We start from the raw sequence: 54691 nt of genomic DNA on the forward strand, positions 1-54691 counted from the left end.
CAAGGCGCGTTTCGAACTCTATGTCGAGACCCAGCTTGCACCCGAGCTCAAACCGGGCGACGTCGTCATCCTCGACAACGTCGCCTTCCACAAGAGCGAGCGGGCGGCCGAACTGGTGCGCCAACGCGGTGCTTGGCTGCTGCCGCTGCCGGCCTACTCGCCCGATCTCAATCCAATCGAAATGGCCTTCTCGAAACTCAAGGCGCTGCTCAGAAAGAAGGCCGCGCGATCTTTCGACGCTTTATGCTGCGCTCTCAAGGACATATGCGACCTGTTCGATCCGATACAGTGCAGAAACTTCTTCAAAGCTGCCGGATATGAGGCCAATTAAACGCGACATGCTTTAGGAAAGGAACGAGAGGCAAAGGAAGCGCTTGCGGTTTTCCTCAAGGACTCGCCCGGCGAATCCATCCGCAAAGAACGCAAGCAATGGGAGAAGGTAGACACCGTCCCGGGAGCCCTCGAACGCTGGCTCAACCACTTGCGGATCGCGGGCTTGCGGGAGTGACGGCCGACCACATGCGGCCCGGCAGAAACCAATTGGCCGCGAAAGCCGTTGAAGCCCTTTGTGTCATGGGCGCTGGTTTCCCTTAATGCAGGATCATCTTTTGCAAAGGAATATCGGTGTCGGAAAGTCAGCAATGGGGCGCCTTGCGCCATAGTGCGCTCGCACCCCAACTCGCGCGGCGATGAACGCGCGCCGTTTGATTAGCCACACTCCGAAATGTCAATCCATATGCGCGGCCGGCGCCGCTGCCGCCGGCGCGGCCTTGGGCTTGCGCAGCAGGATCACGAACGGGATTGCAACCAGCGTCATCACCATCAGGATTTTGAAGTCGTTGATGTAGGAGATCATCATCGCCTGCACGTTCACCGCACGGTCGACCTGCGACAGGGCGGCGGGATCGCCGGCCGCCGCCGCCGGAGACGCGGCCCACAGGTTCGGGTTGTACGGGTTGATGAAGGCGGACAGCTCGCCATGGTTGATCTGCGTGTTGCGCACCATCAGCGCCGCAACCACCGACACGCCGATCGAGGAGCCCAGGTTGCGAACCAGGCTGAACAGCGAGGTGGCATCGGTGCGGTAGCGCGCTTCGAGCGTGGCGAAGGCGATCGTCGACAGCGGCACGAACACCATGCCCATGCCGAGGCCCTGGACGACGCCCGAAGAGATGATCAGCCAATTGTCCATCTGCGGCGTGAAGCTCGCCATGGTGTAGAGCGACTGCGCGGTGAGCAGGAAGCCGATGGCGACGAGGATCCTCGCATCGATCCTGTGCATGATGCGACCGACGACCAGCATCGAGATCATCGTGCCGACGCCGCGCGGCCCCAGCACGACGCCGATGGTGACGGTCGGGTAGCCGAAGATGTTGGCCAGCATCGGCGGCAACAGCGACATCGAGGCCAGGATCAGCACGCCCATGACGAAGATGAAGCCCAGCCCGGTCACGAAATTGCGGTCGAGGAATATCTTGGCATCGATGAAGGGATGCTCGGCCGTCACCGTGTGAATGATGAACACCCAGAAGCCGGTGATCGACAGAGCGAGCTCGATCCAGATCTCGGCCGAGTTGAACCAGTCGACCTCGCCGCCGCGATCGAGCAGAAGCTGCAGCGCGCCGACGCCGAGCGAGAGCATGGCGAAGCCGAAGAAGTCGAAGCCGCGCACGCGCTTGGCGATGACCGGCAGATAGGCGGCCATGCCCAGGAAGGCGAGGATGCCGACCGGCAGGTTGATGAAGAACACCCAGCGCCAGTTGAAGTTTTCCGTCAGCCAGCCGCCGAGCGTCGGTCCCAGGATCGGCCCGAGCATGATGCCGGCGCCCCAGATCGCCATCGCCTGGCCATGGCGCTCCTTCGGGTTGATGTCGAGCAGGAAGGTCTGCGACAGCGGCACGATGGCCGCGCCGAACACGCCTTGCAGCAGGCGGAAGAGCACGATCGTCTCGAGACTCCAGGCGAGGCCGCAGAGCATGGAGAAGATGGTGAAACCGACGACGGCAGCCAGGAACAATTCCTTGCGCCCGAGCCGGTCGGCCAGCCAGCCGGTGACCGGCGTCATGATCGCCGCGGCCACGATATAGGAGGTCAGCACCCAGTTGATGTTGTCGGGCGACGCGCCGAGGTCGCCGGTCATGGTCGGCAGCGCGACATTGGCGATCGTGGTGTCGAGCGCCTGCATGATCGTCGCCAGCATCAGCGCGACCGTGATCAGCCCGCGATGCGGCACTTCCTTGAAGGGTTCGGGCGTGCTCATGGTGCTGAACTTCCAGCAAGTAAAACAAAAACGTGTATGCTAGAGCATGATACCGAAAAGTGTGAAGCGGTTTTCGGACGACATCCTGCTCTATCTCTTTGATTTAGAGACGGATTCAGATTTCAGGTCGAACAGACCTGAAATCATCCGGCTCTAGGTTTCCGGGCGGCGAACCTTCCGTTGAGAGACCTTCATCGCGGTGGGACGCGACTATCGATGTGGGGGTTACATCGACCGAAAGTCTCTATAGGAGCGGATGCCTGCCGCCCGGAAACCTGAGGACTGACGGGTCCGTGCCAAGGCCTTCGAGGAAGCGGCCATGCGGCTCGCCTTGCCGATCCTTGCCACACCTCCCATCAGACCAATCCCCTCACTATCCGCCGGATCCCGACGGACTTCGCTGTCGTCTACTGCGCGTGCTCTCCCGCCGTGGCGAGACCGAAGACCGACGGCAGACCGCGCGCCACGCCCGTGTCGACGGTGACGGTGGCGCTCATGCCGGTGCGCAGCGCCATCTTGGCGTCGGGATCGGTCAACTCCAGGCGCACCGGAATGCGCTGCGTTACCTTGACCCAGTTGCCGGTGGCGTTTTGCGCGGGCAGCAGCGAGAATTCCGCGCCCGTGCCGGCGCCGATCGCCTTGACGGTCGCCTCGAAGGTGCGGCCCGGATAGGTGTCGACGACGATCTCGGCCTTCTGGCCCGGCTTCATGTTGGTGAGCTGGGTCTCCTTGAAATTGGCATCGATCCAGGTGTCGCCGGTCTCGACCAGCGCGAAGAGCGGCGTGCCGACCGAAACATACTGGCCGACCTTGAAGGAGGCGGCCTGGTAGACGATGCCGTCCGCCGGCGCCCTCACGGTGGTCTGCGCCAGATCGTAGGCTGCCTTGTCGCGCGCGGCGAGCGCCGACATCACGGTCGGATGCTTGTCGGTCTCGATGTCCGGATTGCCGCCGAGCGCTGCCTTGGCGCTGACGATGCCCTGTTGGGCGACCGCAAGCTGTTGCTTGGCTTTGTCGAGGTCGTTGCGCGCCTCGTCGAGCGACGACTTGGCGTTGATGCCTTTCTGCGCGAGATCGGCGGCGCGGTCATATTGCGACTGCGCGTAATCGACCTCGCTGCTGGCGGACTTTTCCTGCGCCATCGACTGGCTGTAGGCGGCGCGCAGTTGCTCGACATTGAGGCGCGCGGCAGCGACCGCCGCATCGGCCTGGGCCAGCGCGATCCGGTAAGGCTCGGGATCGATGACGAAGAGAAGATCGCCCTGCTTGACCAACTGGTTGTCGGCGATGCCGACCTGGACGATACGGCCGGCGGTGTCGGAGGCGACCGAAATCCTGGCCTGCTGCAGGTTGGCGTTCTCGGTTTCCTGGTAGCGGCCGCCCATCACCCAGACATACGAGCCGCCGGCAAGCAGGGCCAGCGGCAGGGCGACCATCAACAGGAAGCGACCGAGGCGGCGCTTCTTCTTCGGCGCCGGCTGCGGCTCGGGAGCCACGGAAACCGGAGCCGTCGCCGGCTGCTGCAGCGCCTCGGCGACCGGCTGCGCTGGCGCCTCCGCGACCGGCTGCGCCGGCGCATTGGCGATCGGCTGTGCCGACGCATTAGCGATCGGCTGTGCCGACGCAAGCTTGGTGATGTTGTCGTCTTCTATCTTGGCTGCCGCGTTCATGCTGCTGCGCCTTCCGTATTCTTCATCTTTTCCAGGGACGACGTCTCGGCGTCCGTCAAATTCTGCACGATGGTATCCAACACGCGGATCAGGACGCGGCGTTCTTCCGCCGACACGCCGGTCAGCGATTCCTCATAGACCTCGCCGGCCAGGCTCTTGACGTCGGCATAGGCCGCGTTTGCCTTTTCGGTCGGGAAGATCATGCGCACGCGCCGGTCGGTCGCGTCCTGGCGGCGTTCGATCCAGCCGCCCTCCTCCATCCGGTCGACCAGACGCGAGACGCTGATCGGCTCGATTTCGAGGAGTTCGGCAAGCCGCGCCTGCGCGACGCCTGCTTCCTTGGCGACGCGAACGAGCAGCCGCCACTGCGCGGAGGAAAGACCCAGGCCGCTGGCGCGCGCCTCGAAGCGCTTGCGCATCAGGCGCTGCACGTCGTGGATCAAAAATCCCAATCTGTCGATGCCATCTGAAACCATGAGCGCGATATATAATAAGCGTGCTTACTAATCAAGGGGAGGCTTTGCGCACATTCAGAGCGCCGATGTCAACTCCTTCCGGCGTCGTTTCAGCCAAAACATCGGAAAATTTTCAGAAAGCGTTCGGGATTTCCCGGACCTGAAACCGCAAGAAGATCGGGCTGGCGAAAGACAGGCAGCAACGCCCACTCAGCCGCACCTTTCCGGTCGACGCATCCTCCCGGCGCGACCGCAACCTTTTGGTCATGGAGACAACATGATTGCCGCACTCTTTCAGAACAGCCTTGCCGGGCACAACAAGCCGCTGAGGCGCCGCCTCGTCGCCGCATCGATCGCCGTTCTCGCCTGCGGCGCCGCGATGGTCTGGCACGGCGCGAGAAGCGAGGCCTCCAATGTAGCGCCCGCCGCGCCCGAGACGAAGCTCGTCAAGGCCATCGCGGTCGCGCCGACCAACAATGCCGACACCCGCGTCGCCGTCGGCGAGATCAAGCCACGGCGCGAAAGCGATCTCGGCTTTCGCGTTTCCGGCAAGCTGGTCGAGCGCATCGCCGGGATCGGCTCGCTGGTGAAGAAGGGCGAGGCCCTCGCCCGCGTCGATGACCAGGATTATCGCAACCGGCTCGCCAGCGCTGAGGCCGATGTCGCCGCCGCACAGGCGGTGATGGTGGAAGCCAGCGCCGCCGAAGCGCGTATCAGCGCGCTGCTCGCCAAGGGCTTTACCACCCGCGCCAATCACGATGCGATGCTGAAGAACCTGCGCTCCGCGCAAGCCAAGTTGAAATCGGCAAACATCGCTTTTGCCATGGCCAAGGACCAACTCGGCTACACCGAACTGCATGCGGAATTCGACGGCGTCGTCACCGCCACCGGAGCCGAAGCCGGCCAGTCCGTCAATGTCGGGCAGATGGTGGTGCGTGTGGCCGATCCCGAAGCCCGCGACGCGGTGTTCTCGATCGCGGAGGCGGCATTCGCCAACACGTCTGACACGAAGCGGCCGCCCAAGGTTACCGTCTCGCTGCTCAGCAATCCGGCGACCACGACAGTCGGCACCGTCCGCGAGATCGCGCCCATGGCCGATGCCGCGACCCGCACCTTCCAGGTGAAGGTATCGCTTGAGAATGCGCCCGACGCGATGCGTTTCGGCGCGAGCGTTTCCGGGCGCGCCGAGATCGGCGGCGCGAAAGTCGTGGTGCTGCCAGGCAGCGCGCTCTTCGACAAGGACGGCAGGCCGGCCGTCTGGGTGGTTGGTGCCTCGTCCGCTGTCGAACTCAAGCCCATCACAGTCGCCCGCTACGAGACAGACCGCGTCGTCGTCAGCGATGGACTCAACCAGGGCGATCTGGTCGTCACCGCCGGTGTGAACCGGCTGCGGGAACATGAAAAAGTTCGTATCATTGAGGGAGAAGGAAAATGACCATGTCCAAGATCAAGGTCCTCATCGCCGGCGCCGGCCCGACCGGGCTGACGCTTGCGCTCTGGCTGACCAGACTCGGCGTCCCGGTCCGCATTTTCGACAAGGCGGCTCACCCCGGCGAAACCTCGCGGGCGCTCGCCGTCCAGGCACGGACGCTGGAGTTCCACCGCCAGATCGGCATCGTCGAGGATGTGCTGGCCGCTGGCGTGCGGATCGAACAGATCACGGTGCACACGCCGGGCGGTGTCGCCGCCAGGTTGCCGCTCGCCAATTTCGGCCGCGGCATCAGCCCCTATTCCTTCGCCTTCGCCCTGCCGCAGGATATCCACGAACGCGTGCTGATCACGCATCTGAAGCGCGCCGGCGTCGAGGTCGAGCGCGGGACGGAACTCGTTGCCTTCGAGGACAAGGGCGACGCGGTCATCGCCACGCTGAGCAGGAACGGCCGCACCGAGACTGTCAGCGTCGGCTATCTTGCCGGCTGCGACGGCGCCCGCAGCACCGTTCGGCATGGGCTCAATATCGGCTTTCCCGGCGGCACCTACGAACAGGCCTTCTACGTCGCCGACGTGAAGGGCCGTGGCGATATCACGCGCAACGGCATGGACACGACGATCAGCACCTATGGTTTCGCTATCGTCATGCCGGTTCGGCAGTCGGGTTCGGTCAGGCTGATCGGCATCGTTCCGAAAGCGCATGAGGCCGACGAGACGATCAGCTTCGAGGCGATCCGCGCCGATATCGAGCGCGACACCGGTGTCACGGTCGACGAGGTCAACTGGTTCTCGACCTACCACGTCCATCACCGCGTCGCCGAGCGCTTCCGCGTCGGCCGCGTGTTCCTTGCCGGCGATGCCGGCCACATCCATAGCCCGGCCGGCGGCCAGGGCATGAATACCGGCATGGGCGATGCGGTCAATCTCGCCTGGAAGCTCGCCGCCGTGGTGCAGGGCCGCGCCGATCCGCGTCTTCTCGACAGCTACGAGCCGGAACGTATCGCTTTTGCAAAAAAGCTGATCGAAAGCACCGACCAGGCCTTCCGTATCGCCACCAGCCGCTCGCGGCTCGTCGGCCTGTTCCGGCGCTACCTGATGCCCAAAATCCTGAGCGTCGCGCTGCGCACGTCGTTCGGCTCGCGCGCCTTCTTCGGCGTGATCTCGCAGGCGTCGATCCAGTATCGCGCCGGGCCGATCAGCTCGGGCACGGCAGGCAAGGTCAGCGGCGGCGACCGCCTGCCCTACGTGCCGGCCGCGAACAACGACAATTTCGAGCCGCTGCGCTCGCTCGACTGGCAGGTCCATGTTTATGGCGAGGTCAATGCCGAGTTCCGGGCAATGCTGGCATCGACTGGTATCCCGGTTCATGCCTTCGCCTGGTCGGAGGCGGCTGGCGAAGCCGGCTTGCAGCGTGACGCCGCCTATCTGGTGAGGCCCGACGGCCATGTCGCGCTCGCCTCGCCGGTCCAGGAGGCGGCCGCCTTCCAGCGCTATCTCGCCGGTCTGGCCGTCCGGCCGAGGACCGCCGAGCGCGCGCCCTACCGCGTGCTTGGCACGATGCACAGCCTGGCCTGAACCTTCGGCGCCGGCCTTAGCGGCGGACGCCGACCGAAACCAACCGTCATTTGTTTTCGCCAGCCGGCAGCCGCCGGCGGAACGCGCCTTTGCGCGCGCTGAGAGGGATTTGCACCATGACCAGCTTCAACCTTTCCGAATGGGCGCTGCGCCACCGCAGCTTCATCGTCTACCTGATGATCGCCGCGGCCCTTGCCGGCCTCTACGCCTATCGCGGCCTTGGCCGCGAGGAGGACCCGCCCTTCACCATCAAGACCATGGTGGTGAAGACGATGTGGCCGGGCGCCAGCACCAGCGACACGGTGGAGCAGATCACCGACCGCATCGAAAAGAAACTCGAGGAGTTGCCAGACCTCGACTACGTCAAGAGCTACACCAAGCCCGGTGAGTCCGTCGTCTTCGTCAACCTCAAGGACACGGTCGCCGGCGACCAGGTGCAGCCGCTCTGGTACCAGGTGCGCAAGAAGCTCGACGACATCAAGCCGACGCTGCCGTCAGGCGTGCAAGGACCGTTCTACAATGACGAGTTCGGCGACACCTATTCGCTGATCTACGCGCTCACCTCCGACAGCCTCAGCCATCGCGAGCTGAAGGACCTGGCCAGCAGCCTGCGCGCCGGGCTGCTCACCGTGAAGGACGTCGCCAAGGTCGACCTGGTCGGCCAGCAGGACGAGAAGATCTATCTCGAATTCTCGACGCAGAAGGTGGCCGCGCTCGGTCTCGACGTCGGCACGCTGTCGCAGGCGCTGCAGGCGCAGAACGCGCTGACGCCGAGCGGCACGGTCGACGCCGGACCCGAGCGCATCGCCATCCGCGTCTCCGGCAGCTTCACCTCCGAGGAGAGCCTGAAGGCGATCAACTTCTACGCCAACGGTCATTACTTCCGGCTGGGTGACGTCGCCGAGGTCAAGCGCGCCTATTCCGATCCGCCGCAGCCGATGTTCCGCTTCAACGGCAAGCCTGCCGTCGGCATCGCGATTTCGATGACAGCGGGCGGCGACGCGCTGGCGCTGGGCGAGAACGTCAAGGAAAAGATGCACGAGATGGAGGCCGAGCTGCCGCTCGGCGCCGAACTCGGCCTGGTCGCCGACCAGTCGCATGTGGTGGAAGAATCCGTCGGCGAGTTCACCAAGAGCCTCGGCGAGGCGATCGCCATCGTGCTCGCCGTGTCGCTGCTGGCGCTCGGCTGGCGCGCGGGCGTCGTGGTGGCCGTCGCCATCCCGCTGGTGCTGGCGATCACCTTCGTCACCATGGAGTATTTCGGCATCTCGCTGCAGCGCATCTCGCTCGGCGCGCTGATCATCGCGCTCGGCCTTCTGGTCGACGATGCGATGATCGCGGTCGAGATGATGATCTCGCGCATGGAGGAAGGCTTCGACAAGATCTCGGCCGCCACCTATGCCTACACGTCTACCGCCTTCCCGATGCTCACCGGCACGGTGGTGACGATCGCCGGCTTCGTGCCGGTGGGCTTCGCCAAGAGCGGCGCCGGCGAATACTGCTTCTCCCTGTTCGCGGTCGTGGCGATCGCGCTGGTCGTGTCCTGGGTGGTGGCGGTGCTGTTCACGCCGCTGACCGGTGTCTTCCTGCTGCCGGACCGCATCAAGGGCCATGGCAGCCACCAGCCATCGCGGATCGCGCGTGGCTTCCAGGTGCTACTCGAGGCGGCGATGCGGGCGAAGTGGCTGGTGCTGTCGGCGACCGCCGGGCTGTTCGCGCTCTCCGTGGTGGCCATGGGCTTTGTCGGCCAGGAGTTCTTCCCGAAGTCCGACCGGCCCGAGGTCATGGTCGATCTCACTTTGCCGCGCACCGCCTCGATCAAGTCGACCGATGCCGTAGTGGAGCGCGTCGAGAAGCTGCTGGCGGCCGATCCCGACATCGACCACTGGAGCTTCTATGTCGGCCAGGGCGCGGTGCGCTTCTACCTGCCGCTCGACGCGCAGCTCGCCAACGACTTCTTCGCTCAGGCGGTGGTTGTCACCAAGGGTCACGCCGTGCGCCAGGCGGTCATCGACCGGCTGGAAAAGCAACTGTCGACCGGCTTCGACGATGTCATGGCCCGCGTCACGCCGCTGGAGCTCGGCCCGCCCGTCGGCTGGCCGCTTAAGTTCCGCGTCAGCGGTCCCGACCCGGACAAGACGCGCAGCCTGGCGCAGCAGTTCGCGCAGGTGCTGGGCAGCGACGCCTCGGTGCGCAACATCAACTACGACTGGAACGAACCGGCCAAGGTGATCAAGGTCGAAGTCGACCAGGACCGGGCGCGCGCGCTGGGCATCTCCTCGCAGCAGCTTTCGGAGACGATCAACGCGATCCTGTCCGGCTCGAAGATCACGCAGATGCGCGACGACACCTATCTCGTCGACATCGTCGCCCGTGCCGTGGACTCGGAACGCGCCAGCATCGACACGCTGCGCGGCCTGACGATCAGTGCCTCCGGCGGCCGGCGTGTGCCGCTCGAACAGGTGGCGAAGCTCTCCTATCAGACCGAGCCGCCGCTGATCTGGCGCCGGGGCCGGCTGCCGACTGTGACGGTGCAGGCCGACGTGGCCCCTGGTGAGAACGCCACCACCGTATCGAAGCGGCTGGAGAGCGCCATCGCCGCCTTCAAGGCCGAGCTGCCGGCGCGCTACAGCGTCGAACAGGGCGGCGTGATCGAGGACAGCGCCAAGGCGCAGGCCAGCATCTTCGTGGTCTTCCCGCTGATGCTGTTCATCATGGCTACGGTGCTGATGATCCAGCTGATGAGCTTCCAGCGTCTGGTGCTGGTGCTGCTTACCGCTCCGCTCGCGATCATCGGCGTCGCCGGCGCGCTGCTTCTCTCAGGCGCACCGATGGGCTTCGTCGCCATCCTCGGCGTGATGTCACTGATCGGCATGGTGATCCGCAACTCGGTCATCCTGATCGCGCAGATCGACCAGCACATCGCCGCCGGCGAAGAGCCGTGGGCCGCGGTGATCAGCGCCACCACGCATCGGCTCAGGCCGATCCTGCTCACGGCGGCGGCAGCCATCCTCGGCATGATCCCGATCGCGCCGACCGTGTTCTGGGGGCCCATGGCCTATGCGGTGATGGGCGGACTGATGGTGGCGACCGTGCTGACGCTGGTCTTCCTGCCGACGCTCTACGTCGCCTGGTTCGGCATCAAGGCGCCGGCTGAGGCCGCCTTAGCGGCCGAACCGATCACGGCCACGGCCGAGCCCCAGCCGCTGGTTGCCTGATCGAAGCCACGGCGGAAACGCCGCCGTGGCAGTTCTTCATCGCCGCCGACGTGCTTGTCGTCGGCTACGTCACAACCGCGGCGCACTGGCTGTTCGTGGTTGCTCACCTGGCGGCGCTGACGGGCTCGACACGGCTTGCCGCTACATCCTCCCACTAGACTTCAACCAACATCAGGAGAAACGAAAATGCCTCTGAAATCCGTGAAGAAATTTTGTTCGGCCGCGGCGCTGCTCGCGCTCGCTCTCACCGCCGTCGAAATCGTCGGCAGCGCCGTCCCGGCCCTGTCGCTGGTCGGCTCTGCCGAGGCCCGCATCGGCGCGCCCTGGACGCCGCGCAGCGCCGCCGGCGTTGCCCGCCGCACGACGACATGGCGTGTGCTGAGGCACACCACCGCCTGGGTCGCCACGCTGCCTGCCGGTTGCGTCCGCACCAAGGTCAACGGCTTCGACGTCTGGCGCTGCGGCGGCACCTACTACCGGGCCTATCAGGGCCGCTACATCGTGGTCGTCGTCGATTGACCAGGCTCAGGGTCAATCTCGCCGAGGGCAAGTCTGACGCCCTCGGCGAGATGCTCGGCATCGGCCCGGTTCTCGAACGGCACGCCGCGCAGCGCATAGTCGAGCGGCGAGAAAGCATCGCCCTCCTCGACGAGGGCGACCTGCCGCCGCGCCTTCTCCATATCGCCCATCTGGGCATAGCAGGCCGCGAGCCGAGTCCTAATCCAAGGTGCCGGGCGCGTCGCCAGTTCCAGCGCATCCGCCGCCTGCCGGTATTCCCCCATCATGTAGAGCGCCAGCGCGCGGTCGAACTGGTACCAGTGCGGGTGCAACGGATCGATGCGGATGCCGCGCGCCAGCCAGGTCAGCGCCTCCAGCGGCCGGCCGCGCATGGTCAGCAGCATGCCCATCTGCTCGATGCTGTCGGCATCGTAAGGGTTGAGCTGGAGGGCGATGCGCATGTGATGCTCAGCCGCCTCGTGGTCGCGCATATACAGGCGGATCAGCGACTGCACGCGATGGCCGGTCGGCTGGTCGGGCGACAGGGCCAGGCCCTTGTCGGCGAGGTCGCGCGCATTTTCCAGCACGGCGTCGCTGGCGCGTCCGAACTCCCCGTCCAGCGAGCGCGCGAGGGCGAGATAGGTATAAGCCAGCCCATAGTTCGGATCCTTGGCGATGGCTGCCTCGAACAACGCCTCGGCGCCGCGCTGGTCGGTCTGGGCGGGATCGCGCAGCATCGCAAAGCCGCGCAGCAGAAGCTCGTAGGCGGCAAGGCTGGTCACCGGCTTGCGCGAAGCCTGCTCCAACCCGGCGTTGGTGACCCGCGTGACCAGCCGGCTGACGATCTGCTCGACGATCTCGCGCTCGATCACGAAGAGGCCCGCACCTTGTGACTGGTAGCGATCGCCCCAGAGCTGGCTGGCGCTCGCAATGTCGACGAGGCTGACGGCCACAACGACATGCTCGCCCTGGCGGCGCAGCGAGCCCTCGACGAGATAATCGGCGCCGATGCGGGCGCGTATCTGGGGCCACTCGGCGCGACCGAAGGAGGCGAAGGAGAAGCTCGAATTGCGCGCCAGCACGGTCACCGTGCCGAAACGCGCCACGCCGTTGATGATGTCCTCGGCGAAGCCGTCGACCATCGCCTCGTCGGTGGGATCGCCGCTGTCGTTGCGAAACCGCACCACGGCCACGATCGGCTGCGCGCCGATCTCGGGAGCGGCTTCCGCCCCGGCGGCCAGCATGTAGCCCCGCTTGGATACGGTGCGCACCATGTCCTCGCCCAGCACCTTGCGGATTTCGCGGACCGACTGGGTGAGCGAATCCTCGGTGACGTAGACGCCCGGCCAGACGACATCCATCAGTTCCGATTTCGGCACGACACGGCCCATGTTGCGGGCGAGATGCGAAAGCAGCGCATAGGCTTTCGGACGCAGGAACAGCGGCTCGTTGATGCCACGCAGAGTTCCCTTGGCAAGATCGAGCGTGAACCCGCCAAACCGGAAGACCTGATCGGCCGTCGCCGTCGTCATCGGGACACCCCTTCCCGCCTACCGCGCATAGTGCCAAGCCGATCCCACTCGACCCGGCCCGCACGTCGCCATTATTGCCCAGTGCGCAATTTCGATCAAACTGGTTGCCGATGCGGCGGCTAGTGTAGCCCCGCCAAATTGCGAGTAACCATGAATCCGACCGAGAAAGCGCTGTGGTTTGTCGAAAGCCACCTGCCGGATACGATTTCGCTCGACGATGTCGCGGCAAGCAGCGGCGTGTCGCGCTTCCATGTGACGCGCGCCTTCGGCGCCGCCACCGGACGGTCGGTCATGGGCTATATGCGGGCGCGCCGCTTGAGCGAAGCGGCGCGAAAGCTTGCCGGCGGGGCGCGCGACATTCTGTCGGTCGCGCTCGATGCCGGCTACGGCTCGCATGAGGCGTTCACGCGGGCCTTTCGCGAGCAGTTCGGCACCACGCCGGAGCTGGTGCGCGCAAAAGGCTCGACCGACAACCTCGACCTCGTGGAGCCCATCCTGATGGACAGTTCGCTTCTCACCACACTGGAGCCGCCGCGCTTCGAGACCAGCCGACCCTTCCTCATCGCCGGGCTTGGCGAGCGCTACAGCTGCGAAACCAGCGCCGGCATCCCCATGCAGTGGCAGCGCTTCGCTCCCTATATCAGCAACATCCCGGGCGAGGTGCCCGGCGTCTTCTATGGCGTCTGCCTCAACAGCGACGATGCCGGCAATTTCGACTATGTCGCCGGCGTCGAGGTGACGGATTTCTCCGACCTGCCCAAAGACTTTTACCGCGTGCGGGTGCCGGCGCAGAAATATGCGGTGTTCTCGCATCGCGAGCACATCTCGACCATCCGCCGGACCGTCAACACGATCTGGAACAGCTGGCTGCCGGCCTCCGGCCACGAGATCGCCGATGCCCCTGAGTTCGAACGTTATGGGCCTGAATTCGATGCGCGCACCGGCAATGGCGGGCTGGAGATCTGGGCGCCGATCAAAGGCTGATCGGCACTACAATTCCAAATTCCAGGTCTGGCCGACCAGATCCTTGCCGAAGGAGTGATGGCCCTCTTCCTCGACCAGCTTGAAGCCGGCCGCCTGATAGATTCGGCGGGCCGAGCTCAATATGTCGTTGGTCCAGAGCGTCAGCGTCTTGTAGCCCTTGGCGCGCGCGAAGCCGATGCACTCGTCGACCAGCCGCCTGCCAATGCCGAGGCCACGCGCCGACGGCTCGACGTAGAGCAGCCTGAGCTTCGCCACCTTGGGCGACTTGCGCACGACGAAGACCGAGCCGACCACCTCGCCTCCGCGTTCGGCGACCCAGCTGCGTTCCCATTGCGGCACGAAATTCTTGACGAACTCGCCGAGGATTTCGGCAACCAGCGCCTCGTAGGTCCCGTCCCAGCCATAGTCCTGCGCGTAAATGAGGCCCTGGCGATGCGTGATCCAGCCGATGTCGCCGACCTGCAGCGGCCGCAGGATGTAGGGAACCTTGGGTTCGGCTCTGTCGCCGAGCAGGTCCTGCACCGTGCGCATCGCCTTGACCAGCCGCTCCTGGTCGGCTGGGGCCAGACGATCGAGCAGCGCGCGCACCTGATCGTGCGAATCCTGGTTGAGCGGCGCGAAGGCTTGCCTGCCCGCCGGCGTCAGCGCGATCGAGGCGCGGCGCGCATCCGCCTCGGTAGCTTCGCGCTCGACCAGGCCGCGCTCCTCGAATTTCTTCAGCAGCCGGCTGACATAGCCGGGATCGAGGCCGAGGTCGCGCACCAGGTCGCTGGCGACGAGCCCGTCGCGATGGGCAAGCTCATAAAGTACCCGCGCTTCGGTCAGCGAGAACGGGCTTTTCAGCAGGCCTTCGTCGAGCAGGCCGATCTGGCGGGTATAGAAACGATTGAAGGCGCGCACGGCATCGATACGCTCCTTGCCGGGATGATCGTGGATCGTCATGGCGGTTTCTCCTGTGCTGGACAGGATCGATCATTTAGTTGACTGAGTCAATAAAATGGCTGTCACAGCTTCGTCATTCCAGGGCGGAGCAAGGAGCGGAGCGACGCGCGCAGACCCTGGAATCCATGCCATGACCTACGAGCGCTGCAACGATGCAGAGCCTTGGCACCGAAACGCCGGCACAGGATTCCTTCCTCTGCACCGCATCATTCTACGACGAACGTAACGGCATGGATTCTAGGGTCTGCGCTCCGCTTCGCGTCGCTCCGCCCTAGAATGACGACTTTGCGGAGGCCTGCGCCAATCGCGACCGCAGTCGCCCTATCCCATCGGCAGCACCGGCCAGAACTCTACGATCCGCCCATCCGAAAAAACGGCAATCGCCCCGAAATGCTGCAGCACGGCCTCGCTCTGCGTCGGCCGCAGGAACGCGTAGTCGCCCGGCTTCACGTCCGCCCCGGCCGGCAAACCCATGAATTGTTGGTTGGACGACAGCCCGATCAGGCTGTTCGGTTTCATGCCCTCCGGAAACGCCGGCGCGGCCATCCACTTGCCGCCATAGAGATAGCAGCCCTTGCGCGGAAAAATGCCGAGCGCCTGCAACGTGCGGGAGACCGCCGGCGGACCTGGCAGCACCGGATCGAGCGCCTTCAGGATCGGCGTCGCGATGAAAGCCGCCGGCTGGAAGCCGCCGAGCCCGGGTGTGTCGAAGTCGCCCGGCAGCACGAAGGCCGAGCCGATCGACACTTCGTTGGCGATGCCCGAGCCATGCAGCAGCGCCGTCTTCGAGCCGCCGATGTTGAGGATGCGGCGCCGGTCTTGGTCGAGAACGGCGACGAACTCAGCGGCTGTAGCAGAGGCCTGCTTCAGCGCCTTGGCAGCGCCGCCGAACAAACCAGGGATTTCCGGCGCATGCGCCTCATAAGCCATGATGCCTTCGCAATGCAGGCGCTCGGGTATCGTCAGCGCCTCGATCTCGGCGGGATGGCGAAAGCCGCCGCGATGCAGGCCGACATCGACCTCGAAGGCAAAACGCAATTCGGTGCCGAGCGCGGCAGCGAGCGCGCCGTATTCGGCCAGCCGCTCCGGCGTGTCGATCAGCCAGCAGACGCGCGACCACCGGCCGGCGCCGCCCCTGGTCAGCGCTGCCTTGGCGGCGCCGACCGGCATCGGCTTGCCGTAGAGCAGGTCGCCGTCGGGAAAAGCGTCAAGCACGGCCTGCGTCACCGGCGGGTGGAAGGTCATGAAGCGGTTGGCGCCAAGCACCCTGGCGATATGCGAAAGCAGCGGCATGCAAGGCAACGACTTGTCGACCAGCCGCACCGCAAGGCCTGGCGCCAGCCTCTCCTTGACCAGCGCGATGTTGCCGTCTAGCCGGTCGCGGTCGAGCACCAGGCAAGGCCGAAAAATGTCGGCGGCCCTCAATGCGTCGGACAGAGCGGCGAAATAGGCGCTCATTGCTGGACGCCAAAGGGATTGGGCTCGATGCCGAACAGGCCGGCCATGTAGGGCGACACGAAGCGGTTCTCCGGGTCGATGTCGCGGCGCACCGCCATCGCATCGTCCCAGCGCGGATAGAGTTTCTTGAGATCCACCGCCTTCAAACTGTGCATCTTGCCCCAATGCGGCCTGCCGCCGTATTTCAAGAAGACCGGCTCGGCCGCGCGCATGAAAGGCAGCGGGTCGTTCGCCGCATCGTGGTGGATGGCGATCGAGCAGGTCAGCCTTTTGTGGAAGGGCGAGAGCCAGAACTCGTCTGCCGCCACCGACCGCACCTCCATGGGAAAATAGACTTCCGGAAAGTGCTTTTCGGTCAGCGCGATGATCTCGGCCAGCGCCTTCGGACCTTCCTCGTAAGGCAGGTGGTACTCCATCTCGTTGAATTTGGTGCGCCGCTCGCTGGCGTAGACGTTGAGCCAATCCTGCACGTAGTCCTCGGCCGGCACCTTTTTCACCGCGCCCCGGATCAGCGCACGGCGAATCGACGGAAGTAAACGCAGCACGGTGCGCAGCCTGCGCAGCGTCGCCAGTCCTTCCTCGTCGTCCTCGGTCGGCCGCGGTGTGGGCTGCGCCGCGCTCAGATCGCTGGCGATGAACTGGGCATAGCCGGAAAACGGGATGTAATAGAACTCGGCCGAACGGTGCGCGGCCATCATCGCCTCGAAGTCGCGCAGCATGTCGCCGATCGGCAGCACCCATTTGCGGCGGCGCAGGCGATAGGTCGCAATGTTGTTCATAGTCACTTCTGTGAGCACGCCGAAGGCGCCGAGCGCGACCCCGGTGGCATGGATCATGTCCTGGTCGCCGGCCCGGCTGAACTCGCGCAGTTTTCCTTTGCCGTCGACGATCTGCGCGGATTCGAGCTGCGTGTGATAGGCGCCGAGCGTCGTACCGGAGCCATGCGTGGCCGTGCCCAGCGCGCCGCCGATAGCCTGCCTGTCGATGTCGCCCATATTCGGCAAGCCCTGGCCGATGTCCTGCAGGACATGCATCAGCGCCCCGAGCCTTGTGCCCGCCCTAACCCGCGCCCGGTTGTTCGCGGCATCGTGCGAGACCAGTCCCTCGATCTTCTCCAGCGAGACGATGGTGCCGTCGGACTGCACCAGCGGCGTGAAGGAATGGCCGGCGCCGGCGACGCGCAGCGGCCCCGGCGCCGAGCGTACCAGCTCGGCCAGTTGGCCGGCATCGGCCGGTGTGGCGATCTGCTTCGGGCAGGCCGTGACGAAACCCGACCAGTTGCTCCAGCCGTTGGCCATCCCGATCCTCCCGCTCAGGCCTGGACGCGCCGGCGCGCGACCAGCACAAAGACGCCGAGCAGCGCCACGCTGGCCAAAGCGGTCGCGGCGGCGAATTCCGGCACCGGGCGGAAATTCGCGCCGTCGATCAAAAGCGAAGCGGCGACCGGGCCGATGGCGAGGCCGAAGAGCTGGGCCGCCGGCACCAGCAATACGGCGTTGCGCGTCTCGTCGGCGGTGATCGCCAGCCGGATCTGGTAGGGCACGATGAAGAGCAGGATGAAGCCCATCACCAGCGCGACTGCCCAAAACAGCGGAAGACCCGGGCCTGACGCAAGCAGCGCCGAGCCGATCGCCGCAGTGATGCCGATGACGGTGATGGCGACACGATAGTCGATGCGCGCCTCGAAGACGGTCGCGGTCATGGCGCCGATCACCTGCGCGGCAAGGCTTGCCGAGACCATCAGGCCGACGGTGCGGCCATCGATGCCGAACTGCGCGCCGATGGGCTCGAGGAAAGCCCAGACCGCGCCGAAGAACATGAAATAGCAGAAGATCGACAGCAGCGCCGTGATCGCCGGCAGGGTGAGCACATTGGAAAAGTGCTCTTCCTTCGGCAGGTCAGCATAGTCATCCGGCACGGTCCAGGCAACGGCCAGCGAAAGCAGGCATACGATGCCGAGCGCGAGAAAGCCGCCGGCCGAGCCGGCTTTGGGCACCGCATAGAGCGCGAGTATCAGCGCCAGCGCGCACTGCGCCAGAGTCTGCAGCGTGACGAAATAGCCGCCGATGCGCTCGGCGCGGCGCGAGCGGGCGATCAGTTCGGTGGCGACGGCGACAAGACCGCCCTCAGCAAGCCCTGCGAGCGTGCGCGCGCCGATCAGCGCATTGGGGTTGCCGGCATAAGCGGTCCAGAAATTGGCGAACGCGAGCAGGACGAGCAACACCGCACTTTTCCAGCGCATGTTCCTGGCAGGCAGCAGCATCGCCACGATCGCCGAACCGATGGCGATCGCGATCATCTCGGCGGTGGCGACCAGCGCCAACTCGTCGCCGGTGACATGACCCTCGGTGTAGAGCGCACCGAGCAGCACCGGCTGCAATCCGAGGATCAGCAGGCCGACCGAGCCGATCCACAGCGCCGAGGCCAGCTGCAGTCCCGTCGGATTGCCGACAAGCCAATCGCCGTTTTCCGCTCGCGCGGCATCGATGACAGTCACGAGGCGCTCTCCCTTGCATCTCGATCGAAAAACTGACAAGTTGTCAGTATTTGACGAAACTGATACTTGATCATGTTTCTTGTCAACCGCGAATTCGTAAGCCCACGAGATTTGGCGCATGACGCAGATGAGGCGAACGGCGACGGAACCTCGGCGAAGGCCGAAGCAGGAGCGCAGCCGCGAGCGCATCGACGCGATCCTTTCGACGACCATGCGGCTGATCGGCGAAAAGGGCATCGACGCGGTAACGATGAAGGAAGTCGGCGCGCTGGCCGGCGGACCGATCGCCACCGTCTATCATTATTTCCCCAGCAAGTCGGCGATCCTGGCCATGCTCTATGAGCGTTTCTCAGAGGAAAGCCGGGCGCGCTTCGGCGCGATCATCGCCGAGATACGCGGGCTGGACGACGTGACGGCGGCGGCCGACCGGATGCTCGACGACTACCACGGCCGTGTCGCGGCCGATCCCGCCATCCAGGACCTGCAGAACGCCATCCAGGCCGACAAGGCGCTGCAGCATCTCGACATCGCCGAGACCAGGCATCAGGCAAAGATATTCTGCGACCACGTCGCGCCGATGTTGAAGGCTGAGCAACGCGAGGCATTCGGGCGCGTCGTGTTCCTGATCTTCCAGCTTGCCGGCGGCGTCGTGCGGCTGGCGTTGACACAGGACGAAGAAGAAGGCCGGCGCACGCTCGACGATTATCGCTCGATCATCCACACGCAGCTGCGGTTGTTTTTGTAGTTTCGGCGGTTGGGGGGAGATCAGATGTCACGCGGACTTTCGCCAATCGCCAACGCCGCTGCAAGGGCAGCGCCGGCGGTGGAACCGCCAATCTCCCCCCTCGTGGGGGAGATGTCCGGCAGGACAGAGGGGGGCGCTGTCCCGCCAGCGTTGCAGGAATAGCCTAAGACGCATCCAGCTTCGGCCCGAGAATCTCCACAAGCCAATCCACAAACACCCTCACCCTTGGCGACAATTGGCGGCTCGGCGAATAGAGCACCGAGATCGGCGTCGGCGTCGGCGGGTGGTCGGCAAGCACCTCGACCAGCCGGCCCGCTTCGATGTCGGCAGCGAAGCGGCGGCGCGGCGCCTGGTAGAGGCCGAAACCCTGGCGCACCAGCGCGGCGGCGGTGTCGGAATTGGAAACCGTGACGCGCGACGGCAGAACGATCTCGCGGATCTTGCCGTCGACAGTGAATTCCAGCGGCATCACCTGCCCGGTGCGCGACGAGACGAAGCCGATCATCATGTGCCCGGCAAGCTCGTCCAGCGAGCGCGGTAGGCCATGGCGCGCAAGATAGCCGGCGCTGGCGAGCGTCGCCTCGCGCGCCATGCCGATACGTCGCGCGATCATCTCGCTGTCGGGCAGCGTGCCGGCACGCACCACGCAGTCGACGCCCTCGCGCACCAGATCGACGAAGCGGTCGCCCTCTCCGATATGCACGGTAAGCCGCGGGTGACGCTCGAGCAGCGCCGGCAGTTCCGGGATCACCAACGTGCGGGCCAGATGGCCGTTGATATCGACGCTCAACCGCCCGTGCACTTCATGCGCGCCAAATCCGCCCTCGGCGTCCTCGATGTCGGCCAGGATGCCGGTGCAGCGCTGGTAAAAGGCCTCACCGTCGAGCGTCGTGGTGACATGGCGCGTGGTGCGTCGCAGCAATTGCACGCCAAGGCGCTCCTCCAAACGCTTGATCGCGGCGGTGGCGCTGGAACGCGGCATGCCGAGATCGGCGGCGGCAGCGGTGAAGCTGCGCCGTTCCACGACGCGGGTGAAGAGCCGCATGCTGTCGAACCTGTCCATGCGCCATTGTTCTCAGAGACTGAATAGTGTTGGCAATCCACGGCCGATTATATCCGCCAGCCAGGCGAGTATATGCATCTCCATTCGCAAAGAAGGAGATTTCGCCATGACCACCCGCCCCATCGCCCTTATCACCGGCGGCAGCCGCGGCCTCGGCCGCAACACCGCGCACAACCTCGCCCGCCGGGGTGTCGACGTCATCATCACCTATCGCTCGCGCGCCGACGAGGCGAAGGCGGCAATCGCCGAGATCGAGGCCGCCGGCGGCCGCGCCGCCGCGCTGGAGCTCGATACCGGCGCCGTCGCCAGCTTCCCGGCCTTCGTCGCGGCGTTGAAGAAGACACTTCACGAGATCTGGCAGCGCGACCGCTTCGACTATCTCGTCAACAATGCCGGCACCGGCCTGCGCAAGATGATCGCAGAAACGACCGAGGAGGAATTCGACACGCTGATGAACACCCATCTCAAGGGCGTGTTCTTCCTCACCCAGGCGCTGCTGCCGCTGATCAACGATGGCGGCCGCGTCATCAACATCTCGAGCGGGCTGGCACGTTTCGCTGCTCCCGGCTCGTCGGCCTACGCGATGATGAAGGGCGGCATCGAGGTGTTCACGCGTTATCTCGCCAAGGAGCTCGGTCAGCGTGGCATCACCGCCAACACCGTGGCGCCCGGCGCGATCGCGACCGACTTCAATGGCGGTCATGTGCGCGACAATGCCGAGATCAACCGCATGGTGGCCGGCGTCACCGCGCTCGGCCGCACCGGCGTCGCCGACGATATCGGCCCGATGATCGCCTCGCTGCTTTCCGACGACAATCGCTGGGTCAACGCTCAGCGCATCGAGGTCTCGGGCGGCATGAACATCTAGATTGCCTGACGGATCAATCCTGCCCCGATCGGCTCGACGACCCGAAGGATGTTCGCGCGCTGGCGCTCTCCGGTGGCGTCGCGACATTCCACGAGCTCAAATGGCGCGTCGCCATGATCGCGACAGGTGACGCGCCCGACCATGCCCTTCCCGTCAGGGCGATCGTGGAGCGATTCGACGCGCTGTTTCCCGACCGCGCCGAACTTTCGGATCGCACGGGGTGGGAGCTGCCGGTCATCGGCACCATCGATGTCTACCGGAACTCGCCGGCCACCTATAGTTTCGCGCCGGTGGCCGCTGTCATCGAAGAGGCCGCAATGTATTTCGGCGACATCAGCATCACCTCGACCGGACCATACGGACTGGCCGAGCGCTGCCCGCTGCTGGTGCTGCGGTCGCCGAGGCCATAGAGACCGACAAGCGGGATTGGTCGTCCGTTCCCGCGGCGGCCGGCGCATTTCCCTGCGGGGCTACGCGCGAGAAAAATTTCGCGCCGCCGTCACCTTGCGCGCGCCTTGACTCTCGCAAGCCGTCAGCCTATTTCAGCGCCACGTTAGCACTCGCCTTTGGTGAGTGCTAACTCGTATCCGGCGGCCTCGCCGGATGGAGGAACAGTTCTCACCGTTCTCATTCGAGGAAGACAATATGGCAAAGTCCAAGTTCCGCCCGCTTCATGACCGTGTGGTCGTTCGCCGGGTCGAATCCGAATCCAAGACCGCCGGCGGGATCATCATCCCGGATACGGCGAAGGAAAAGCCGCAGGAAGGCGAGATCATCGCAGTCGGCTCGGGCGCCCGCGACGAAAGCGGCAAGCTCGTCCCGCTGGACGTCAAGGCCGGCGACCGCATCCTGTTCGGCAAGTGGTCGGGCACCGAAGTCAAGCTCAATGGCGAAGACCTTCTGATCATGAAGGAATCCGACATCATGGGCATCATCGGCTGAGCATCGGCCTTATTCCGTCAACTGAATCTTGAATCTGCGGGTTCGACCCGAACCCCTGACAGGAGCTTACAATGGCTGCAAAAGACGTAAAATTCTCCCGTGATGCTCGTGAGCGCATGCTGCGCGGCGTCAACATCCTCGCCGACGCGGTGAAGGTCACGCTCGGTCCCAAGGGCCGAAACGTCGTCATCGACAAGTCGTTCGGCGCCCCGCGCATCACCAAGGACGGCGTCACCGTCGCCAAGGAGATCGAGCTCGAGGACAAGTTCGAGAACATGGGCGCGCAGATGGTGCGCGAAGTCGCTTCGAAGACCAACGACATCGCAGGCGACGGCACCACGACCGCGACGGTTCTGGCGCAGTCGATCGTCCAGGAAGGCCACAAGGCGGTTGCCGCCGGCATGAACCCGATGGACCTGAAGCGCGGCATCGACCTCGCCGTCACCGAAGTCGTCACCGCTCTCGGCAAGGCCGCCAAGAAGATCAAGACCTCCGAGGAAGTCGCCCAGGTCGGCACGATCTCGGCCAATGGCGACGAGTCGGTCGGCGCCATGATTGCTGAAGCGATGCAGAAGGTCGGCAACGAAGGCGTCATCACCGTCGAGGAAGCCAAGACCGCCGAGACCGAGCTGGAAGTCGTCGAAGGCATGCAGTTCGACCGCGGCTATCTCTCGCCCTACTTCGTCACCAACGCCGACAAGATGGTCGCCGATCTGGAAGACGCCTACATCCTGCTGCACGAGAAGAAGCTCTCCAACCTGCAGGCCATGCTGCCGGTTCTCGAAGCCGTCGTGCAGACCTCGAAGCCGCTGCTCATCATTTCGGAAGACGTCGAGGGCGAGGCCCTGGCCACGCTGGTCGTCAACAAGCTGCGTGGCGGCCTGAAGATCGCCGCCGTCAAGGCGCCGGGCTTCGGTGATCGCCGCAAGGCCATGCTGGAAGACATCGCCATCCTCACCGGTGGCCAGGTCATCTCGGAAGACCTCGGCATCAAGCTCGAGAATGTCGGCCTCAACATGCTCGGCCGCGCCAAGAAGGTGTCGATCTCCAAGGAGAACACCACCATCGTCGACGGCGCCGGCAAGAAGGCCGAGATCCAGGGCCGCGTCGCCCAGATCAAGCAGCAGATCGAGGAGACCACCTCGGACTACGACAAGGAGAAGCTGCAGGAGCGTCTGGCGAAGCTCGCCGGCGGCGTCGCGGTGATCCGCGTCGGCGGCGCGACGGAAGTCGAGGTCAAGGAAAAGAAGGACCGCGTCGATGACGCTCTGAACGCGACCCGCGCGGCCGTGGAAGAAGGCATCGTCGCTGGCGGCGGCGTGGCCCTGCTGCGCGCTTCGGCCAACCTCAAGGCCACCGGCGCCAACTCCGACCAGGCCGCCGGTATCAACATCGTGCGTCGCGCGCTGCAGGCTCCGGCCCGCCAGATCGCGGCCAACGCCGGTGCGGAAGCCTCGATCGTCGCGGGCAAGATCCTCGACAACAAGGGCGCGACCTTCGGCTACAACGCCCAGACCGGCGAGTATGGCGACATGATCGCCATGGGTATCGTCGACCCGGTCAAGGTCGTGCGCACGGCTCTCCAGGACGCGGCCTCGGTCGCCGGCCTGCTCGTCACCACCGAAGCCATGATCGCCGAAGCTCCGAAGAAGGAGTCGGCTGGCGGCGGCATGCCTGGCGGCATGGGCGGCGGCGGCATGGGTGGCATGGGCGGCATGGACTTCTAAGAAGTCCATAAAGCACGCCCATCAACTAACGTTGCTCAAGCCCGCAAGCGGGCTTGAGTGGCGGCATGGACTTCTAAGAAGTCCATAAAGCACGCCCATCAACTAACGTTGCTCAAGCCCGCAAGCGGGCTTGAGTGGCGGCATGGACTTCTAATCCAGCCGATCTCGCAAACCATACGGAAAGGGCGGCAGAGATGCCGCCCTTTTTCGTTTGAGTCACCCCGCGGAGACTTGTTGCGGAGCATCGGTCTGCGAGCGTTCAAACAGCGATGTCCGCCCGCTCAGCCGCCTTGCCGGCGCCCACCGCCGCCTCGACCAGCGCCACCACCTCGTCGGCCACGGCAGCCAGCGGCGCACGGTCCTGGGTGGCGCGGGCGATCACCATCAGGCCTTCGAGTGAGGATTCGACAAGCAGCGCCAGCGCCTGGGCTCGAGGCTCGGCCACCCCTGCCCGCATGAAGGCCCGGCGCAGCAGGCCGATCCACTGCTCGAAGGCCGTACGGCAGATCTCGACCAGGTCCGGCACATCGTTCGGTGCGTCCAGCACCACAGGCGCGACCGGGCAGCCAAGCGAAAACCGGTTTTCCTCGAGCATCAGCTCCACCGACTGGTAGATACGGCGAACGGCGACGGCCGGATCGCTCTCCGCCGCCAGCGCCGCACCCAGCCGCTCGGTCACGTCGGCCACGCTGGCGCGCGTCACCTCGACGACCAGCTGGTCCTTGCCCCCCGGAAAATGGAAATAGAGCGAGCCGCGGGGCGCGCCGCTGGCGCTCAAAATGTCGTTGAGCGAGGTGCCGTGATAGCCGCGCTGCCTGATGAGCAGCGCGGTCGCCTCGATCATGCGGGTGCGTGTGTCCGTGGCCATGTCAACCTCTGTCAGGAGGAGCATTATAGGGCTTGCCGAAAATATGACAATCGGTCTACATAATATGTAAATCGGTCTACATATTTTGGAGATGACAAATGCTGCGCTACCGGCTGGAGGAACAAGGCAACGGCATCGATGCCCTGGCGATGCGGGAAGAAGCAATGCAGCGGCCGGGACCGCATCAGATCCTGGTGCGCGTGCACGCCACCTCGCTCAACCGCCGCGACACCATGATCCTCAACGGTACCTATCCGCTGACGCCGCGTGCCGGCATGGTGCCGCTGAGCGACGGCGCCGGCGAAGTCGTCGCCATCGGCGAAGGCGTTGCTCGCTTTGCCGTCGGCGACCGCGTCACCGGCAGCTATTTCGCGCGCTGGGTCGACGGCCGTATGCATCCGGGCGTCGTGGACCAGCTCGGCTGCACGCTGGACGGCATGCTCTCGGAATATGCCCTGCTCGACGAGCAATGGGCGGCGCGGCTGCCCGACCATCTCTCATGGCAGGAGGCGGCAACCTTCACCTGTGCCGGACTGACCGCCTGGAGCGCACTGACAGGAGCGGAGATTCCGAAGCCTGGACAATGGGTTCTCACCATCGGTTCAGGCGGCGTCGCATTGTTTGCGTTGCAATTCGCCAAGCTCGCCGGCTGCCGTGTGGCGGCCGTCACCTCGCGCGCCGAAAAGGCCGACAGGCTGCGGGCGCTCGGCGCCGACCTCGTCATCGCCACGGCCGAGACGCCGGAATGGGGCCTGAAGCTGCGCGAGGCGACGGGCGGCGTCGACCTGGTCGTCGAGACCGGCGGCCCGCCGACTTTTCCGCAATCGCTGATCGCCAGCCAGCTTCATGGCCGCATCGTCCTGCTCACCGTGCAGGACCAGAAGGGCAGATCGATCGAAATCCCGGGCGCCGTCTACCAGCGCAGCCTGGTCACCATCGGCCGCGTCTTCGTCGGCAGCCGCAACGGGCTGGAAGCGATGCTCGCCGCCGTCGCCACGCACCGGTTGAGGCCTGTCATCGACAGCGTCTTCCCCTTCATCGAGGCGCGCGACGCCTACCGGCATTTCCAGCAGGGCGACGTCTTCGGCAAAGTCGTCATCGACGTCGCCTGAGTGCCGCATTTTCTCGCAAACCAGAGGAGTATCAGCCATGACAATTCGCGAAGCCTCAGCCCTTTGGCAGGGAACGCTCAAGCAAGGTGGCGGCCGGCTGCGGCTGGGCAGCGGCGTCTTCGAAGGCGCCTACTCGTTCCCGTCCCGCTTCGAAAACGGCCCGGGCACCAATCCGGAAGAGTTGATCGCGGCCGCGCATGCCGGCTGCTTCTCGATGGCGCTCACCGCCGTGCTCGACGGCGAAGGCCACACGCCCGGCAGCATACGCACGACTGCGAAGGTGCATCTCGGTGCCACCGCGGCCGGACCGACCATCACCCGTATCGAACTCGAAACGCAGGCAAGCGTCGCGGGCATGTCGGCCGGGGATCTCGAACGGCTTGCGCAAAAGGCCAAGGCGACCTGCCTCGTCTCGCGCGCGCTGGCCGGCGTCGCCGCGATCACGCTGAAGGCGAGCCTTGCCGAGGCCGCCAGCAATCACTGAGAACAAAGGAACACATCCGATGACCCACGAACGCATCATCGACATCGCCAGCGCCAAGCGCTCCGCCGAAACAGCCGAAATCATGCGACGCTACAATGACGTCTTCCAGCGCCACGACCCTTCCGCACTGGACGAATTGGTGGCGGAGGACTGCGTGATCGAGAACACCGTGCCGGCGCCGGACGGCGCCCGCCGCATCGGCAAGGCGGCTTGCATCGAATTGTGGTCGGCGATCGCGACCGGGCCTGGCACGCGCTTCGACCTCGAGGAGACGTTTGTCGCCGGCGACCGCGCGACTATCCGCTGGCGCTTCTGGATGGCCGACGGCAGGTCGCTGCGCGGCGTCAACCTGATGCGCGTCGCGAACGGCCGCATCGTCGAGGCGCTGGGCTACGTGAAAGGATAGGCCTGGCGCGAACAAGCCGCGCTCAGGCCCAGCCCGCAATCCGCCCCGCCAGGATTGGATTGCGGGCAATCGCCGGCTACGAGGTAACCCGGTTGAGCTTTACGAAGGTCTTGGGACTGCGTTGAATGGTCTGAAAGATCACGCAATAGCGGTCCGTCAGCTCGAGCAGTTGGGTCAGCCGGCTTTGCTCGACATCCGTCTCGATGTCGAACCGCAGACGGATTTCCTTGAAGCCGACCGGCACGCCTTCGGTCACTCCAAGCGTGCCGCGAAGATCGACGTCGCCCTCGGCGGAGATTTCCGCCGACTTGATCGGTATCTCGAGAACCGCGGCCGCGGCCCGCATGGAGACGCCGGCGCAGGCGATCAGCGCCTCCAAAAGCATATCGCCGGAGCAAAGCTCCTGCCCGCTGCCCCCGGCCTTCGGATGGATGCCCGCAAGAGCAAGTCCGCGTCCGGTCTCGACCTTGCAGGTTACCCGGGAGTCGTCGGCGCTTCCCCTGGCCTTCAAGGTAAGAAGCGCGGCCCGCGCGTCCTTGCGATAAATATCCTTGATGGGCTCCTGCGTGGCGCGAAACGTCGCGATGTCCATTGGTACTCTCCTGTCATAAACTTCGGTTGTTCGAAATCGTCAGCCATCGTGCGAACCTATTCCGCGATGGCGATGCCAGAACCGCCGAGCTCGGCGGGGAAGTCCTTCAGCTTGCGCAGCCCGTCCTTCATCGGCAGGACCGTCTCGGCGTAGTTGACATGGACCCCCGGTGTGAATTCCACCGTCGGTATCGTCGCTGCGTAGATGTCGACCAGTCCGAGCGGCGGATGATCCGTCATCAGATGACCGCCGCATTTCGTGCAGAACTGGCGATCGCTCATCTTCGACTTCTTGAAGCCGGACAGAAACTCCGCGCCCTTGGTGACCTTGACGTTCTCAGGCTTCCACAGCGTGAAGGCGTTGACCGGAGACGCCGACCACGAACGGCAGGAACTGCAATGGCAGTAGCCCATTGCCTCGGCGGTTCCGTGGACTTCGATTTCCACGGCGCCGCAAAAACACCCGCCCTTATGTACCGTCATGACTCTCATCCTTATCCAGGTTCGGTTCGACCGCGCTCAGCGCCGGTTTGAGGCGACACCGCGCAGCGCCGGCGGGTTTAAAGCTTCCGGCAATGAACGGAATGACGGGGCGTCCGCCTTACTTGACAGCGCGTCCGGAACTCGAAAGGGATGTCGCGCCGGATTGCCGCGCGATTGGCGGGAAATGGATGGAATGGCCGGGGACGCTCTGTCTGACCTTCTGAAAAAGGTGCGCCTCACCGGCGCGACGTTTTTCGACATCGCGGCCCAGGACCCATGGGCGGTCTGCTCGCCCTCGCCGGCGTCGATATTGCCGAGAATACTGCCGGGCGCGGATCACCTGATTTCCTACCACGTGCTCACGGCCGGCCGCTGCTTCGCCCGTATCATCGGCAAAGAGGCAATTCCCGTCGAGGCCGGCGAGGTCGTGGTCTTCACCAGGAGCGACCCGCATATCATGTCGAGTACGCCCGACCTGCGGGCCGATCCGCCGACCGCGGATGTGCTGGAGATCGCGGCCGCCAGCCAGACGCCGTTCCCGATCAACTTCGTCAAGGACGGATCGCAGTCGGCCCGGCTGGTCTGCGGCTATCTCGCCTGCGATGCGCTGCCCTTCAATCCGCTGCTCGAGGCGCTGCCGCCGGTCATCAAGGCCGGAGATGTGAGAGGCGACGGCGGCTGGCTCGGCCAGTTCATCAAGCTGGCGGTATCGGAGGTCGCCGAAAAGCGCGCCGGGAGCGAGACGGTGCTTACCAAGCTCAGCGAGCTGATGTTCGTGGACGTGCTGCGCCGCTACGTGGAATCGCTGCCGCCGCAACAGACCGGCTGGCTGGCGGGCCTGCGCGACCAGCATGTGAGCAAGGCCCTGGCACTGATCCACGACCGGCCGGCGCAGCATTGGACGGTGGAGGCGCTGGCCAAGGAGTCGGCGCTGTCGCGTACCGTGCTCGCGGAGCGCTTCGCAAAGATTGTCGGAATGCCGCCCATGCACTATCTCGCCAAATGGCGCATGCAGATCGCCTCGGAACTGCTCAGCGCCGGCAACAGGAACGTTGCCAGCATCGCGATGGAAATCGGCTACGAATCGGAAGCGGCTTTCAGCCGTGCCTTCAAGAAGATGATCGGCGTTCCGCCTTCGGCCTGGCGTCTCGGTGTCCGGGCGCCCGACTTCGGAAGCGAAACGGCTTCCGAGACCGAGGGCGAGCCGGCCGAGCAGCCGTAACGGCGAGACACTCTACCTTTTTGATTTAGAGCCGGATTCAGATTTCAGGTCGACCTCGACCTGAAATCATCCGGCCCTAACGATCTGCGAGCGCCAGCTTGGCGCCGAGCATGACGAAAGCGCCGGCGAAGGTCCGGCGCATCCAGGTCAGCACCTTCGGCCGCGACACGATGTGGCTGCGCACCGAGGCCGCGAACACGCCATAGATGGCGAAGACGACGAAGGTCATCAGCATGAAGACGCCGGAGAGTTCGAGCATCCTGGCAAAGGCGTGCGGCTCGTTGCTGCTGACGAACTGCGGCAGGAAGGCAAAGAAGAAGATCGACAGCTTCGGATTGAGGATGTTGATGAGGATGCCTGAGGTGATCGTCCTGGCGGTCGAGCGCGGCGCGGCATCCTCGTCGATGCTCAATCCGCCCTTCTCCTTCAGCGTGTTCCAGGCCATGTAGAGCAGATAGGCGACACCGAGATATTTGAGCGTCTCGAAGGCGACGGCGCTGGTGTGCAGCACCGCGGCAAGGCCGGTGATGGCGGCCGCCATATGCGGGATGATGCCCAGCGTGCAGGCGAAGGCAGCTACGACCGCGGCGCGCGCGCCGCGCGAGAGGCCGGCGCTGAGCGTGTAGAGGACGCCGGTGCCCGGCGAGGCCACGATTATCAGCGACGTCAACAGGAATTCGATGCTCATGGGTTTCCTCCGCGGCCCTGCCCGCGGCGGCAAGGTATCGGGCAGCGTGAGGCGGGGCAAGCGCCGGAGAGCGCGATCTCCCGGGGGAGATTGGCGGCTTTCACGTCAACCCGTGCGCCGCCCTCGCCATCAGGCAGTCGTCGCCGCCGGGCATGCAGGCGCGGCATACGTCGGGGCGGAGATCGTAGATGCCGCAGGCCGTGTGCCTTCCGACCTGGCCGCTGAGCGCGGAACACCGCCCGCCCTCGCAGCGCATGCCGGACTGGTCGGCCGCAACCAGCTCGGCCGGGATACGGTCGAGCTGTGCGTCGTCCTCGGTCGAGAAGCGCGGCCAGTCGGCCGAATAGGAGCAGCAGGCGCCGCAGGCCTGGCAGTCGAACAGAGCCGTGCCATCCTCCGCCGGCCAGCCGAAATCGACCGCGGCGCCGGGCGGCCGAGGCAAGCGGCTGTGGTCGGCATCGCGCGGCAATCTTCTATTTCTTCCTGGTCTTGCGCGGCGGCTTTTGCGCTGGCTGCTCGAACAGATCGACCGCAAGCGGTTTATCGGCTTTCGGCGCGGCCGCCGGATTGGCCGGCTTCGCGGTGGTGGCCGGAGCCGGCGGCTGGTCCTTGGTGGAAAACTTGATGGCCATGTCGATCCTTGAAAAGCGTCAGTGACTCACGTCGCGGTCGACTGGTCCTAGCACACAATCATGGAAAAGGCCCGCTTTCGCCAACCATGCCGGGTCGCTGGTTGCTACGAGCGGCAGCGATAATTTTTTTGCCGGATCGGGAACCGACGCCGCGGCCGGCCGTTATTGCAATGCCGTCAGCAATCGAAAGAAAGTTGACGGTACACAAGGACGCCTCCCGCGCCGTAAAAAAGCGCGAGGGGCGTTCTTCTATATGCCGCCTACATGATCACGCTGATCATCGGCAGGATTTCATAGCGGAAGCCGCGACCCGAAAGCGCCACGGGGTCGCCGTCGGTCACGGCCCTCGCCTCGGTCTCGCTGTTCACACGCAGGATAAGCAGCCCCCAGGGACCGGCCGGATCGGCGACCGGGCCGGCCATGATCATGCTGCCTTCGCGCAGCTTGCCGCGCAGATAGTCGGCATGCCTGCCCATCAACGCCCTCTCCTCCTGCGTCATGGTGAAGGCGAAATCCGGCCGAGGCGGGATCAGCCGGCAATGGAAGATCATCGGCGCGGCTTCACGCGGTGAATGGTCGCTGGCCATCGGTCCTCCTCCAGGATTGAGACCTTGTTGCCGCGCAAACTCCAGGAAAGCGGTCTTTCCTGGAATTGCTCTATTCGTCGGGGCCGGGTTCGGGCCACGGCTCCCTTGCCGCCTCAGCATACCAGTGGCGCATCGCCGGTGTCGCCAGCACTGCATCGACATAAGCGCGGGTGACGGTCGCCAGTTCGCCGCCGTAAGTGTCGAAGCGCGTCACCACCGGCGCATACATGGCATCGGCCGCGGTGAAATGGCCGAACAGGAACGGACCGCCCTCACCGTATTGCTCGCGGCACTGGCGCCAGATCGCTTCGATCCTCGCCCGTTGCGCCTCGCCCTCGGCGTCGAGCGGCTTGTAGAGCTTCGGTCGGCGCAGATTCATCGGCCAGCCGTAGCGGACCTCGCGGAACCCGGAATGCATCTCGGTCGCCACCGAGCGTGCCAAAGCGCGGGCGCCGAGATCGTCAGGCCAGAGTTTTTTCTCCGGAAAGAGGTCGGCCAGATATTCAAGGATGGCAAGAGTTTCCCAGACGATCCTGCCTCCTCCCTTCAATGGCTCGTGATTCAAGACCGGAACCAGCCCGGTCGGCGAGACCCTGGCGAGGTTCGCGGCGGTCTGCGGCGTGCGCAGGCGCACGAAGCTCTCCTCGAACGGGATTTCCAGATGGCGCATCGCCACCCATGGCCGCAGCGACCATGAGGAAAAGCATTTGTTGCCGATGAACAGCGTGAATTCAGCCAATGTGCTTCCCCCGATTTGCCTCGAACCCGACTCGTCCACACGGAACCCGGATGCACATCAGCACGTTCTCATGCATTGGATCTCCGGGAGATGCGGAGATGGTGAACATGGACCAGATAGCGGGCCTCGCCAAGCAGATCAGGGGCTCGCTCGTGCAGGCCGTAGGCAAAGCCACGGGGAACCGCCTGATCGAGATCAAGGGCATGACGGACAAGGCCACAGGCAAAGTGCAGAAGGCTTGTGGCGATATGAAAGCCATGTGCAAGAAGGCGATGTGATCCGCAGGCCGTCGCGGTCATGTCTCAAACGTCTTTGTGAAGGCGTTGGTGAAGACGACCTCGCCGTGATCGCCGGCCGCCTCACCCAGCACGACATCGAAATTATCATCAGTCACCCTCGCCAGCGCGAAGCCGCCCATAAAGGCGGCCTTCGGCTTGACGAGGTCGAGCCCGTCGCGCCGGTAGATCATCGGCACTTCATGCTGGTGGCCATGGAAGACGGCAATGACGTTGTAGCCCTTGATCGCCGCAAGCAGCGCCCGGCGGTCGGCCTCGCCCCACCAGTGCGGGCGGCCGGCGCCATCGTCGTCATAGATGCGTTTCACCGGATCCCAGCGCTCGGTCGAGAAATTGTCCCAGCCATAATGCTGGAACAGGATGACCGGGCGGCCGTCGCCGGCATAGGTGGCGAGGTCCTGCTTCAACCAAGGCAGGCTGCTCGGCGCGCCGTGGCCGGTGTCGCCCGCGAAACGGTGCGTCTGGACGAGATGCAGGCCGCCCCAGTCCCAGGAATAGCAGTCGGTCTCGACGTCATATTCGGTTGCCGGCACCGGTGGCTTGAAGAACACGCCGGGGCGATGGTTGACCTCGACATAGTCGCGCAGTTCGCGGCGATACCAGTCGACATGCGGCGGCGAGCCGTTCTGGTCGAGATCGTGATTGCCGAGCCCGACATAGACCGGAATGTGGACGCGGTCCGGCCCGATGCCTTCCTGGTAGCGCTGGGAGAACTGCAGAAGCTGCGTGCCTTCGCTGGGCTCGGTAACCTGGCCGCCGCCATCGTCGGTGATGTCGCCGCCGGTGACGAGGCCGAGCGGCGTGCCGATGCGGGTGCCGGCCGAATGCAGGCCGGTCGAAACGCCGTTGATTTCGGCCGGCCACTTCTTGTCCGCAATGGCGTTGAGCGCAGCCACGTTGCGCAGAAGTGCGCGATCGGTCTTGCCTTCCTGCTCGCAATGAGGGCTCAAACCGCTCGCCATGCGACAGGCATGGATGTCGGCGATGAAGAGGAAAGTGGCGTCGATCGGCTGGATGCGCCGGCCGGCCTGGGCGAAGGCCCCGCGCGGGAAGGTACCGGCTACGGCGAGGCCTCCGAGCTGCGCGAGGAAAGCGCGGCGCGAAACGGTTATCGGCGAAAGGCGATTCATCGTCGCTCGATTAAACATCCTCGAACCGCGTCGTCCAGTTCCATGCCCGGCAGCGCCTGGGGACTCTTCATGCCAAGGCATGAAAAGCTCTTGGGTCGACAGCGCGGCGGGGGTCTGTCAATGCTTCGGAGCATGCATCCAGGGGAGGAAGGCATGAAAACCCTGACGTCCGGCGTGGCGCTCGCCGCGCTCGCCCTCGCCGGCGCCGCACAGGCCGCGGACTGCGTCGACGCCAAATCCGCAAAAGCCGGCTTCGTGCTTGAAAAGCCCGGCATCCGCAGCGAGTTCCGGCCGGCGCCCGGCGGCATGGTCGCGGTCGCCAACAAATACCAGTCGGACCCGCCGCAGACGCAGTACCTTTATGCCGGGCTGATCGAAGTGTTCCGCGACAGCGACACCGGGCGGGTGTCGATGATCCCGCTTGGCGACATCAAGAAACTGTTTCCGCTGAGGGCGGGCGCGAAGAGCAAGACCGAGTTCGTGCGGCTGTCGCCGAAGAAAGCGCCCAAGGGCACCGAGACGCTGGCGCTCGTCGTCAAGGGCAAGGAAACCTACAGCGTCGGAGACTGCAAATACAATGTGCTGGCGGTGAACGAGACGATCACCGACGAATCCGGCGCGGTGGTCGACCGTTTCACCGCGCTCTACTCGCCGGACCTGCGGGCGGTGCTGGCAAAGCGCTATGATGAAGGCACCAGCGCGCAGAGCGAGGTGGGCTTCGAGACGATCAAGCCGTTTGCGCGGTAGTGCCGGCCGATTTGGATTTCAAGCGAAGGCGATGCTCGCGCCCCATCATTCCTAAATTGTCTATCACAGCAACAGCCTGCGGCGTCGCTTCCGTGTCGGTCGGCCTGACGAAAGCTGGAGCCCTTCCAACCCCTTCAAGCACTCCCGCAAAACACTCGCATCTTGCGACGTCTTGGCCATCGACATGGCGCCCGAATAAGCCGCCACCGTCAACGCGGCGAAGCGGTCGGGATCGGTGCCGCGCTCGGCGCCGTCCCTTTGATCGGCGCGCACTTTGTCGGCGATCGCCTGCCGCCAGCCTGCGAATATTTTCGCCAGAACGGCGCGGAATTCGTCGTCGGCCAGCGACAATTCATGCGCGAGATTGTTGAGCGGGCAGCCGCGCACATAGCCCTGCAGTTCGAGCTCGGCAGCCACCGCCTCGAACACGGCGCGCACGCCCTCACGTGCCGAGGACGCCGCCAGCACCGGCTCGATCCAGGTCTCTCGAACCGCCGCCGCGACGCGTTCCTCAATCACCGCAAGCGCAAGCGCCTTCTTGGTTGGGAAATGGTGGTGCAGCGCGCCGCCGGTGACGCCGGCCGCGGCCATCAGATCGCCGAGGCTCGATGCATGATAGCCGCGCGACTGGAAGGATACTTCCGCCACGTCGAGCACCCGGCGGCGCATGCCTTCCGGGTCGTTGGTGCGCTTTTTGCGCGCCCCGCGCGACGGCGCTGCAATCTCTCCTGACATCGCATCACGATATCAGATTGACAAAACAGGACAACCGGTCTGTTTATGAAACAGGACAATCACCCTGTTTTGAGATTGCGACCATGAACCAAGCCTCTCGCCTTGCCTCGCCCGTGGTGGAGTTGCGGCAATACACCCTCAAGCCCGGCCAGCGCGAAACGCTGATCGGCCTCTTCGACCGGGAGTTGGTCGAAACGCAGGAAGCGACCGGCATGACCGTGATCGGCCAGTTCCGCGACCTCGACCGCCCCGATATGTTCGTCTGGCTGCGCGGCTTCGAGGATATGGAGACAAGAAAGGACGCGCTGACGGCCTTCTACGGCGGGCCGGTCTGGGCCGCGCATCGCGACGCCGCCAACGCGACGATGATCGATTCCGACGACGTGCTGTTGCTGAAACCGGCCTGGCAGGGTGCGGGATTCGACCTGTCGGGGTTGTGCCGCCCGACAGCCACCGAGGCCGAAAACAAAAGCCGGGAAAGTCGCTTAAGCGCAATTGTTGAGATAGAGATTCATCATTTGCGCCCGGGCACGCAAGCCGACTTTGCCGGGCGCTTCCAGATGCAGGCGGTTCCGCAGCTCGCGGCAAACGGTGCCCGGCTGCTCGGCGCCTTCATCAGCGAGCATGCCGAAAACACGTTTCCGCGGTTGCCCGTGCGCACCGCCGACAACGTCTTCATCGCCGTCACCGGTGTCGACGACTATGCCGCACGACACGCCCCCGCGGCATGGCGGACCCTTCTCGAAAAGGCGCGGACCGATCTGACCGGACCGACGGAAGTCTTGCGGCTCTCGCCAACGTCGCGGTCGCTGATCGGCCAGTGACAGGTGGAGACCTGCCGTCTCGACACCGAAGCAGTCCTATGCCGGCACGGCGGGAATGATCGGATGACGCTTGCTCCACCCCGCTACCTGTTCCAGGGCGTGGGATATCCTGAGCAGCCTGTGGTCCTCGTTGCGGCGGCCGGCCAATTGAAGGCCGATGGGCAGACCGGCTTTGGATACGAACAACGGAAGGCTGGCGGCTGGTTGTCCTGTCACGTTAAATATCTCGGTGAACGGAGCGAAGCCGTAGGCACGAGCCGCCCAGCCCGCGAAGTCGAACAGGGCGCCATCGCCCCGGATGCTGCCGTTCCGGGGCGGCAAATCGGCTGTGACCGGGGTCATGATCAGGTCATAGCTGTCGAAGGCTCTCGCCATCGCAAGCGATGCCCGGTGGAGCTGGCCCTGCGCCTTCAAATAGTCGACGACCGACGACCGACGGATGTGGTCCAGCGCATGCGCGCTCAGAGCTTCGATCTCATCGGGCCGCGGCGCACGGCCGATCTCGTTCGCCCGTTCGTCAATGAGCAGCGCGACCTCCGACATCCAGAAAAGGCTCCATTCCGCCTCGCCGGCAGCCTCGGGCGGAAAGCTGGCCTCGACGACCTCGTGGCCTATCTCCTGCAGAAGCAGCATGGCCCCACGGAACATCTCCTCGATCTCCGGCGCAACCGACGCGCCGTCCGGCCGGTGCGCCACGCAAGCGATGCGCAAGCGTTCGTCGGGCGACGAAAGCCAATCCAGATAGGACGGCACCGACTTCGAAACCGGGTAAGGCGCTCCTGGCTCGGGGCCTGCCGTGACGTCGAGCATTGCTGCGCTGTCGCGGACCGTACGGGAAAGAACGTTCTCTGAAAAAAGCCCGGCTCCAACCTGGTCCCGATAAGGGCCGACAGGATTGAGCCCGCGGGACGGCTTCATACCGAAAACGCCGCAACAAGCCGCAGGCACGCGGATGGAACCGCCGATGTCGGAGCCGTGGGCGACCGGCACCATGCCGCTCGCCACCGCGGCGGCCGCGCCGCCACTCGAACCGCCGGGTGTCACGGACAGATCCCAGGGATTCAAGGTCGGGCCGTGAAAGACAGGTTCGGTGACGAAGTCATTGGCGAATTCCGGCGTGTTCGTCTTGCCGAGCAAAGTCAGGCCGGCGGCCCGCCAGCGCGTGACGATCTCGCTGTCGAGCCTGGGAGAAGCATCCTTGAAGTAGAGCGACGAATGGGTTGTCGGCCACGTCTGCACATGGACGCCGGTGTCCTTGATCAGGAACGGGACGCCGGCCAGGGCGGCCCTCGGATCGCAGCGGGCGGCGGCGGAAAGCGCGCGTTCGGCATCGATAAACGTCACCGCATTGATGACCGGGTTGAGTTGCTCGATCGCTTCGATCGCCGCCCCGACAATCTCGACGGCGGAGAGTTCGCCGGAGCGGACATGGCAAGCCAGGTCCACTGCATCCAACGCCATATATTGCGAAAGATTCATAGCGTTCTTCCCTCAAGACGTCGACGGCTTCGACGCGCCGCCGAAGCTGTCGGCAGGCCCGGCAAATTCCGAGATGGCTGCCGCGACGAGCGCCGGATCCTCCCAATGCGGATTATGCCCACAATGCGCCATGGCCATAAAAAACGGGGCGGGTATTTCCTTCAGGAGCCGTTGCTGATGGTTTCCATCGAAAAGCGGATCGCGCCCGCCGGCGATGATCAGCGTTCGCGCCCGAACGGCCTGCGCCGCCGCGGTGAGGTCCGCGCTGTGGATTTCTTCCAGGATCGCGCGCCAGCGGGCCACCGGCATCGCGGAGGCGTCCTTCGCCATACCTGCGAGAAAGGCCCGCGGCACCTCGGGACCGCATTGGTGCCACCACTCAAAGAATGGATCAGCCGGCAAAATCGGATCGCGTAGCGCCTCGACGCCGGTCACCAACGGATGATCCGGCGCGAAACCGGTTTTGAGCGTGCCGGCCATGACCACGAGTCCGCCGACCAGTTCCGGCTGCCGCGATGCCAGCGCGATGGAAACCATCGCGCCCAGAGAATGGCCGACGACGACTGGCTGGTGGAGCCCTAACGTCCGGATCAGCCCGGCAATGTCTCCGGCGAAATCGGCGACGCCGCAGCCGCCGCCTACCTTCGAGGCGCCATGGCCCCGCAGGTCAGGGATGATCAATCGGCGGCCGGAAAGATAGGGCGCAAGCAGCGAAAAGCTGCGGCTGGTGTCGGTGAAGCCATGAACCAGGACGAGCGGCGGCTCCGCGCTGGCAATCTCGACATAGGCAAGGTCGAGCCCACCGACATCGATGACCTTCTTGCGGCCTGCCCAGGCGTCCTGCTCGGCCTCCTGATCCACCGGTTTCAAAACCGCCGGCCTCACAACCCGAGCTTTTCCTTGGCTGCGGCAAGGCCGGGCTTGCCGTCGAAGGTGGTGACGCCGGCGAGCCAGGCATCGAGGCGATCCTTATGCAAGGCGATCGACTTCAGCGCCCCATCCTCCGGCTTCATGCCGTCATTGATGAGATAGCCCATACCGACATTTTCCATGTCGATGTCGAAGGTGAGGTTCTTGAGGAACCGAGCGATGTTGGGGCATTCCTGCAAATAGCCCTTGCGCACCTGGGTGGTCACGGTGGCGGCGCCGAAATTCGGGCCGTAGAACTTATCGCCGCCGGTCAGGTACTTGAAGTCGTACATCGTGTTCATCGGATGCGGCGCCCAGCCCTGGAAGACGATGAACTGCTTCTCCTTAATCTCGTAGCCGACCTCCGAGAGCATGCCGGCCTCGCTCGACTCGACCACTTGCCAGCCGTCCAGGCCGTATTGCGGATCGGCAATGGCGTCCATCATGAGCTGATTGGATCCGGGCTCGATGCCGTACATCTTCTTGCCGAACTTGTCGGCGAATTTGTGCAGGTCCGACAGGTCCTTGACGCCGGCCTCCCAGGCATAGGTCGGCACGGCGAAAGTGTATTTGGCGCCGACCAGGTTGACGCGCACATTCTCGATCGAGCCGTCCTTCTTGTAGGGCTCGTAATAGGTGATCATGGCCGGGTCCCAGTAGCCGAGGAACAGGTCGAGGTCTTTGTTCTTCATACCTTCGTAGATGACGTTGATGCCGAGCACCTCGCTCTGCGGCTCATAGCCGAGGGCCTGGAGCAGGACCTTGGCCACGCCTGTTGTGAAGGCGAGATCGTTCCACCCAGGCTCGGCCATGCGAACCGCCCTGCACTGCTCCGCTTCGGCTGCATGAGCCGATTGAGCCGTTGCCATCAAAGCGGCGAAACAGATGCCATTCACAAGCATGCGCAACATTCCGGTTCTCCTCATTTTTTGAATTTGACCAATTGGTCATTTTGTTGTCCCATTGGTCAATGATTGATCTGAGCGGTCGAAAATGTCAACATCGATTCGCCTTGCATGGATGAATCCGGTGAAACTCACGCGTCTCAGCAACATACGCCGTAAGGAGTTGCGGCAGGCGGCCTTCACTGTGCTGCAACGTGAAGGGATTGCCGGCGCGACCATCGAAAAAGTCGCGGCCCAGGCAGGCGCGTCAAAAGGCATCGTGCTCCACTATTTCAAAAGCAAGCAGGAGCTCTTCGAGCACGCCTTGCGCGAGTCGAACCTCATCCTGCGCGATGCCGTGACCGCGCGGTTGAAGCAGGCACAAGCTCCAATGCAGCGAATCGACGCTATCATCGAGGGCAATTTCGAGGAGCACCTGTTCCTGCCGCCGCTTTGCCACGCATGGCTGTCGCTCTGCGCCGAGGTGCCGCGCGACGAGAAGCTGGCGCGCATCCAGAAGGTCATCCACGCCCGTATGCGCTCGAACCTGTTGTCCGGCCTGCGCGGCCTCGCGCCGCCCGAACTGGCCGAGGAGATCGTGCTCGGCGTCACTGCCTTGATCGACGGGCTGTGGCTGAGGCTCGGCCTGCAGCCGGGCAGCGTCACGCGCGAACAGGCGATCCGCCAGGTCAAGGATTATGTCGCGGGGCGGCTGGCGATGCGGCAACCGGTGGCCGTAGAACTGGCCTCGGCCGTATAAGATTCTTACCCAGATGATGAGATGGCCGCCGCGAGCGCAGCTATCCGCTCGGCCGCACTGCGGGTCGAGCGCGCGCCGGGCTGTCCCAGTCCTTGAAACCCAGCTTCCCCACCTCATCGAGTATCTGTTCGCGGATCCAGCGATGCGGCGGCTCGTCATTGCGACGGGCGTGCCAGTACATCCGCACCGCCGGCGAGGGGATGGAGATCGGCGCCCGATAGATGCCGATCGGCAAGGATCTTGCCGCCTCGACCGCGAACTGCATTGGGACGACGGCGAGGTAAGGTCCGCTCGCCACGGCCAGCGCGACGGCCTGGAAGTGCGGCAAGGCCAGCGTGACGCGGCGCGCCCGGCCTATCGCGCCCAGCGCATCGTCGGTGAAGCCCGACATCGAGCCGTCGATGGAGCGCAACGCATGCGGAAGCGCGCAGAAAAGATCGAGCGGCACTTGCTCGCCCGCGGCGATGCCCGCCTGGCCGAGCATGGCATTGTCCTTCGCCGCGATGACGGCGAAGGGCGACCCGAACAGCGGCGCGCTGGAGACCCCTTCGGCGACCTCCAGCGGGCGCTCCAGCGCCACGTCGATCTGATCTTCCTGCAGCAATTTCGAGACGTCGCCGATGGCGCTGTCGAGGAAACGGAACGAAACGCCGGGAGCCGCCGCCGCGATGCGCGCGGCAAAGGGCGGCATCAGGAGCATCGAAAAGAAATCGGCGCCCATGAAGGTAAAAGTCCGTTCGAGCGTTGCCGGATCGAAGTCGGTCGCCGGCTGGAAGGCACGCTCGATTTCGCGCAGCGCCGCGCGCACCGGCTCGGCCAGGCTTTCGGCGCGCGGCGTCGGCACCATGTCGTTGCCGCGCCGCACGAAGAGCTGGTCGTTGAGCGCGTGGCGCAGGCGGTTGAGCGCGGCGCTCACGGCCGGCTGGCTGAGGCCGATCTGCTCGCCGGCGCGGGTCACGCTCTTCTCGCGCAGAAGCGCGTCGAGCACCCTCACCAGATTGAGATCGAGCGCATTCAAATTCATCGCATCAATCCGCCCCATACGATCATTCGATTTCCATCGCCCGTCCGTCCCTGGTTAGGTCGCATCGACGCCGCTTCAGCGGCTAAGGGAGACCAGCGATGACAATGATCAACACGACCGTGGCAGGCAAGGAACTCCTTTGGTTCAACAACACACTCGTCGCCATACAGGTCTCGTCGGCCGACGGTGAGGATGGCATCTGCGTCATCGAGCATCGCGTGCCCTATGGTGACTCCCCGCCGCTGCATGCGCACCGCAACGAGGATGAGGTGTTCCACATCCTGGAAGGCCGGCTTCGCTTCCAGATCGACGGCCGTGAACGGATCGTCGGCGCCGGCGAGACGGTGCTCGCGCCGAAAGGCCTGCCTCACACCTACATAGTCGAGTCTCCCGAAGGCGCGCACACGCTAACCGTCACGCGCGGCTCGGATTTCGAGACGATGGTGCGCACGGCAAGCCGTCCCGCCGAACGGCCGGACTTGCCGCCGGCGGCTGAGCCGACGCCGGAAATGATCGCGGTGCTGACGCATATCTGTGCTGAGAATGGAATCGATATAATCGGGCCGCCGATGGGTAGCTAATCTCCCCCCTTGTGGGGAGATGTCCGGCAGGACAGAGGGGGGCGCTGTCCCGCCAGCCTTCCGCTCCTGTTCGAAGGCGGCGGGGAGGATTGTCGATGCGTAATCCTGAGCCACCGTGTCCGTTACCTCGTCTTCCAGACGCGCGATCCTTCGCGCCCCCCTCTGCCCTGCCGGGCATCTCCCCCACGAGGGGGGAGATTGGCCTACCCTTCAACCGATTTGCATGCTCCTCGCCCGCAATCTCCGCTTGAAGGGTTTTGTGCAACGCGATACGCCCTTGCGCAAAATCGACAGATCGGAGACTTCCCGTGGGCGCTCAAAAGACCAGAACCGAAACCGATACGTTCGGTCCCATCGAGGTCGCGGCCGACCGCTATTGGGGCGCGCAGGCGCAGCGTTCCTTGGGCAATTTCAAGATCGGCTGGGAGAAGCAGCCGGCTTCGATCGTGCGGGCGCTCGGCATCGTCAAGCGTGCGGCCGCGGAAGTGAATATGGAGATGAAGCGGCTCGATCCGGCGGTCGGCAAGGCGATCGTCGAAGCCGCGCAGGAAGTCATCGACGGCAAGCTCGACGACCACTTCCCGCTGGTGGTTTGGCAGACCGGCTCGGGCACCCAGTCCAACATGAACGCCAACGAGGTGATCTCCAACCGGGCGATCGAGATGCTCGGCGGCGTCATGGGCTCGAAGAAGCCCGTGCATCCCAACGATCACGTCAATATGAGCCAGTCGTCGAACGACACCTATCCGACGGCAATGCACATCGCCTGCGCCGAGCGGGTCGCGCACCACCTGATCCCTGCCCTGCACCACCTGCACAAGGCGCTCGCCGCCAAAAGCAGGGAGTTCAACCACATTATCAAGATCGGCCGCACCCACACGCAGGACGCCACGCCGCTGACGCTCGGCCAGGAATTCTCCGGCTATGCCGCGCAGGTCGCCTCGTCGATCAAGCGCATCGAGCAGACGTTGCCTGGCCTGCAGGAGCTGGCGCAAGGCGGCACCGCCGTCGGCACCGGCCTCAACGCGCCGGTCGGCTTCGCCGAGAAGGTGGCGGACCGCATTGCTTCGATCACCGGGATTTCCTTCGTTACCGCGCCGAACAAGTTCGAGGCGCTGGCCGCGCACGATTCCATGGTGTTCTCGCATGGCGCGATCAACGCAGCGGCGGCAGCACTCTTCAAGATCGCCAACGACATCCGCTTCCTCGGCTCAGGTCCGCGCTCGGGCCTTGGCGAACTGTCGCTGCCGGAGAACGAGCCTGGCTCATCGATCATGCCGGGCAAGGTCAATCCGACCCAATGCGAGGCGCTGACGCAGGTTTGCGTGCAGGTATTCGGCAACAATGCAGCCCTCACCTTCGCCGGCAGCCAGGGCCATTTCGAACTCAACGTCTACAATCCGCTGATGGCCTACAATTTCCTGCAGTCGGTGCAATTGCTGGCCGACGCTTGCGTATCCTTCACCGATAATTGCGTGGTCGGCATCGAGGCGCGGGAAGACAACATCAAGGCAGCGCTCGAGCGCTCGCTGATGCTGGTGACGGCGCTGGCGCCGACGATCGGCTACGACAACGCCGCCAAGATCGCCAAGACCGCGCACAAGAACGGCACGACCTTGCGCGCGGAAGCCCTGGCCACCGGCCTGGTCAGCGAGGCCGATTACGACCGGCTGGTGCGGCCGGCGGACATGACGCATCCGGGGTAAGGTCTTTTTAGCGGGTGAAATTTTCTCGTGTCGCAGCGTAGGGCGACATGAATTTCGCTCCGGTTATGCGATCGCAGAAACATGCGCCCTGTGAACAATGTGTCACCAGATAAGCGGCTTTGGTGAACAGTCTCCATCGTCTATCTGACGGACTATTCAACCCATTCGGAGACTCGCCATGTCCATCAACACCTCTACCGCCGGCACCGGCACCGCCTCGAACAGCTCCACCACCATCCTGCTCGGCCGCATCCTGCTCGCCGTCATCTTCCTGCTTTCCGGCTTCGGCAAGCTCACGGCCATTTCCGGCACCGCTGGATATTTCGGGGCTCTCGGCCTGCCCGTGCCGACCGTGACGGCTGTTGTCGTCGGCCTGATCGAGCTGCTCGGCGGCCTTGCCATTCTCCTCGGCTTCCAGACCCGGATCGCCGCCTGGGTGCTCGCCATCTTCACGATCGCCACCGGGCTGGTCGCCCATACCGGCTGGGCCGACCAGATGCAGATGATCCAGTTCCTCAAGAACCTCGCCATCACCGGCGGCTTCATCCTGCTCGCCTCGTCGGGCGCCGGCGCCTATTCGATCGACGCCAGGCGCGGCTGAGCCCTTTCCTCCCAAGGCCGAAATGAGAGCGGTGCGGAATTTTCCGCGCCGCTTTTTCGTTTTCAAGTTGCAGGCGTAAACTGCACCGCGGCCGGCACGATCCGATGGAACGCCGGCAAGGGAGGCTGCAATGTTTCGCAACGCACTGCTTCTTGTCTCGCGGCTGCTGCTTGCCGCGCTATTCGTGCCCTCAGGGTTCCAGGCGCTCATCAACATTGCCGGCACGACCAGTTATTTCGCCAGCCTCGGCCTGCCGTTGCCTTTGCTTGCCGCATGGGGCACCAGCCTGTTCGAACTGATCGCCGGATTGTTGGTATTGATCGGCTTCCAGACGCGGATCGTGGCGTTGCTGCTGGCCGCCTTCTCAATCGTCGCAGGCTTCATCGGCCATTACGGCCAGGGCGCGGACGACGCCACGCTCGCCTTCCTGCACCAGCAGATGCTGATGAAGGACATCGCCATCGCCGGCGGTTTCCTGGCACTGGCCATGGCCGGCGCCGGCGCGTGGTCGGCGGATGGGCGCAGCTTCGGCGTTGGCGCCGAAGCGACCTGACTATTTGACCGAAACGCTCGGCCCGCCTTCGACGGCCAGCACCAGTCGCCGGTTGGTGATGCGCGCCAACTGCGCCAGCCGGCCGGCCGGGCGCTCGCCATAGAGGTCGGAAAGCGAGGCCGGCAGCACCAGCGCCAGCGCGCCGTTGCCACGGCTTTCCCATTTCAGCTGGGGCATGACGCCCGGCATTGCCGCGGTGAGCAGATAGACCACACGCATCATCGCCGCCAGCACGCGGGCGCGCTCGAGCAGGCGCGGCGGCGCCAGCGCCTTGATCTCGGGCGCGATGCCGTCGTTGAAGATGCCGTCGTGGCGATAGGCGTTGGCCAGAGCCAGATAGGCTCGGCCCGGATGGTCGACGCCGATGAAGGAGGCATGCGCGATGATGTTGAGCGACTGCCTGCCGCGATATTCCGGATGCGCGCGCCAGCCGATGTCGGCGAGCAGGCAGGCGGCGTGGCGGTAGCGCGCCTCGTCTTCCGTCTCATCGATGCCGAAGGCCTTGAACGCCTTGCCGGTCCATTCGACGAGGTCGTGCGCATGGTGCACGGAGCGCGAGCGCAGCAGCGCCAGTTCCTCGGCCGCCGAGATCAGCGGGTCGGCCTTCTGCTCCTCCGCGTCGAGCAGCGAATAGAGAAAGCCTTCGCGCACGCCCTGCGCCGAAACGACGATCTTCGACGGCTGCATCGCCGACATGATCTCCTGCAGCACCAGGGCGCCGTAGGGCAGGAGCGAACGGCGGTTCTTGGAGACGCCCTCGATGCCCCTCACCTTCTCGACCTCGCCCTTGGCCACTTGCTTGAGGAACGCCTGGGCGCTGTCGGCCGATATCTCGTAGTGATGCATGACGCCGAGCGGGTAGTTGTTCATCTCCATGTGCAGCCGGGCGAGGTTTCGCCAGGTGCCGCCGACGGCATAGAAGGCCCTGCCCTGCCCGGCCTTGAGCAGCTTTGCCCGCGCCAGTTCCTGGCGCGCGATCTTCTGCGCCTGGACGAGCGAATTCCTGGCCATATCCTGCAGGCGCAGGCCGCCGAGCGGCAGCGTGATGCCCTCGCCGATCGTCTCGCGATTGATGTCGATCAGTTCGAGGCTGCCGCCACCAAGATCGCCGGCGATGCCGTTGGCCGGATGGAAGCCGGAAATGACGCCGAGCGCCGAATAATAGGCTTCCTGGCGGCCGCTGAGCACGCGGATCTCGGTTCTCAGCACTTCCTCGGCGCGGTGGATGAAGTCGGGGCCGTTGCCGGCCTCGCGTGCCGCGGCAGTGGCCAGCACATACATGTGCTCGGCGCCCGCCTGGTGCGACAGCGCGCGAAAACGGCGAAACTCCTCCATCGAACGCGTCACCGCTTCGGGGTCGAGCTTGCCCGTCGAAACGATGCCGCGGCCGAGGCCGGCCAGCATCTTCTCGTTGAACAGAAGCGTGGGCGAGCGCGCCAGCCCCTCATAGACGACAAGCCGGATCGAGTTCGATCCGATGTCGATGATCGACAGCGGCCGCCGGTCCTGGAGCCGGCCCTGGGACACTGAAATCACGCGGCGCCGATCTTCTTGCGGCGCTTGAACTGGGCAATGCGCCTAGGCGCATGCGATTTCAGCGCGTCGCCCCGTCCGGAGAGGCTCGGATTGGTCATGAAATATTCCTGCGCGTTGAACGGCTCTTCGCCCTCATCCAGCACAACGCGCCGGGAGGTGCCGTCAGCCAATACGTCGAAACTTTGCTGGTTGTCCATGACGTTGCCGAGCATGATCTGGCCGAGCACCTGTTCATGCACAGTTGGATTGGTGATCGGCACCAGCGTCTCGACGCGGCGGTCGAGATTGCGCGGCATCAGGTCGGCGGACGAGATGTAGACGATCGCCTCGTCCGACGGCAGGCCGTGGCCGTTGCCGAAACAGAAGATGCGACTGTGCTCGAGGAAACGGCCGACGATCGATTTCACCCGGATGTTCTCGGAGAGGCCCGGCACCTGGGGCCTGAGGCAACAGATGCCGCGCACGACGAGGTCGATCTCGACGCCGGCGCGGCTGGCGTCGTAGAGCGCGTCGATGATTATCGGGTCGACCAGCGCGTTCATCTTCATCCAGATGCGCGCCGGCCGTCCTTCGTGCGCATGGACGACTTCCCCGGCGATGTGCCTCAGGATGCGCTCGCGCAGCGTGAACGGCGAAACGGCAAGGCGCATTTGCTCGGCCGGCTCGGCGTAGCCGGTGATGAAGTTGAAGATCTGCGCGACGTCGCGCGCGATCGTCGGATCGGTCGTGAAGAACGACAGGTCGGTGTAGATGCGGGCGGTGACCGGGTGGTAGTTGCCGGTGCCGAGATGCACGTAGTTGCGCAGCCGACCGTCCTCGCGGCGCACGACCAAGGACATCTTGGCGTGGGTCTTCAGCTCCAGGAAACCGAACACGACCTGCACGCCGGCGCGCTCCAGATCGCGCGCCCAGCGGATGTTGGCCTCCTCGTCGAAGCGCGCCTTGAGCTCGACCAGCGCGGTCACCGACTTGCCGGCCTCGGCGGCGTCGATCAGCGCGCGCACGATCGGGCTGTCGTTCGAGGTGCGGTAGAGCGTCTGCTTGATCGCCACCACTTCCGGATCGGCTGCGGCCTGGCGCAGGAATTGCACCACGACGTCGAAGGATTCGTAAGGGTGGTGGACAATGATGTCCTTCTCGCGGATGGCCGCCAGGCAGTCGCCGCCATGCTCGCGGATGCGCTCGGGGAAGCGCGGATTGTAAGGAATGAACTTCAGGTCGTCGCGCGGTACGGCGACGATTTCGGAAATCTGGTTGAGCGCCAGCGGGCCGGTCAGGACGCTGATGCGACTCGACGAAACGCCGAGCTCGCCGGCGACGAAATCGCGCAGTTCGGCCGGCATCAGGGTGTCGAATTCGATGCGGATCACCGATCCGCGGCGCCGCCGCTTCAGCGCCGTTTCGAACAGGCGCACCAAATCTTCCGACTCTTCCTCCACCTCGATATCGCTGTCGCGGATGATGCGGAAGGTGCCGGAGCCCTTGACCTCATATCCCGGGAAGAGCTTGCCGATATAGATGCCGACCACCTCCTCCAGCGGAATGAAGCGGACATGATGCTTGCGGTCGGGCAGGCGGATGAAGCGCCTGAGCGCCACCGGCAGGCGCAAGAGCGCGCTCATCTCCTCGCCATTCTTGCGATGGCGCAGTTGCAGCGCGATCGAAAAGCCGAGATTGGGAATGAACGGGAACGGATGCGCCGGGTCGATCGACAGCGGCGTCAGCACCGGGAAGACCTGTTCCTGGAAATGCTCTTCCAGCCAGGCCTTCTCGTCCTTGCTGAGCGCATCGCGCGAAATGCTTTCGATGCCTTCCTTGTTGAGCAGCGCCATCAGCGCCGACAGGCTTTTCTGCTGATCTTCCTGCAGGCGTTCGACCTCGCGCAGCAGCTGCTCGAGCTGCTGCTCGGGCGTGCGGCCGTCCGGGCTTTTCAGCACGATGCCTTCGCGCACCTGGCCGGCGAGACCGGCGACGCGGACCATGAAGAACTCGTCGAGATTGGCGGCCGAGATCGACAGGAAGCGAACGCGCTCGAGCAGCGGATGACGCTCGTTCAGCGATTCCTCCAGCACACGGCGGTTGAATTGCAGCCAGGAGAACTCGCGGTTGACGAAACGATCGGGATTGCCGCCGTCCGGGCTTGCCGCCTCGATGGTGATGAATTCGCTCTGCACCGGCTTCAGTTCGTTCATGGTTTCCCGCTCTTGCCGCAACCGTCCCTGGGAGCGTCGCCTATTGCCGTCCGACGACGCTCTAACATTTCTTTGTGACGCATGATCGTCACGGAATCGCTTCGTGCCGGCCTCATGCGCTTAACCGGCTCAACTTATCCTCTGCCAGCCTTTTGCGACAGTTTGATTTCATCGATCTTGCAAACTGGCCTGTTATGCTCCAGATGCAGACTGGTCACACCCACTGGCCGAACCCAATTTGGAGACGACGATGGCAGGCGGTAGCATCCCCCATTTCCAGAACGACGCGGGCCATCCGGTCATCGAGATCGGCGTCAAGGAATTCATGTGCACCGGCGCCAACCCGCCCTTCGATCATCCGCATGTGTTCCTCGACATGGGCGACGACAATGAAAAGGTCTGCCCCTATTGCTCGACGCTCTACCGCTATTCGCCGTTGCTGAAGGCGACGGAAACGCAGCCGGCCGGCTGCCTCTATGTCGACCAGGCCGCCTGACCCCTTTCCCCGATCATGACTGACGCACGGTCCCGGCAGGTCGTCATCGCCGGGGCTGGCATCGCCGGACTGACGGCGGCGCTCGCCTTTTCGGCGCGCGGCTTCCCGGCAAGACTGTTCGAGCAGGCAAACCAGCTCGAAGCGGCCGGCGCCGGCCTCCAGCTTTCCCCCAACGCGACCCGCATCCTGCGCCGACTTGGCGTGCTCGAGCGCCTACTGCCCAACGCGATCCGGCCTGAGGCAGTGGTGCTGAAGGAGGCAAGAAGCCTGCGCGAGCTGGCGCGCGTGCCGCTCGGGACATACGGTGAAAGCCGCTGGGGCGCGCCTTATCTGGTGGCGCACCGCGCCGACCTGCAGGTGGCGCTGATGGCCGCGGCGGCTGATCGGCCCGACATCGAGCTTGTCACCGGCGCGCGGGTGGCCGCCATCGCGGTGCAGCGGCAAAGCGTAACCGCAACGGTCGAAACCGACGGCAAAACCACGGAGGTCGCGGGCCGCCTGCTGGTTGGGGCGGATGGGGTGTGGTCCTCGGTTCGCGCCGAGCTCGCCCGGACGGCCGGCTTCGCGGCAAGCCGCTTTTGCGGCGAGCTCGCCTGGCGCGCGACGATCCCGGCGCAAGGCGCCGCCGGCGCGGCCTTTGCGCAAATCGGCGCTGCGGACTGCGTCACCACCTTCCTGCATCCGGGCTTCCACATGGTCGCCTATCCGGTGAGCAAGGGCAGCGCCGTCAACCTTGCGGCCTTCACCAAGGGCGAGCGCATTGCCGAAGGCTGGTCGGGTCATGCCGACCCCGCCATCCTTGCCGGCGCCATGCGCGGCACGTCGGCGGCATTGGCGAGGCTCGTGGCGCTCGCCGGCCCGTGGACGGCCTTCCCCATCCACACGGTCGAGCAGCGCCGCTGGACGATGCCGGAAGGCATCGCGCTGATCGGCGATGCCGCGCATGCCATGACACCCTTCGCGGCGCAGGGCGCGGCCATGGGAATAGAGGACGCCTCTATGCTTGCCAATCTGATCGCCGACTCCCCCGGCGACCCGGCCCAGGGCCTTGCAATATGGGAAAATCTTCGACGACCGCGCGTCGAGAGGGTGCTGAAACGCGGCGCGCTCAATCGCCTCGCCTGGCACGCCTGGGGCCCGGTGGCGATGGCGCGCAACCTTGTGCTGGCTGCGCGGCCGGCGGAGAAGCTCGCGGCGGACCTGGACTGGCTCTATGGCTGGGAGGAGCCGCAGGTCGCGAGGCGGTAGAGGCTTTTCGCGGGCGGCCGACAGATTGGATTTGCTGGCCGAACAGAGGGGCGCGAAGGAACGAGGGCGCTCGCAGTTTTCCTGGGGCGCCCGCCTGGTTTAGTCATACAGTCTCAACGACCAGCCCAGCGACACCGGCAACGGGTTCCACCAGCCTGTGCGCAAGCCGGCGGAGCGCAGTGCCGCCGCCGTCCAGGTGTTGCAGCCGATCAGCGCGTTGAAATGGCCGTTGGCCTCGTAAAAGCAGTCAAAGCTGGAATAACCGGCATTGTCGATGACCATCGGCCTGCCCTGCCGCTCTTGGAAGCTCGATTGAATGTAGTCGAGCAGCGCAGCGAAATGCTTCTCGTCGATGTCAACGCCGGCAACGTCTGGACGCGGCTCCAGAATCGCTCCCGCGACATCGACATGCATCACTGAGGCGTCCAGCGTCAGCGCCTTCAGCACCGGCGTCGCCTTCAACTCCGACCAGGTCGGCGTCTCCAGATAGAAGGCGCGGCCACCCCAGCCGAACACCAAATAGCGCGCCTCAGGCGCATCGGTGGGCAGGCCGGCATCGGCAAGGAAGGCAAAGCGCTGGCGCACGCCGTCGTCGAGGGGAATGGCGATATCGGTGTGGATCGGGTTCTTCAGCACAAGGATGTGCCGCGCGCCCTCGGCGCCCGCGACGGCAGGCCAGAGCGGGCGCGGCACCAGCGTGCCGAGCGCGGCGGCAAGCACCACCGCGCCAACCAGCAAGACCAGGAGGCGCAAGAGTTTTTTCATCGCCGCGCCGCGGTTCTGTAGTATTGCGTCCGAGTGATCATCAGTCGCTCGCTAAAATGCAAAAGCCCGGCCGTTTCGCGGCCGGGCTTCGCAAATCAGTATGGCGCCCGCTCAGTGCAGGATCTGCGACAGGAAGAGCTTCGTGCGCTCATGACGCGGATGGTCGAAGAATTCGGCCGGCGTGTTCTGCTCGACGATCTGGCCCTGATCCATGAAGATCACCCGATTGGCAACCTTGCGGGCAAAGCCCATCTCGTGGGTGACGCAGAGCATGGTCATGCCCTCTTCCGCCAACCCCACCATCGTCTCCAGCACTTCCTTGATCATTTCCGGATCGAGCGCCGAGGTCGGCTCGTCGAACAGCATGATGCGCGGGTTCATGCACAGCGAGCGCGCGATCGCCACGCGCTGTTGCTGACCGCCGGAGAGCTGGCCGGGGTATTTGTTGGCCTGCTCAGGAATCTTGACGCGCTTCAAGAAATGCATGGCGATTTCCTCGGCCTGCTTCTTCGGCATCTTGCGCACCCAGATCGGCGCCAGTGTGCAGTTCTCGAGGATGGTCAGATGCGGGAACAGGTTGAAGTGCTGGAACACCATGCCGACCTCGCGGCGCACCTCGTCGATCTTCTTCAGATCGTTGGTGAGTTCCTTGCCGTCGACGATGATCTTGCCCTTCTGATGCTCTTCCAGCCGGTTGATGCAGCGGATCATGGTCGACTTGCCCGAGCCGGACGGACCGCAGATGACGATGCGCTCGCCGCGCATCACCTTGAGGTTGATGTCCTTCAGGACATGGAACTCGCCATACCATTTGTGCATCCCGATGATGTCGATGGCGACATCGGTGGTCGAGATATGCATCTTCTTGGCGTCGACCTTGATTTCCTCGGCGCTGACGGCGTTTTCGATGACCATGGCCAATTCCCCTTGTTCTTTTATCCTTGGATATGATGCTTGTCGTTACCCAAAGCCGCTACGCGCTTTTGGGCGACATGCATCAGCGTTTGTAGCCGGTGTCCAGCCGGCGTTCGGTGTACATTGAATAGCGCGACATGCCGAAGCAGAACAGCCAGAACACGAAGGCGGCGAAGATCAGGCCGGATTTCGCTGTCTGTGGTGTCGCCCAGTTCGCGTCGGCAAAGTTCTGCTTCACAACGCCGAGCAGATCGAACATCGAGATGATCAGGACCAGGCTGGTGTCCTTGAACATGCCGATGAAGGTGTTGACTATGCCGGGGATAACCAGCTTCAGCGCCTGCGGCAGCACGATCAGGCTCATCTTCTGCCAGTAACCGAGGCCGAGCGAGTCGGCGCCTTCATATTGGCCCTTTGGAATCGCCTGGAGGCCGCCGCGGACCACCTCCGCCATATAGGCGGCGGCAAACAGCGACACGCCGATCAACGCCCGCAGATACTTGTCGAAGGTGACGCCGGCGGGCAGGAACAGCGGCAGCATGACGCTGGCGAAGAACAGCACGGTGATCAGTGGAATGCCGCGCACCGTCTCGATGAAGACGATGCATAGCCATTTGATGATCGGCATCTTCGAACGGCGCCCGAGCGCCAGCATGATGCCCAACGGCAGCGACACGGCAATGCCGACGAAGGAAAGGCTGAGGGTGACGAGGAGCCCGCCCCAGCGCGAGGTTTCGACAACCGGCAGGCCGAACACGCCGCCAAGCAGCAGGAAGAAAGCCACGATCGGCAGCGCCACGAAGAGCAGGATAGCGTTCAATCCTTTGCGCGGCACGCGCGGGATCAGCATCGGCACCAACAGCGCGACGAACAGAATGGCGACCAGGATCGGCCGCCAGCGCTCCTCGACCGGGTAGGTGCCGAACATGAACTGGCCGAACTTGGCGTTGACAAAGGCCCAGCAGGCGCCTGTCCAGCCTTCGGGCTGGATGCCGCCTTGCGCGGCGGTCGTGCACACCGTGCGATCCGGGCCGGTCCACTGGGCATTGATAAAGGCCCAGTTGATGACCTGCGGCAGGATCCAGGCGACGATGGCGATGCCGAGGATCGTGAGGATGACGTCGCCTGCCGAGCCGACGAGGTTCTTGCGCACCCAGGCATAGGCGCCGCGCTCGCCGGCCGGCGCCGGCTCCGCCAGAGCCATCTCCGTGCGCACCCAGGACATATCGTGTTCCTGCATGGCCCTACCTTTCCACCAGCGCCATTCTGGCGTTGACGACGTTCATGACGGCGGACGTCACCAGGCTCAGCACCAGATAGGCGATCATCATGATGAACACGCCCTCCACCGCCTGTCCGGTTTGGTTGAGCACCGTGCCCGCGGTGGCGGTCAGATCGGGATAACCGATGGCGATCGCGAGCGAGGAGTTCTTTGTCAGGTTGAGATACTGGCTGGTGAGCGGCGGGATGACGATACGCATCGCCTGCGGCACCACGACCAAGCGCAGGACCGGGCCGGAGCGAAGGCCAAGCGCCGCCGCGGCCTCGGTCTGGCCCTTGCTTACGCCCCTGATGCCGGCGCGCACGATCTCGGCGATGAAGGCTGCGGTGTAGAAGGAAAGCGCCAGGAGGAGCGACAGGAACTCCGGCTTGACCCAGAAGCCGCCGGTCAGGTTGAAGGTCGACTGTTTCGGAAAATCGAGGGTGAGCGGCATTCCTGCAAGCAAGAAGGCGAGCAATGGCAGGCCGATGATCAGCCCGAACGACGTCCAGAAGACCGGAAATTGCTGGCCGGTGGACATCTGCCTCTGGCGCGCCCGACGGGCAACGAACCAGGCCATTGCCAGCGCGAGCACGAAGGCGGCTCCAATGAGCCATGAGCCGTCGCCCCATACCGCGCGGGGGAAATAGAAACCGCGCTGGTTCAGGAAGGACCCGAACGGCAGGTGATAGCTCTCGCGCGGCGGCGGCAGCACCGCAAGTACGCCGGAGTACCAGAAGAAGATGACCAGCAGCGGCGGGATGTTGCGGAAGATCTCGACATAAACCGTGCAGATCTTGCGGATCAGCCAGTTGTGCGACAGGCGGCCGATGCCGACGGTGAAGCCGATGATCGTGGCAAGCACGATGCCGACGACGGCCACGATGATCGTGTTGAGCAGACCGACGACGAGGGCACGGCCATAGGTCGCGTCCGAGGTGTAGGCGATCGGCGTGTCGGAGATGTCGAAGCCAGCCCGGCTGTTGAGGAACTGGAAGCCTGAAGCGATGTGCAGGCGCTGGAGATTCTCGATCACGTTGTGGACGATCCACCAAATCGAGCTGAAGAGGAGGATCACGACCAGCGTCTGGAAGAAGAGGCCGCGTATTCTAGGGTCGTTTATGAAGGAGCCGCGACTCGGCTCCTCGCGAAGGATTTCCTGCGAAGCCATGGACCGTCCTCTGGAAAGAGAAACCGGGAGGCAGACGACCTACCTCCCGGATCACGTTTCAATCAGCGGATCGGCGGACCGTATTGCAGGCCGCCCTTGGTCCACAGCGCGTTGATGCCCCTCGCGATCTTGAGCGGGCTGCCCGAGCCGACATTGCGCTCGAACATTTCACCATAGTTGCCGACCGCCTTGATGATGTTGACGACCCAGTCGTTGGAGAGTCCGAGATCGGCGCCGTATTTACCATCGGGCTCGGTGCCGAGCAGACGCTGGATGTTCGGGTCGGTCGAGGTCTTCATCTCGTCGATATTCGCCTGCGTGATGCCGGCTTCCTCGGCGTTGAGCAGCGCGAAATACGTCCAGCGCGCGACATGCGCCCACTGGTCGTCGCCCTGGCGCACGGCCGGGCCGAGCGGCTCCTTGGAGATGATCTCGGGCAGCACGACATGGTCGGCCGGCGAAGAGAGCGTCAGACGAATGCCATAGAGGCCGGACTGGTCGGTGGTGTAAGCGTCGCAGCGGCCGGCGTCATAGGCGGCGTTGACCTCTTCGAGCTTCTCGAACACGACGGGGTTGTACTCCATCTTGTTCTTCTTGAAGTAGTCGGCGAGGTTGAGCTCGGTCGTGGTGCCGCTCTGCACGCAGACGGCGGCGCCCGAAAGCTGCAGCGCGGAGTTCACGCCCGGCAGTTTCTTGGCGTTGATCATGAAGCCCTGGCCGTCATAATAGGTGACGCCGACAAAATCGAGGCCGAGCGCGCTGTCGCGGTTGCTCGTCCAGGTGGTGTTGCGCGACAGGATGTCGATCTCGCCCGACTGCAGGGCGGTGAAACGCTCCTTGGCGCTGAGCGGCGTGAACTTGACCTTGGAGCCGTCACCGAAGACCGCGGCCGCGACCGCTCGGCAGAAATCCGCGTCAATGCCCTTCCAGTCACCCTTGTCGTCCGGCGCCGAGAAGCCGGCGAGACCAGTCGAGACGCCGCACTGGATAAAGCCCTTCTGCTTCACGGTATCAAGCGTGCCGGCCGAAGCGGCGGACGCCATGAACCCGAGCGTGGCGGCGCCGAGGATGCCGAATGCAATGTGTTTCATGACCCACAGACCCTTTTCTGTTACAGGCGCCCCTGCTGCCAGGCGGCGCTTGATCTTTTGTCGTTTGTGAATGCAGCTCCCACTCTAAGGCCCACTTCCGGACCCGCATC

At 64.5% G+C, this 54691-nt stretch carries 55 protein-coding genes; 25 read left to right on the top strand and 30 right to left on the bottom strand.

Annotated features, from left to right (window positions below; all coding sequences use genetic code 11):
- Positions 1-331, top strand: a 331-nt coding sequence (locus tag F3H96_RS20245) for a transposase (RefSeq protein WP_149803480.1), incomplete at its 5' end; no start/stop codon positions are given.
- 396 nt (positions 332-727) lie between these two features.
- On the opposite strand, the gene F3H96_RS20250 is transcribed toward F3H96_RS20245, so the two are convergent.
- From F3H96_RS20250 to F3H96_RS20260, 3 genes are all read right to left on the bottom strand, one after another.
- Positions 728-2260, bottom strand: a complete 1533-nt coding sequence (locus F3H96_RS20250; RefSeq protein WP_149803500.1) for a DHA2 family efflux MFS transporter permease subunit — start codon at positions 2258-2260, stop codon at positions 728-730.
- A 407-nt stretch (positions 2261-2667) separates the two neighbouring features.
- Positions 2668-3930 carry an HlyD family secretion protein gene (locus F3H96_RS20255; protein WP_149803501.1) on the bottom strand — a complete coding sequence of 421 codons (1263 nt, stop codon included), beginning with the start codon at positions 3928-3930 and terminating at the stop codon, positions 2668-2670.
- Positions 3927-4406, bottom strand: coding sequence for a MarR family transcriptional regulator (locus tag F3H96_RS20260; RefSeq protein WP_149803502.1), 480 nt, complete (start codon positions 4404-4406; stop codon positions 3927-3929). The genes F3H96_RS20255 and F3H96_RS20260 overlap by 4 nt, the downstream gene beginning before the upstream one ends.
- A gap of 256 nt (positions 4407-4662) precedes the next feature.
- Between F3H96_RS20260 and F3H96_RS20265 the strand changes: the two genes are divergently transcribed.
- The 4 genes from F3H96_RS20265 to F3H96_RS20280 all read left to right on the top strand — a co-directional run bounded on the left by F3H96_RS20265 (position 4663) and on the right by F3H96_RS20280 (position 11128).
- Positions 4663-5820: an efflux RND transporter periplasmic adaptor subunit gene (locus tag F3H96_RS20265; protein ID WP_149803503.1), complete on the top strand. Its 1158-nt coding sequence runs from the start codon at positions 4663-4665 to the stop codon at positions 5818-5820.
- The gene (locus F3H96_RS20270; RefSeq protein WP_210248159.1) at positions 5817-7391 is read left to right on the top strand and encodes an FAD-dependent monooxygenase; all 1575 of its coding nucleotides are present in this window, start codon (positions 5817-5819) and stop codon (positions 7389-7391) included. The genes F3H96_RS20265 and F3H96_RS20270 overlap by 4 nt, the downstream gene beginning before the upstream one ends.
- A gap of 116 nt (positions 7392-7507) precedes the next feature.
- Positions 7508-10609 carry an efflux RND transporter permease subunit gene (locus F3H96_RS20275; protein ID WP_149803504.1) on the top strand — a complete coding sequence of 1034 codons (3102 nt, stop codon included), beginning with the start codon at positions 7508-7510 and terminating at the stop codon, positions 10607-10609.
- 186 nt (positions 10610-10795) lie between these two features.
- Entirely contained in the window at positions 10796-11128 is a 333-nt protein-coding gene (locus tag F3H96_RS20280; RefSeq protein WP_149803505.1) for a hypothetical protein, read from the top strand.
- Here the strand turns inward: F3H96_RS20280 and F3H96_RS20285 are convergent.
- Positions 11104-12639, bottom strand: a complete 1536-nt coding sequence (locus F3H96_RS20285) for a winged helix-turn-helix domain-containing protein (RefSeq protein ID WP_149803506.1) — start codon at positions 12637-12639, stop codon at positions 11104-11106. The two genes, F3H96_RS20280 and F3H96_RS20285, sit on opposite strands and share 25 nt — an antisense overlap.
- 150 nt (positions 12640-12789) lie before the next feature.
- Between F3H96_RS20285 and F3H96_RS20290 the strand changes: the two genes are divergently transcribed.
- On the top strand, positions 12790-13623 hold the full coding sequence (locus tag F3H96_RS20290; RefSeq protein WP_149803507.1) for an AraC family transcriptional regulator: 834 nt from the start codon (positions 12790-12792) through the stop codon (positions 13621-13623).
- Positions 13624-13629: 6 nt separating this feature from the next.
- Here the strand turns inward: F3H96_RS20290 and F3H96_RS20295 are convergent, their stop codons facing one another.
- From F3H96_RS20295 to F3H96_RS20310, 4 genes are all read right to left on the bottom strand, one after another.
- Positions 13630-14565, bottom strand: a complete 936-nt coding sequence (locus F3H96_RS20295; RefSeq protein WP_149803508.1) for a helix-turn-helix domain-containing GNAT family N-acetyltransferase — start codon at positions 14563-14565, stop codon at positions 13630-13632.
- A 321-nt stretch (positions 14566-14886) separates the two neighbouring features.
- Positions 14887-16023, bottom strand: coding sequence for an alanine racemase (locus F3H96_RS20300; protein ID WP_149803509.1), 1137 nt, complete (start codon positions 16021-16023; stop codon positions 14887-14889).
- A complete protein-coding gene (locus tag F3H96_RS20305) occupies positions 16020-17321 on the bottom strand; it encodes a D-arabinono-1,4-lactone oxidase (protein WP_149803510.1) in 1302 nt (433 codons plus the stop codon). Before F3H96_RS20305 ends, F3H96_RS20300 begins: the two co-directional genes overlap by 4 nt.
- A gap of 14 nt (positions 17322-17335) precedes the next feature.
- Positions 17336-18520, bottom strand: a complete 1185-nt coding sequence (locus F3H96_RS20310) for an MFS transporter (RefSeq protein ID WP_149803511.1) — start codon at positions 18518-18520, stop codon at positions 17336-17338.
- A gap of 118 nt (positions 18521-18638) precedes the next feature.
- Here F3H96_RS20310 and F3H96_RS20315 point away from each other — a divergent pair, with 118 nt between their 5' ends.
- Positions 18639-19265, top strand: a complete 627-nt coding sequence (locus tag F3H96_RS20315) for a TetR/AcrR family transcriptional regulator (protein WP_149803512.1) — start codon at positions 18639-18641, stop codon at positions 19263-19265.
- A 163-nt stretch (positions 19266-19428) separates the two neighbouring features.
- Here the strand turns inward: F3H96_RS20315 and F3H96_RS20320 are convergent, their stop codons facing one another.
- Positions 19429-20328: a LysR family transcriptional regulator gene (locus F3H96_RS20320; RefSeq protein ID WP_149803513.1), complete on the bottom strand. Its 900-nt coding sequence runs from the start codon at positions 20326-20328 to the stop codon at positions 19429-19431.
- 106 nt (positions 20329-20434) lie between these two features.
- Here F3H96_RS20320 and F3H96_RS20325 point away from each other — a divergent pair, with 106 nt between their 5' ends.
- From F3H96_RS20325 to groL, 4 genes are all read left to right on the top strand, one after another.
- A complete protein-coding gene (locus tag F3H96_RS20325) occupies positions 20435-21196 on the top strand; it encodes an SDR family oxidoreductase (protein WP_149803514.1) in 762 nt (253 codons plus the stop codon).
- 113 nt (positions 21197-21309) lie between these two features.
- Positions 21310-21606 (top strand): hypothetical protein, encoded by a 297-nt coding sequence (locus F3H96_RS20330; protein WP_188131466.1) that lies wholly within the window; start codon positions 21310-21312, stop codon positions 21604-21606.
- A gap of 235 nt (positions 21607-21841) precedes the next feature.
- On the top strand, positions 21842-22138 hold the full coding sequence (gene groES / locus F3H96_RS20335; protein WP_010915433.1) for a co-chaperone GroES: 297 nt from the start codon (positions 21842-21844) through the stop codon (positions 22136-22138).
- 71 nt (positions 22139-22209) lie between these two features.
- Positions 22210-23865, top strand: coding sequence for a chaperonin GroEL (gene groL, locus F3H96_RS20340; protein WP_149803515.1), 1656 nt, complete (start codon positions 22210-22212; stop codon positions 23863-23865).
- 259 nt (positions 23866-24124) lie between these two features.
- On the opposite strand, the gene F3H96_RS20345 is transcribed toward groL, so the two are convergent.
- A complete protein-coding gene (locus tag F3H96_RS20345) occupies positions 24125-24733 on the bottom strand; it encodes a TetR/AcrR family transcriptional regulator (protein WP_149803516.1) in 609 nt (202 codons plus the stop codon).
- A gap of 98 nt (positions 24734-24831) precedes the next feature.
- On the opposite strand from F3H96_RS20345, the gene F3H96_RS20350 reads away from it, so the two are divergent.
- From F3H96_RS20350 to F3H96_RS20360, 3 genes are read left to right on the top strand one after another with little or no spacing between them, the layout of a single operon-like run.
- Complete coding sequence (locus F3H96_RS20350; RefSeq protein ID WP_149803517.1) at positions 24832-25845, top strand: NAD(P)-dependent alcohol dehydrogenase; 1014 nt, start codon at positions 24832-24834, stop codon at positions 25843-25845.
- Positions 25846-25882: 37 nt separating this feature from the next.
- Positions 25883-26329: an OsmC family peroxiredoxin gene (locus F3H96_RS20355; RefSeq protein WP_149803518.1), complete on the top strand. Its 447-nt coding sequence runs from the start codon at positions 25883-25885 to the stop codon at positions 26327-26329.
- A gap of 19 nt (positions 26330-26348) precedes the next feature.
- Positions 26349-26735 (top strand): nuclear transport factor 2 family protein, encoded by a 387-nt coding sequence (locus tag F3H96_RS20360; RefSeq protein ID WP_149803519.1) that lies wholly within the window; start codon positions 26349-26351, stop codon positions 26733-26735.
- 76 nt (positions 26736-26811) lie between these two features.
- On the opposite strand, the gene F3H96_RS20365 is transcribed toward F3H96_RS20360, so the two are convergent.
- Complete coding sequence (locus F3H96_RS20365; RefSeq protein WP_149803520.1) at positions 26812-27327, bottom strand: OsmC family protein; 516 nt, start codon at positions 27325-27327, stop codon at positions 26812-26814.
- A gap of 56 nt (positions 27328-27383) precedes the next feature.
- Positions 27384-27809: a GFA family protein gene (locus F3H96_RS20370; RefSeq protein WP_149803521.1), complete on the bottom strand. Its 426-nt coding sequence runs from the start codon at positions 27807-27809 to the stop codon at positions 27384-27386.
- Between the two features lie 193 nt (positions 27810-28002).
- On the opposite strand from F3H96_RS20370, the gene F3H96_RS20375 reads away from it, so the two are divergent.
- The gene (locus F3H96_RS20375; protein WP_188131467.1) at positions 28003-29031 is read left to right on the top strand and encodes an AraC family transcriptional regulator; all 1029 of its coding nucleotides are present in this window, start codon (positions 28003-28005) and stop codon (positions 29029-29031) included.
- Between the two features lie 76 nt (positions 29032-29107).
- On the opposite strand, the gene F3H96_RS20380 is transcribed toward F3H96_RS20375, so the two are convergent.
- The 5 genes from F3H96_RS20380 to F3H96_RS20395 form a co-directional block, all read right to left on the bottom strand.
- Complete coding sequence (locus tag F3H96_RS20380) at positions 29108-29719, bottom strand: LysE family translocator (RefSeq protein ID WP_149803523.1); 612 nt, start codon at positions 29717-29719, stop codon at positions 29108-29110.
- A gap of 100 nt (positions 29720-29819) precedes the next feature.
- Positions 29820-30101 carry a YkgJ family cysteine cluster protein gene (locus tag F3H96_RS20385; RefSeq protein ID WP_244620090.1) on the bottom strand — a complete coding sequence of 94 codons (282 nt, stop codon included), beginning with the start codon at positions 30099-30101 and terminating at the stop codon, positions 29820-29822.
- A 91-nt stretch (positions 30102-30192) separates the two neighbouring features.
- Positions 30193-30351: a hypothetical protein gene (locus tag F3H96_RS30615; protein ID WP_188131468.1), complete on the bottom strand. Its 159-nt coding sequence runs from the start codon at positions 30349-30351 to the stop codon at positions 30193-30195.
- A 260-nt stretch (positions 30352-30611) separates the two neighbouring features.
- Entirely contained in the window at positions 30612-30938 is a 327-nt protein-coding gene (locus F3H96_RS20390; protein ID WP_244620079.1) for a YciI family protein, read from the bottom strand.
- Positions 30939-31008: 70 nt separating this feature from the next.
- Positions 31009-31677 carry a glutathione S-transferase family protein gene (locus tag F3H96_RS20395; RefSeq protein WP_149803526.1) on the bottom strand — a complete coding sequence of 223 codons (669 nt, stop codon included), beginning with the start codon at positions 31675-31677 and terminating at the stop codon, positions 31009-31011.
- A gap of 98 nt (positions 31678-31775) precedes the next feature.
- Between F3H96_RS20395 and F3H96_RS20400 the strand changes: the two genes are divergently transcribed.
- Positions 31776-31955 carry a CsbD family protein gene (locus F3H96_RS20400; RefSeq protein WP_149803527.1) on the top strand — a complete coding sequence of 60 codons (180 nt, stop codon included), beginning with the start codon at positions 31776-31778 and terminating at the stop codon, positions 31953-31955.
- Between the two features lie 17 nt (positions 31956-31972).
- Here the strand turns inward: F3H96_RS20400 and F3H96_RS20405 are convergent, their stop codons facing one another.
- Positions 31973-33103 (bottom strand): metallophosphoesterase, encoded by a 1131-nt coding sequence (locus tag F3H96_RS20405; protein WP_188131469.1) that lies wholly within the window; start codon positions 33101-33103, stop codon positions 31973-31975.
- A 153-nt stretch (positions 33104-33256) separates the two neighbouring features.
- Here F3H96_RS20405 and F3H96_RS20410 point away from each other — a divergent pair, with 153 nt between their 5' ends.
- Positions 33257-33850 (top strand): hypothetical protein, encoded by a 594-nt coding sequence (locus F3H96_RS20410; protein ID WP_149803529.1) that lies wholly within the window; start codon positions 33257-33259, stop codon positions 33848-33850.
- A gap of 63 nt (positions 33851-33913) precedes the next feature.
- Here F3H96_RS20410 and F3H96_RS20415 read toward each other — a convergent pair whose 3' ends face one another.
- A complete protein-coding gene (locus tag F3H96_RS20415; protein ID WP_188131481.1) occupies positions 33914-34519 on the bottom strand; it encodes a TetR/AcrR family transcriptional regulator in 606 nt (201 codons plus the stop codon).
- An 83-nt stretch (positions 34520-34602) separates the two neighbouring features.
- Here F3H96_RS20415 and F3H96_RS20420 point away from each other — a divergent pair, with 83 nt between their 5' ends.
- Entirely contained in the window at positions 34603-35409 is an 807-nt protein-coding gene (locus F3H96_RS20420) for an NIPSNAP family protein (protein ID WP_348530070.1), read from the top strand.
- 36 nt (positions 35410-35445) lie between these two features.
- Here the strand turns inward: F3H96_RS20420 and F3H96_RS20425 are convergent, their stop codons facing one another.
- The 3 genes from F3H96_RS20425 to choX are packed head-to-tail and all read right to left on the bottom strand — an operon-like array spanning position 35446 to position 38708.
- Complete coding sequence (locus F3H96_RS20425) at positions 35446-36870, bottom strand: amidase (protein WP_188131470.1); 1425 nt, start codon at positions 36868-36870, stop codon at positions 35446-35448.
- Positions 36871-36900: 30 nt separating this feature from the next.
- Positions 36901-37773, bottom strand: coding sequence for an alpha/beta hydrolase (locus F3H96_RS20430; RefSeq protein ID WP_348530071.1), 873 nt, complete (start codon positions 37771-37773; stop codon positions 36901-36903).
- A complete protein-coding gene (gene choX / locus F3H96_RS20435) occupies positions 37770-38708 on the bottom strand; it encodes a choline ABC transporter substrate-binding protein (protein ID WP_149803533.1) in 939 nt (312 codons plus the stop codon). Before choX ends, F3H96_RS20430 begins: the two co-directional genes overlap by 4 nt.
- A gap of 82 nt (positions 38709-38790) precedes the next feature.
- Here choX and betI point away from each other — a divergent pair, with 82 nt between their 5' ends.
- The gene (gene betI, locus F3H96_RS20440) at positions 38791-39441 is read left to right on the top strand and encodes a transcriptional regulator BetI (RefSeq protein ID WP_149803534.1); all 651 of its coding nucleotides are present in this window, start codon (positions 38791-38793) and stop codon (positions 39439-39441) included.
- A gap of 40 nt (positions 39442-39481) precedes the next feature.
- Here the strand turns inward: betI and F3H96_RS20445 are convergent, their stop codons facing one another.
- Positions 39482-40465 (bottom strand): LysR family transcriptional regulator, encoded by a 984-nt coding sequence (locus tag F3H96_RS20445; RefSeq protein ID WP_149803535.1) that lies wholly within the window; start codon positions 40463-40465, stop codon positions 39482-39484.
- Positions 40466-40563: 98 nt separating this feature from the next.
- Here F3H96_RS20445 and F3H96_RS20450 point away from each other — a divergent pair, with 98 nt between their 5' ends.
- The 4 genes from F3H96_RS20450 to F3H96_RS20465 all read left to right on the top strand — a co-directional run bounded on the left by F3H96_RS20450 (position 40564) and on the right by F3H96_RS20465 (position 43906).
- The gene (locus F3H96_RS20450; RefSeq protein WP_149803536.1) at positions 40564-41046 is read left to right on the top strand and encodes a cupin domain-containing protein; all 483 of its coding nucleotides are present in this window, start codon (positions 40564-40566) and stop codon (positions 41044-41046) included.
- A 308-nt stretch (positions 41047-41354) separates the two neighbouring features.
- On the top strand, positions 41355-42752 hold the full coding sequence (gene fumC / locus F3H96_RS20455) for a class II fumarate hydratase (protein ID WP_149803537.1): 1398 nt from the start codon (positions 41355-41357) through the stop codon (positions 42750-42752).
- A 178-nt stretch (positions 42753-42930) separates the two neighbouring features.
- Positions 42931-43353 (top strand): DoxX family protein, encoded by a 423-nt coding sequence (locus F3H96_RS20460; protein WP_149803538.1) that lies wholly within the window; start codon positions 42931-42933, stop codon positions 43351-43353.
- Between the two features lie 130 nt (positions 43354-43483).
- Positions 43484-43906: a DoxX family protein gene (locus tag F3H96_RS20465; RefSeq protein WP_149803539.1), complete on the top strand. Its 423-nt coding sequence runs from the start codon at positions 43484-43486 to the stop codon at positions 43904-43906.
- Here F3H96_RS20465 and ppx read toward each other — a convergent pair whose 3' ends face one another.
- The gene (ppx, locus tag F3H96_RS20470; RefSeq protein WP_149803540.1) at positions 43907-45442 is read right to left on the bottom strand and encodes an exopolyphosphatase; all 1536 of its coding nucleotides are present in this window, start codon (positions 45440-45442) and stop codon (positions 43907-43909) included. It abuts the gene before it with no gap.
- A complete protein-coding gene (locus F3H96_RS20475; protein WP_149803541.1) occupies positions 45439-47634 on the bottom strand; it encodes an RNA degradosome polyphosphate kinase in 2196 nt (731 codons plus the stop codon). Before F3H96_RS20475 ends, ppx begins: the two co-directional genes overlap by 4 nt.
- Positions 47635-47884: 250 nt before the next feature.
- Here F3H96_RS20475 and F3H96_RS20480 point away from each other — a divergent pair, with 250 nt between their 5' ends.
- Both F3H96_RS20480 and F3H96_RS20485 read left to right on the top strand, forming a co-directional pair.
- The gene (locus F3H96_RS20480; protein ID WP_149803542.1) at positions 47885-48130 is read left to right on the top strand and encodes a zinc-finger domain-containing protein; all 246 of its coding nucleotides are present in this window, start codon (positions 47885-47887) and stop codon (positions 48128-48130) included.
- 15 nt (positions 48131-48145) lie between these two features.
- Positions 48146-49378 (top strand): FAD-dependent monooxygenase, encoded by a 1233-nt coding sequence (locus tag F3H96_RS20485; protein ID WP_149803543.1) that lies wholly within the window; start codon positions 48146-48148, stop codon positions 49376-49378.
- 99 nt (positions 49379-49477) lie between these two features.
- Here the strand turns inward: F3H96_RS20485 and F3H96_RS20490 are convergent, their stop codons facing one another.
- From F3H96_RS20490 to F3H96_RS20510, 5 genes are all read right to left on the bottom strand, one after another.
- Complete coding sequence (locus F3H96_RS20490) at positions 49478-50143, bottom strand: TIGR02117 family protein (RefSeq protein ID WP_149803544.1); 666 nt, start codon at positions 50141-50143, stop codon at positions 49478-49480.
- 111 nt (positions 50144-50254) lie between these two features.
- Positions 50255-51058 (bottom strand): amino acid ABC transporter ATP-binding protein, encoded by an 804-nt coding sequence (locus tag F3H96_RS20495; protein ID WP_149803545.1) that lies wholly within the window; start codon positions 51056-51058, stop codon positions 50255-50257.
- An 82-nt stretch (positions 51059-51140) separates the two neighbouring features.
- On the bottom strand, positions 51141-52298 hold the full coding sequence (locus F3H96_RS20500; protein ID WP_149803546.1) for an amino acid ABC transporter permease: 1158 nt from the start codon (positions 52296-52298) through the stop codon (positions 51141-51143).
- Between the two features lie 4 nt (positions 52299-52302).
- Positions 52303-53490, bottom strand: a complete 1188-nt coding sequence (locus F3H96_RS20505) for an amino acid ABC transporter permease (protein WP_149803547.1) — start codon at positions 53488-53490, stop codon at positions 52303-52305.
- Between the two features lie 62 nt (positions 53491-53552).
- Positions 53553-54581, bottom strand: coding sequence for an amino acid ABC transporter substrate-binding protein (locus F3H96_RS20510; RefSeq protein ID WP_149803548.1), 1029 nt, complete (start codon positions 54579-54581; stop codon positions 53553-53555).
- Positions 54582-54691 lie beyond the last annotated feature (110 nt).

This window comes from Mesorhizobium sp. NFR06, assembly GCF_900115245.1.
Taxonomy (GTDB): Bacteria; Pseudomonadota; Alphaproteobacteria; order Rhizobiales; family Rhizobiaceae; genus Mesorhizobium.

What these genes read in the sequence shown, in the direction of transcription:
- F3H96_RS20295 (WP_149803508.1), bottom strand. Translation starts at nt 14,565, where the DNA reads ATGACGATCCACGATCATCCCGGCAAGGAGCGTATCGATGCCGTGCGC.
- F3H96_RS20375 (WP_188131467.1), top strand. Translation starts at nt 28,003, where the DNA reads ATGGCCGGGGACGCTCTGTCTGACCTTCTGAAAAAGGTGCGCCTCACC.
- F3H96_RS20275 (WP_149803504.1), top strand. Translation starts at nt 7,508, where the DNA reads ATGACCAGCTTCAACCTTTCCGAATGGGCGCTGCGCCACCGCAGCTTC.
- F3H96_RS20325 (WP_149803514.1), top strand. Translation starts at nt 20,435, where the DNA reads ATGACCACCCGCCCCATCGCCCTTATCACCGGCGGCAGCCGCGGCCTC.
- F3H96_RS20315 (WP_149803512.1), top strand. Translation starts at nt 18,639, where the DNA reads ATGACGCAGATGAGGCGAACGGCGACGGAACCTCGGCGAAGGCCGAAG.
- F3H96_RS20500 (WP_149803546.1), bottom strand. Translation starts at nt 52,298, where the DNA reads ATGCAGGAACACGATATGTCCTGGGTGCGCACGGAGATGGCTCTGGCG.
- F3H96_RS20415 (WP_188131481.1), bottom strand. Translation starts at nt 34,519, where the DNA reads ATGCGCCGCCGGGTGCTCGACGTGGCGGAAGTATCCTTCCAGTCGCGC.
- F3H96_RS20425 (WP_188131470.1), bottom strand. Translation starts at nt 36,870, where the DNA reads ATGGCGTTGGATGCAGTGGACCTGGCTTGCCATGTCCGCTCCGGCGAA.
- F3H96_RS20345 (WP_149803516.1), bottom strand. Translation starts at nt 24,733, where the DNA reads ATGGCCACGGACACACGCACCCGCATGATCGAGGCGACCGCGCTGCTC.
- F3H96_RS20255 (WP_149803501.1), bottom strand. Translation starts at nt 3,930, where the DNA reads ATGAACGCGGCAGCCAAGATAGAAGACGACAACATCACCAAGCTTGCG.
- F3H96_RS20405 (WP_188131469.1), bottom strand. Translation starts at nt 33,103, where the DNA reads ATGAATCGCCTTTCGCCGATAACCGTTTCGCGCCGCGCTTTCCTCGCG.
- F3H96_RS20250 (WP_149803500.1), bottom strand. Translation starts at nt 2,260, where the DNA reads ATGAGCACGCCCGAACCCTTCAAGGAAGTGCCGCATCGCGGGCTGATC.
- F3H96_RS20450 (WP_149803536.1), top strand. Translation starts at nt 40,564, where the DNA reads ATGACAATGATCAACACGACCGTGGCAGGCAAGGAACTCCTTTGGTTC.
- F3H96_RS20320 (WP_149803513.1), bottom strand. Translation starts at nt 20,328, where the DNA reads ATGGACAGGTTCGACAGCATGCGGCTCTTCACCCGCGTCGTGGAACGG.
- F3H96_RS20400 (WP_149803527.1), top strand. Translation starts at nt 31,776, where the DNA reads ATGGTGAACATGGACCAGATAGCGGGCCTCGCCAAGCAGATCAGGGGC.
- F3H96_RS20365 (WP_149803520.1), bottom strand. Translation starts at nt 27,327, where the DNA reads ATGGACATCGCGACGTTTCGCGCCACGCAGGAGCCCATCAAGGATATT.
- F3H96_RS20370 (WP_149803521.1), bottom strand. Translation starts at nt 27,809, where the DNA reads ATGACGGTACATAAGGGCGGGTGTTTTTGCGGCGCCGTGGAAATCGAA.
- F3H96_RS20355 (WP_149803518.1), top strand. Translation starts at nt 25,883, where the DNA reads ATGACAATTCGCGAAGCCTCAGCCCTTTGGCAGGGAACGCTCAAGCAA.
- F3H96_RS20270 (WP_210248159.1), top strand. Translation starts at nt 5,817, where the DNA reads ATGACCATGTCCAAGATCAAGGTCCTCATCGCCGGCGCCGGCCCGACC.
- F3H96_RS20305 (WP_149803510.1), bottom strand. Translation starts at nt 17,321, where the DNA reads ATGGCCAACGGCTGGAGCAACTGGTCGGGTTTCGTCACGGCCTGCCCG.
- F3H96_RS20330 (WP_188131466.1), top strand. Translation starts at nt 21,310, where the DNA reads ATGATCGCGACAGGTGACGCGCCCGACCATGCCCTTCCCGTCAGGGCG.
- F3H96_RS20300 (WP_149803509.1), bottom strand. Translation starts at nt 16,023, where the DNA reads ATGAGCGCCTATTTCGCCGCTCTGTCCGACGCATTGAGGGCCGCCGAC.
- F3H96_RS20445 (WP_149803535.1), bottom strand. Translation starts at nt 40,465, where the DNA reads ATGAATTTGAATGCGCTCGATCTCAATCTGGTGAGGGTGCTCGACGCG.
- F3H96_RS20290 (WP_149803507.1), top strand. Translation starts at nt 12,790, where the DNA reads ATGAATCCGACCGAGAAAGCGCTGTGGTTTGTCGAAAGCCACCTGCCG.
- groES (WP_010915433.1), top strand. Translation starts at nt 21,842, where the DNA reads ATGGCAAAGTCCAAGTTCCGCCCGCTTCATGACCGTGTGGTCGTTCGC.
- F3H96_RS20460 (WP_149803538.1), top strand. Translation starts at nt 42,931, where the DNA reads ATGTCCATCAACACCTCTACCGCCGGCACCGGCACCGCCTCGAACAGC.
- F3H96_RS20495 (WP_149803545.1), bottom strand. Translation starts at nt 51,058, where the DNA reads ATGGTCATCGAAAACGCCGTCAGCGCCGAGGAAATCAAGGTCGACGCC.
- F3H96_RS20485 (WP_149803543.1), top strand. Translation starts at nt 48,146, where the DNA reads ATGACTGACGCACGGTCCCGGCAGGTCGTCATCGCCGGGGCTGGCATC.
- F3H96_RS20480 (WP_149803542.1), top strand. Translation starts at nt 47,885, where the DNA reads ATGGCAGGCGGTAGCATCCCCCATTTCCAGAACGACGCGGGCCATCCG.
- choX (WP_149803533.1), bottom strand. Translation starts at nt 38,708, where the DNA reads ATGTTGCGCATGCTTGTGAATGGCATCTGTTTCGCCGCTTTGATGGCA.
- F3H96_RS20350 (WP_149803517.1), top strand. Translation starts at nt 24,832, where the DNA reads ATGCTGCGCTACCGGCTGGAGGAACAAGGCAACGGCATCGATGCCCTG.
- F3H96_RS30615 (WP_188131468.1), bottom strand. Translation starts at nt 30,351, where the DNA reads ATGGCCATCAAGTTTTCCACCAAGGACCAGCCGCCGGCTCCGGCCACC.
- F3H96_RS20265 (WP_149803503.1), top strand. Translation starts at nt 4,663, where the DNA reads ATGATTGCCGCACTCTTTCAGAACAGCCTTGCCGGGCACAACAAGCCG.
- F3H96_RS20475 (WP_149803541.1), bottom strand. Translation starts at nt 47,634, where the DNA reads ATGAACGAACTGAAGCCGGTGCAGAGCGAATTCATCACCATCGAGGCG.
- groL (WP_149803515.1), top strand. Translation starts at nt 22,210, where the DNA reads ATGGCTGCAAAAGACGTAAAATTCTCCCGTGATGCTCGTGAGCGCATG.
- F3H96_RS20280 (WP_149803505.1), top strand. Translation starts at nt 10,796, where the DNA reads ATGCCTCTGAAATCCGTGAAGAAATTTTGTTCGGCCGCGGCGCTGCTC.
- F3H96_RS20390 (WP_244620079.1), bottom strand. Translation starts at nt 30,938, where the DNA reads ATGGCCAGCGACCATTCACCGCGTGAAGCCGCGCCGATGATCTTCCAT.
- F3H96_RS20490 (WP_149803544.1), bottom strand. Translation starts at nt 50,143, where the DNA reads ATGAAAAAACTCTTGCGCCTCCTGGTCTTGCTGGTTGGCGCGGTGGTG.
- F3H96_RS20505 (WP_149803547.1), bottom strand. Translation starts at nt 53,490, where the DNA reads ATGGCTTCGCAGGAAATCCTTCGCGAGGAGCCGAGTCGCGGCTCCTTC.
- F3H96_RS20380 (WP_149803523.1), bottom strand. Translation starts at nt 29,719, where the DNA reads ATGAGCATCGAATTCCTGTTGACGTCGCTGATAATCGTGGCCTCGCCG.
- F3H96_RS20410 (WP_149803529.1), top strand. Translation starts at nt 33,257, where the DNA reads ATGAAAACCCTGACGTCCGGCGTGGCGCTCGCCGCGCTCGCCCTCGCC.
- betI (WP_149803534.1), top strand. Translation starts at nt 38,791, where the DNA reads ATGTCAACATCGATTCGCCTTGCATGGATGAATCCGGTGAAACTCACG.
- F3H96_RS20465 (WP_149803539.1), top strand. Translation starts at nt 43,484, where the DNA reads ATGTTTCGCAACGCACTGCTTCTTGTCTCGCGGCTGCTGCTTGCCGCG.
- F3H96_RS20360 (WP_149803519.1), top strand. Translation starts at nt 26,349, where the DNA reads ATGACCCACGAACGCATCATCGACATCGCCAGCGCCAAGCGCTCCGCC.
- F3H96_RS20260 (WP_149803502.1), bottom strand. Translation starts at nt 4,406, where the DNA reads ATGGTTTCAGATGGCATCGACAGATTGGGATTTTTGATCCACGACGTG.
- F3H96_RS20285 (WP_149803506.1), bottom strand. Translation starts at nt 12,639, where the DNA reads ATGACGACGGCGACGGCCGATCAGGTCTTCCGGTTTGGCGGGTTCACG.
- F3H96_RS20510 (WP_149803548.1), bottom strand. Translation starts at nt 54,581, where the DNA reads ATGAAACACATTGCATTCGGCATCCTCGGCGCCGCCACGCTCGGGTTC.